The organism is Reyranella sp. (assembly GCF_044224635.1).
GTDB lineage: Bacteria > Pseudomonadota > Alphaproteobacteria > Reyranellales > Reyranellaceae > Reyranella.
Genome location: NZ_JBGAKA010000018.1, coordinates 1 through 56,227 on the forward strand (window position 1 = coordinate 1; position 56,227 = coordinate 56,227).

The 56,227-nt window shown below is 66.8% G+C and carries 55 protein-coding genes and 1 pseudogene (1 of these 56 cut by a window edge); 24 read left to right on the top strand and 32 right to left on the bottom strand.

The genetic code is table 11. The features are described from left to right. The first annotated feature begins 42 nt into the window (after window positions 1-42). The 3 genes from ACILR9_RS17110 to hisH are packed head-to-tail and all read left to right on the top strand — an operon-like array spanning window position 43 to window position 2,338. Window positions 43-954: a DMT family transporter gene (locus ACILR9_RS17110; RefSeq protein WP_395711158.1), complete on the top strand. Its 912-nt coding sequence runs from the start codon at window positions 43-45 to the stop codon at window positions 952-954. 45 nt (window positions 955-999) lie between these two features. Further along, a complete protein-coding gene (gene hisB, locus ACILR9_RS17115; RefSeq protein WP_395711159.1) occupies window positions 1,000-1,659 on the top strand; it encodes an imidazoleglycerol-phosphate dehydratase HisB in 660 nt (219 codons plus the stop codon). A 25-nt stretch (window positions 1,660-1,684) separates the two neighbouring features. Next, window positions 1,685-2,338: an imidazole glycerol phosphate synthase subunit HisH gene (gene hisH, locus ACILR9_RS17120; protein WP_395711160.1), complete on the top strand. Its 654-nt coding sequence runs from the start codon at window positions 1,685-1,687 to the stop codon at window positions 2,336-2,338. Between the two features lie 31 nt (window positions 2,339-2,369). Here the strand turns inward: hisH and ACILR9_RS17125 are convergent, their stop codons facing one another. From ACILR9_RS17125 to ACILR9_RS17170, 10 genes are all read right to left on the bottom strand, one after another. After that, window positions 2,370-3,704 carry a paraquat-inducible protein A gene (locus ACILR9_RS17125; protein ID WP_395711161.1) on the bottom strand — a complete coding sequence of 445 codons (1,335 nt, stop codon included), beginning with the start codon at window positions 3,702-3,704 and terminating at the stop codon, window positions 2,370-2,372. Between the two features lie 6 nt (window positions 3,705-3,710). Further along, complete coding sequence (locus tag ACILR9_RS17130; RefSeq protein WP_395711162.1) at window positions 3,711-4,283, bottom strand: membrane integrity-associated transporter subunit PqiC; 573 nt, start codon at window positions 4,281-4,283, stop codon at window positions 3,711-3,713. 5 nt (window positions 4,284-4,288) lie between these two features. Beyond that, entirely contained in the window at window positions 4,289-5,914 is a 1,626-nt protein-coding gene (locus ACILR9_RS17135) for an intermembrane transport protein PqiB (protein ID WP_395711163.1), read from the bottom strand. Between the two features lie 148 nt (window positions 5,915-6,062). Further along, on the bottom strand, window positions 6,063-7,274 hold the full coding sequence (locus ACILR9_RS17140; protein ID WP_395711164.1) for a patatin-like phospholipase family protein: 1,212 nt from the start codon (window positions 7,272-7,274) through the stop codon (window positions 6,063-6,065). Between the two features lie 11 nt (window positions 7,275-7,285). Beyond that, on the bottom strand, window positions 7,286-10,087 hold the full coding sequence (locus tag ACILR9_RS17145) for a DNA translocase FtsK (RefSeq protein ID WP_395711165.1): 2,802 nt from the start codon (window positions 10,085-10,087) through the stop codon (window positions 7,286-7,288). A 2-nt stretch (window positions 10,088-10,089) separates the two neighbouring features. Beyond that, on the bottom strand, window positions 10,090-11,295 hold the full coding sequence (locus tag ACILR9_RS17150) for an aminotransferase class I/II-fold pyridoxal phosphate-dependent enzyme (protein WP_395711166.1): 1,206 nt from the start codon (window positions 11,293-11,295) through the stop codon (window positions 10,090-10,092). A 144-nt stretch (window positions 11,296-11,439) separates the two neighbouring features. Continuing rightward, the gene (locus ACILR9_RS17155) at window positions 11,440-12,756 is read right to left on the bottom strand and encodes an ammonium transporter (protein ID WP_395711167.1); all 1,317 of its coding nucleotides are present in this window, start codon (window positions 12,754-12,756) and stop codon (window positions 11,440-11,442) included. Between the two features lie 120 nt (window positions 12,757-12,876). Further along, window positions 12,877-13,215, bottom strand: a complete 339-nt coding sequence (locus tag ACILR9_RS17160; protein WP_395711168.1) for a P-II family nitrogen regulator — start codon at window positions 13,213-13,215, stop codon at window positions 12,877-12,879. 207 nt (window positions 13,216-13,422) lie between these two features. Further along, window positions 13,423-14,763, bottom strand: coding sequence for an ammonium transporter (locus tag ACILR9_RS17165; protein ID WP_395711169.1), 1,341 nt, complete (start codon window positions 14,761-14,763; stop codon window positions 13,423-13,425). Between the two features lie 38 nt (window positions 14,764-14,801). Then, on the bottom strand, window positions 14,802-15,140 hold the full coding sequence (locus ACILR9_RS17170; RefSeq protein WP_395711170.1) for a P-II family nitrogen regulator: 339 nt from the start codon (window positions 15,138-15,140) through the stop codon (window positions 14,802-14,804). A gap of 210 nt (window positions 15,141-15,350) precedes the next feature. On the opposite strand from ACILR9_RS17170, the gene ACILR9_RS17175 reads away from it, so the two are divergent. From ACILR9_RS17175 to ACILR9_RS17190, 4 genes are all read left to right on the top strand, one after another. Next, window positions 15,351-16,142, top strand: coding sequence for a TorF family putative porin (locus ACILR9_RS17175; RefSeq protein ID WP_395711171.1), 792 nt, complete (start codon window positions 15,351-15,353; stop codon window positions 16,140-16,142). Window positions 16,143-16,236: 94 nt separating this feature from the next. Then, on the top strand, window positions 16,237-17,499 hold the full coding sequence (locus tag ACILR9_RS17180) for a UbiH/UbiF/VisC/COQ6 family ubiquinone biosynthesis hydroxylase (RefSeq protein ID WP_395711172.1): 1,263 nt from the start codon (window positions 16,237-16,239) through the stop codon (window positions 17,497-17,499). 168 nt (window positions 17,500-17,667) lie between these two features. Continuing rightward, the gene (locus ACILR9_RS17185) at window positions 17,668-18,639 is read left to right on the top strand and encodes a CobW family GTP-binding protein (protein WP_395711173.1); all 972 of its coding nucleotides are present in this window, start codon (window positions 17,668-17,670) and stop codon (window positions 18,637-18,639) included. After that, complete coding sequence (locus tag ACILR9_RS17190; protein ID WP_395711174.1) at window positions 18,636-19,676, top strand: WD40 repeat domain-containing protein; 1,041 nt, start codon at window positions 18,636-18,638, stop codon at window positions 19,674-19,676. Before ACILR9_RS17185 ends, ACILR9_RS17190 begins: the two co-directional genes overlap by 4 nt. Window positions 19,677-19,778: 102 nt before the next feature. Here ACILR9_RS17190 and ACILR9_RS17195 read toward each other — a convergent pair whose 3' ends face one another. Further along, complete coding sequence (locus tag ACILR9_RS17195; RefSeq protein WP_395711175.1) at window positions 19,779-20,987, bottom strand: Bcr/CflA family multidrug efflux MFS transporter; 1,209 nt, start codon at window positions 20,985-20,987, stop codon at window positions 19,779-19,781. A 38-nt stretch (window positions 20,988-21,025) separates the two neighbouring features. Here ACILR9_RS17195 and ACILR9_RS17200 point away from each other — a divergent pair, with 38 nt between their 5' ends. The 4 genes from ACILR9_RS17200 (at window position 21,026) to ACILR9_RS17215 (ending at window position 24,658) form a co-directional block, all read left to right on the top strand. Then, complete coding sequence (locus ACILR9_RS17200) at window positions 21,026-21,814, top strand: HesA/MoeB/ThiF family protein (RefSeq protein WP_395711176.1); 789 nt, start codon at window positions 21,026-21,028, stop codon at window positions 21,812-21,814. After that, a complete protein-coding gene (locus ACILR9_RS17205; protein ID WP_395711177.1) occupies window positions 21,811-22,203 on the top strand; it encodes a DsrE family protein in 393 nt (130 codons plus the stop codon). The genes ACILR9_RS17200 and ACILR9_RS17205 overlap by 4 nt, the downstream gene beginning before the upstream one ends. 173 nt (window positions 22,204-22,376) lie before the next feature. Continuing rightward, on the top strand, window positions 22,377-23,351 hold the full coding sequence (locus ACILR9_RS17210; RefSeq protein ID WP_395711178.1) for an adenosine kinase: 975 nt from the start codon (window positions 22,377-22,379) through the stop codon (window positions 23,349-23,351). Beyond that, entirely contained in the window at window positions 23,348-24,658 is a 1,311-nt protein-coding gene (locus ACILR9_RS17215; RefSeq protein ID WP_395711179.1) for an AmpG family muropeptide MFS transporter, read from the top strand. The genes ACILR9_RS17210 and ACILR9_RS17215 overlap by 4 nt, the downstream gene beginning before the upstream one ends. A gap of 214 nt (window positions 24,659-24,872) precedes the next feature. Here ACILR9_RS17215 and phoB read toward each other — a convergent pair whose 3' ends face one another. The 10 genes from phoB to ACILR9_RS17265 form a co-directional block, all read right to left on the bottom strand. Continuing rightward, a complete protein-coding gene (gene phoB, locus ACILR9_RS17220; RefSeq protein ID WP_395711282.1) occupies window positions 24,873-25,565 on the bottom strand; it encodes a phosphate regulon transcriptional regulator PhoB in 693 nt (230 codons plus the stop codon). Between the two features lie 47 nt (window positions 25,566-25,612). Further along, complete coding sequence (gene phoU / locus ACILR9_RS17225; protein ID WP_395711180.1) at window positions 25,613-26,323, bottom strand: phosphate signaling complex protein PhoU; 711 nt, start codon at window positions 26,321-26,323, stop codon at window positions 25,613-25,615. Between the two features lie 32 nt (window positions 26,324-26,355). Continuing rightward, window positions 26,356-27,186 carry a phosphate ABC transporter ATP-binding protein PstB gene (gene pstB / locus ACILR9_RS17230; RefSeq protein ID WP_395711181.1) on the bottom strand — a complete coding sequence of 277 codons (831 nt, stop codon included), beginning with the start codon at window positions 27,184-27,186 and terminating at the stop codon, window positions 26,356-26,358. Then, entirely contained in the window at window positions 27,183-28,052 is an 870-nt protein-coding gene (gene pstA, locus ACILR9_RS17235; protein ID WP_395711182.1) for a phosphate ABC transporter permease PstA, read from the bottom strand. Before pstA ends, pstB begins: the two co-directional genes overlap by 4 nt. A 4-nt stretch (window positions 28,053-28,056) precedes the next feature. Continuing rightward, window positions 28,057-29,049 (bottom strand): phosphate ABC transporter permease subunit PstC, encoded by a 993-nt coding sequence (gene pstC / locus ACILR9_RS17240; RefSeq protein WP_395711183.1) that lies wholly within the window; start codon window positions 29,047-29,049, stop codon window positions 28,057-28,059. A gap of 93 nt (window positions 29,050-29,142) precedes the next feature. Then, window positions 29,143-30,189, bottom strand: a complete 1,047-nt coding sequence (gene pstS, locus ACILR9_RS17245; protein ID WP_395711184.1) for a phosphate ABC transporter substrate-binding protein PstS — start codon at window positions 30,187-30,189, stop codon at window positions 29,143-29,145. 213 nt (window positions 30,190-30,402) lie between these two features. Next, complete coding sequence (locus ACILR9_RS17250) at window positions 30,403-31,794, bottom strand: ATP-binding protein (protein ID WP_395711185.1); 1,392 nt, start codon at window positions 31,792-31,794, stop codon at window positions 30,403-30,405. A gap of 21 nt (window positions 31,795-31,815) precedes the next feature. Then, window positions 31,816-32,487, bottom strand: a complete 672-nt coding sequence (locus ACILR9_RS17255; RefSeq protein ID WP_395711186.1) for a rhomboid family intramembrane serine protease — start codon at window positions 32,485-32,487, stop codon at window positions 31,816-31,818. 70 nt (window positions 32,488-32,557) lie between these two features. After that, window positions 32,558-32,731: a hypothetical protein gene (locus ACILR9_RS17260; RefSeq protein WP_395711187.1), complete on the bottom strand. Its 174-nt coding sequence runs from the start codon at window positions 32,729-32,731 to the stop codon at window positions 32,558-32,560. Window positions 32,732-32,844: 113 nt separating this feature from the next. Beyond that, on the bottom strand, window positions 32,845-34,101 hold the full coding sequence (locus ACILR9_RS17265; protein ID WP_395711188.1) for an argininosuccinate synthase: 1,257 nt from the start codon (window positions 34,099-34,101) through the stop codon (window positions 32,845-32,847). Between the two features lie 111 nt (window positions 34,102-34,212). Between ACILR9_RS17265 and ACILR9_RS17270 the strand changes: the two genes are divergently transcribed. Together ACILR9_RS17270 and ACILR9_RS17275 are read left to right on the top strand one after the other, a co-directional pair. Continuing rightward, window positions 34,213-35,241 carry a class I SAM-dependent methyltransferase gene (locus ACILR9_RS17270; RefSeq protein WP_395711189.1) on the top strand — a complete coding sequence of 343 codons (1,029 nt, stop codon included), beginning with the start codon at window positions 34,213-34,215 and terminating at the stop codon, window positions 35,239-35,241. A 50-nt stretch (window positions 35,242-35,291) separates the two neighbouring features. Next, window positions 35,292-35,531 (top strand): type II toxin-antitoxin system Phd/YefM family antitoxin, encoded by a 240-nt coding sequence (locus tag ACILR9_RS17275; RefSeq protein WP_395711190.1) that lies wholly within the window; start codon window positions 35,292-35,294, stop codon window positions 35,529-35,531. A 133-nt stretch (window positions 35,532-35,664) separates the two neighbouring features. Here ACILR9_RS17275 and rlmN read toward each other — a convergent pair whose 3' ends face one another. Beyond that, window positions 35,665-36,780, bottom strand: a complete 1,116-nt coding sequence (gene rlmN, locus ACILR9_RS17280; protein ID WP_395711283.1) for a 23S rRNA (adenine(2503)-C(2))-methyltransferase RlmN — start codon at window positions 36,778-36,780, stop codon at window positions 35,665-35,667. A gap of 255 nt (window positions 36,781-37,035) precedes the next feature. Continuing rightward, window positions 37,036-37,590: an RNA methyltransferase gene (locus tag ACILR9_RS17285; protein WP_395711191.1), complete on the bottom strand. Its 555-nt coding sequence runs from the start codon at window positions 37,588-37,590 to the stop codon at window positions 37,036-37,038. 84 nt (window positions 37,591-37,674) lie between these two features. On the opposite strand from ACILR9_RS17285, the gene ACILR9_RS17290 reads away from it, so the two are divergent. Next, window positions 37,675-38,787: a class I SAM-dependent methyltransferase gene (locus ACILR9_RS17290; RefSeq protein WP_395711192.1), complete on the top strand. Its 1,113-nt coding sequence runs from the start codon at window positions 37,675-37,677 to the stop codon at window positions 38,785-38,787. A gap of 95 nt (window positions 38,788-38,882) precedes the next feature. On the opposite strand, the gene ACILR9_RS17295 is transcribed toward ACILR9_RS17290, so the two are convergent. The 3 genes from ACILR9_RS17295 to ACILR9_RS17305 form a co-directional block, all read right to left on the bottom strand. Next, window positions 38,883-40,139, bottom strand: a complete 1,257-nt coding sequence (locus ACILR9_RS17295) for an RNA polymerase sigma factor (RefSeq protein WP_395711193.1) — start codon at window positions 40,137-40,139, stop codon at window positions 38,883-38,885. Window positions 40,140-40,184: 45 nt separating this feature from the next. Beyond that, window positions 40,185-40,565: a YciI family protein gene (locus tag ACILR9_RS17300; protein ID WP_395711194.1), complete on the bottom strand. Its 381-nt coding sequence runs from the start codon at window positions 40,563-40,565 to the stop codon at window positions 40,185-40,187. Window positions 40,566-40,635: 70 nt separating this feature from the next. Beyond that, a complete protein-coding gene (locus tag ACILR9_RS17305) occupies window positions 40,636-41,628 on the bottom strand; it encodes a D-2-hydroxyacid dehydrogenase family protein (protein WP_395711195.1) in 993 nt (330 codons plus the stop codon). A 67-nt stretch (window positions 41,629-41,695) separates the two neighbouring features. Between ACILR9_RS17305 and ACILR9_RS17310 the strand changes: the two genes are divergently transcribed. The 4 genes from ACILR9_RS17310 to ACILR9_RS17325 all read left to right on the top strand — a co-directional run bounded on the left by ACILR9_RS17310 (window position 41,696) and on the right by ACILR9_RS17325 (window position 46,065). Further along, window positions 41,696-42,580 (top strand): TauD/TfdA dioxygenase family protein, encoded by an 885-nt coding sequence (locus ACILR9_RS17310; RefSeq protein ID WP_395711196.1) that lies wholly within the window; start codon window positions 41,696-41,698, stop codon window positions 42,578-42,580. An 81-nt stretch (window positions 42,581-42,661) separates the two neighbouring features. Beyond that, window positions 42,662-43,099: a hypothetical protein gene (locus ACILR9_RS17315; RefSeq protein WP_395711197.1), complete on the top strand. Its 438-nt coding sequence runs from the start codon at window positions 42,662-42,664 to the stop codon at window positions 43,097-43,099. Continuing rightward, window positions 43,096-44,409 carry an MFS transporter gene (locus tag ACILR9_RS17320; RefSeq protein WP_395711198.1) on the top strand — a complete coding sequence of 438 codons (1,314 nt, stop codon included), beginning with the start codon at window positions 43,096-43,098 and terminating at the stop codon, window positions 44,407-44,409. The genes ACILR9_RS17315 and ACILR9_RS17320 overlap by 4 nt, the downstream gene beginning before the upstream one ends. A 27-nt stretch (window positions 44,410-44,436) precedes the next feature. Further along, entirely contained in the window at window positions 44,437-46,065 is a 1,629-nt protein-coding gene (locus ACILR9_RS17325; protein ID WP_395711199.1) for an AMP-binding protein, read from the top strand. A gap of 178 nt (window positions 46,066-46,243) precedes the next feature. Here ACILR9_RS17325 and ACILR9_RS17330 read toward each other — a convergent pair whose 3' ends face one another. Further along, window positions 46,244-47,551, bottom strand: a complete 1,308-nt coding sequence (locus ACILR9_RS17330) for a CapA family protein (RefSeq protein ID WP_395711200.1) — start codon at window positions 47,549-47,551, stop codon at window positions 46,244-46,246. A gap of 147 nt (window positions 47,552-47,698) precedes the next feature. Here ACILR9_RS17330 and ACILR9_RS17335 point away from each other — a divergent pair, with 147 nt between their 5' ends. The 3 genes from ACILR9_RS17335 (at window position 47,699) to ACILR9_RS17345 (ending at window position 50,024) form a co-directional block, all read left to right on the top strand. Continuing rightward, window positions 47,699-48,091 (top strand): hypothetical protein, encoded by a 393-nt coding sequence (locus tag ACILR9_RS17335; RefSeq protein WP_395711201.1) that lies wholly within the window; start codon window positions 47,699-47,701, stop codon window positions 48,089-48,091. Between the two features lie 117 nt (window positions 48,092-48,208). Then, window positions 48,209-49,189, top strand: coding sequence for a hypothetical protein (locus ACILR9_RS17340; protein ID WP_395711202.1), 981 nt, complete (start codon window positions 48,209-48,211; stop codon window positions 49,187-49,189). Between the two features lie 163 nt (window positions 49,190-49,352). Next, a complete protein-coding gene (locus ACILR9_RS17345; RefSeq protein ID WP_395711203.1) occupies window positions 49,353-50,024 on the top strand; it encodes a helix-turn-helix domain-containing protein in 672 nt (223 codons plus the stop codon). Between the two features lie 176 nt (window positions 50,025-50,200). On the opposite strand, the gene ACILR9_RS17350 is transcribed toward ACILR9_RS17345, so the two are convergent. Next, window positions 50,201-51,043, bottom strand: coding sequence for a universal stress protein (locus ACILR9_RS17350; protein WP_395711204.1), 843 nt, complete (start codon window positions 51,041-51,043; stop codon window positions 50,201-50,203). Between the two features lie 413 nt (window positions 51,044-51,456). On the opposite strand from ACILR9_RS17350, the gene ACILR9_RS17355 reads away from it, so the two are divergent. Continuing rightward, window positions 51,457-51,669 (top strand): ChaB family protein, encoded by a 213-nt coding sequence (locus tag ACILR9_RS17355; protein WP_395711205.1) that lies wholly within the window; start codon window positions 51,457-51,459, stop codon window positions 51,667-51,669. After that, window positions 51,666-52,493: a universal stress protein gene (locus ACILR9_RS17360; protein WP_395711206.1), complete on the top strand. Its 828-nt coding sequence runs from the start codon at window positions 51,666-51,668 to the stop codon at window positions 52,491-52,493. Before ACILR9_RS17355 ends, ACILR9_RS17360 begins: the two co-directional genes overlap by 4 nt. 52 nt (window positions 52,494-52,545) lie before the next feature. Here ACILR9_RS17360 and ACILR9_RS17365 read toward each other — a convergent pair whose 3' ends face one another. From ACILR9_RS17365 to ACILR9_RS17380, 4 genes and pseudogenes are all read right to left on the bottom strand, one after another. Continuing rightward, window positions 52,546-53,055 carry a host attachment protein gene (locus ACILR9_RS17365; RefSeq protein ID WP_395711207.1) on the bottom strand — a complete coding sequence of 170 codons (510 nt, stop codon included), beginning with the start codon at window positions 53,053-53,055 and terminating at the stop codon, window positions 52,546-52,548. 2 nt (window positions 53,056-53,057) lie between these two features. Further along, window positions 53,058-53,500 (bottom strand): annotated as a pseudogene (locus ACILR9_RS17370) (DUF2267 domain-containing protein). 72 nt (window positions 53,501-53,572) lie between these two features. Beyond that, window positions 53,573-54,154 carry an HPF/RaiA family ribosome-associated protein gene (locus ACILR9_RS17375; protein ID WP_395711208.1) on the bottom strand — a complete coding sequence of 194 codons (582 nt, stop codon included), beginning with the start codon at window positions 54,152-54,154 and terminating at the stop codon, window positions 53,573-53,575. A gap of 211 nt (window positions 54,155-54,365) precedes the next feature. Further along, a complete protein-coding gene (locus ACILR9_RS17380; protein ID WP_395711209.1) occupies window positions 54,366-55,226 on the bottom strand; it encodes a universal stress protein in 861 nt (286 codons plus the stop codon). A gap of 153 nt (window positions 55,227-55,379) precedes the next feature. Between ACILR9_RS17380 and acsA the strand changes: the two genes are divergently transcribed. After that, a protein-coding gene (acsA, locus tag ACILR9_RS17385) for an acetate--CoA ligase (protein WP_395711210.1) crosses the window boundary here: on the top strand, window positions 55,380-56,227 show its beginning. Its footprint extends 913 nt past the window's final position; the window shows 848 of its 1,761 coding nt (coding positions 1-848); the start codon lies at window positions 55,380-55,382; its stop codon lies beyond the right edge, outside the window.

Consider the following 56,227-nt stretch of genomic DNA (forward strand, 5'->3'; position numbering starts at 1 on the left):
TCGCTACGCTCAGGACGACAGAATCCAGGGGAGGTTCAAGCCTTGTCCGTAAAGCCTTCCCGTTTCACCGGCGACGCCGTGATGGTCGCCACGACCATGCTGCTGGGCTCGAGCTATCCCTTCGCCAAGGATGTGCTGGCCGTCATGAGCCCGCTGCTCTACAGCGCATCGCGCTATCTCGTGGCCGGCCTGTTCCTGCTTGCAGTCATGGTCCTGATGCGCCGGCCGATCGCCCTGCCGCGCCGCGACTGGCTGCCGATGGTCGTGCTGTCGCTGGTCGGGGTCGGCCTGTTCCAGGCCTGCTGGGGCCTGGCGATGGCGCGCACACCGCCGTCGCTAGGCTCGATCGTGATGACCACGACGACCGCCTTCTCGGCCATCCTGGCGTGGTTCGGCGGCCGCCGGCTGCCGGCTCTCGGCTGGACCGGCATCGCGATCGCCTTCGCCGGGGTCGTCGTGGTGGTCAACAACTCGCTCAGCGCCTGGACCCCGTCGGCGGGCAGCCTCGACGGCGTCGGGCTGTGGCTGCTCGCCGCCTTCGCCTGGGCGCTCTATGTCGAGCACGGCGCGCCCTACAATCTCCGGCTGGGGGCCTTGCCGGTCATGGCCTGGACGACCCTGATCGGCTCGCTGCTCCTGATGCCGATCGCGCTCCTGTTCGATTCGCTCGGCGAATTTGCGCGGCTCGACAACCGGCTCCTGGGCTACTGGCTCTACACGGCGATCTTCCCGGTCGGAGTCGCCTTCCTCGGCCTGACCGTCGGACTCGAACGGCTCGGGGTCAGCCGGGTCATGGTCTACATGTACCTGATCCCGATCGCCGGCGTCGGCCTGTCGGCCGCCTTTTTCGGCGATCCGCTGACGCCTTCCCGCATTCTGGGCGGGCTGGTGGTGCTGCTGGGCGTCATTCTGACGCGTCTCCCGCTCGACCGCGCGGCGCGCCTTCCTGTATGAACGGGGCGGCCCATTTACGACTCCAGGGCGAAAGGACGTGCAGGAATGGCCCGCCCGGCCAGGAAAAAGGCAGCTCCCCAGGCCACGACCGAGATCCTCGTCACCCCCGGACAGGGCGGGCGGCGGGCGTTCGTCGCGCGGGCGACCAAGGAGACGCGCATCGCCGCCGCCATCAATCTCGACGGTACCGGCAAATACGACATCGAGACCGGCATCGGCTTCCTCGACCACATGCTCGAGCAGCTGAGCCGGCACAGCCTGATCGACATCACGCTGCGCGCCGAGGGCGACCTGCATATCGACTACCACCATACGACCGAGGACAGCGGCATCGTGCTCGGCGAGTGCCTGGCCAAGGCGCTGGGCGACCGCGCCGGCATCCGCCGCTACGGCGCCGCCCATATCCCGATGGACGAGACCCTGACCGAGGTGGCGCTCGACGCCTCCAACCGGCCCTACCTCATCTGGAAGGTGACCTTCAGCAAGCCCAAGCTCGGCACCATGGACACCGAGCTGTTCAAGGAATGGTTCCAGGCCTTCGCCCAGCTGGGCGGGCTCACCCTGCATGTCTGGAACCACTACGGCGAGAACAACCATCACATCGTCGAAAGCTGCTTCAAGGGTCTCGCCCGGGCGCTGCGTGTCGCGGTCGAGATCGATCCGCGGCAGGCCTCGGCGGTGCCCAGCACCAAGGGCGTGCTCTGACGAAACCACTCCGCCTCGGGCTTCCATGACTGTCGCCATCGTCGATTACGGCTCCGGCAATCTGCGGTCCGCCGCCAAGGCCTTCGAACGGGCGGCCCGCGAGGGCGGCGTGGACGACCGCGTGCTGGTGACCGCCAACCCGCACGACGTCGCCGCCGCCGATCGCATCGTGCTGCCCGGTGTCGGCGCCTTCGCCGATTGTCGCGCCGGCCTCTACGGCGTGCCGGGAATGGTCGACACCCTGCAGCGCGAGGTCATCGAGCGCGGCAAGCCGTTCCTCGGCATCTGCGTCGGCATGCAGCTCATGGCCACGCGCGGCGTCGAATACGGCGTTCATGCCGGGCTCGATTGGATCGACGGTGATGTCGTGCGCATCGACCCACGGCGCGGGTCCGGCGGTACGGTCCTGAAAATCCCGCACATGGGCTGGAACGAGCTGTCGGAGCTGGCGCCGCATGCCCTGCTTGCGGGCATCACTCCCGGCAATCACGCCTATTTCGTCCATTCCTTCCAGCTCGAAGCGCGCAAGCGCGAGACTGTTTTGGCACTGACCGATTACGGCGGGCCGATCACCGCGATGGTCGGCCGCGACAATGTCGCCGGCACGCAGTTCCACCCGGAGAAGAGTCAGGCGACGGGGCTGCGGCTGATCACGAATTTTTTGCGCTGGAAGCCGTAAGGTCCGCCTCGCCTCTCATTTGCCTCCCCCGTCACACGGGGGAGGCAAATGAGGGCGACGGCAGCGGCTGGTGGGCGTTGCGGCCGGCGGCGTCCCACATCAGGCGCGGATCGAAGGACTCGGCGGCGAAGATGGTGATGAACACCACGGCGCAGAAGGCGAGCGCGCCGATGCCGGGCTCGATGGTCACGGCGTTGCCGAACTGGACGAGCGCGCCCAGCAGCGATTCCATGAAGATGTCGACCATCGACCAGCGTCCAACCCAGGCGACGACGTGATAGAGCACGGTCCGCTCGCGCAGCAGGATGGAGGCCCCCGCCTCCGGACGCCCGATCTGGACGGCAAGCAGCATGATCACCAGGGCAACCAGCTTGAACATCGGCACCAGGATGCTGGCGAAGAAGACGAGCAGCGCCAGCGGGTACATCTGCGAAGCGAGCAACTCCTCGACGCCGCCCAGGATGGTGCTTGGCTGCCCTGCCCCCAGCTGGATCACGGTGAGCACCGGGTAGACATTTGCCGGCACGTAGAGCACGGCGGCGGCGATCACCAGCGCCCAGGTGCGCGAGATGCTGCCCGGCTTGCGTTCGTGCAGGGCCGAGCCGCAGCGCGGGCAATGGCCATCGCCGTCGGCCGGAACGGACACGAGCCCGCAGCCTTCGCATCCCACGGACCCCGGCCGCAGCTGCAGCAGCGGCAGCGCATCGGTGCGCGGCGCCATCGGCGCATGGGTCTGGCCGCGCCGTTCGATCTCCTCCCACACCGCCTGCGAATCGAGGGCCAGCTCTGCCCAGACGACCACCACGGTGAGCGCAGCCAGCGCATAGACGGCGGCGCCGAGCTCGATGGTCACCAAGTCACCGAGCTTGGTGTAAGCGACGAACACGCCGAGCAGCAGCACCTCGAGCATCGCCCACAGGCCGACCTTGCGCGAGATCAGGAAGATGCCGCGCAGGTTGGGCGGCAGGACTCTCATCTTGAGGCCGATCAGGACGTAGATCGTGCCGAGAAACTTGATCAGCGGGGCGATCGCGGTGGTGAAGGCGACGGCGATCGCGAGCGGCCACAGGCCGCGATTGACCAGCTCGAGCGGTCCTGATTCGAGCCCGGTCGCGTGCACGATGCCGGCGGTCGAGACCTTCATCAGCATGCCAAGCCACACCACCGCGAACAGGCCCAGGCTGGCGACGGTCAGCGCCAGGTGATGATTCAGCGGATCGGCGCGGGTGAAGCGCAGCGCGGTGCCGCAGCGCTGGCAGCTGCAGCGCAGGTTCGCGGCCATCGCCGGCACGACCTGGAAAAGGCCGCAGCCCGGGCATTCGTGCAGCTGGGCACGCGTGACCGGCGCGGTACTCCCCTCCGCCATGTCGGTCTAGGGCTGCAGCAGGGCGGCGATACCGTCGGCGAGCTCGCCCACGGCATCGCTGATCGCCGCCACAAGGCCCCGCATGTCCGGCGTCGCTGTCGGCTTGGAGATCGAGAAATTGCGCGCCGCCATGCGCCGCGGACGATTGAACTCCGCGGCGACCTGGGCATTGAGGATCAGCGTCCCCGCCTTGTCGGCATCGAGCCGTTGGATGTTGACGCCGACCACGACATTGGGGTCGACCGATATCGCGCCGCTCTCGGCATAGACCGAGCTGCCGGACAGGCGCTGGCCGAGCTCGCTTACGAGAACGCGCGCCAGCATGGCCCCCAGCGACTCGCCCCACCAGTCGTTCGCCATGATATCGAGCTTGTAGCCTTCGGACGACCGCACGATCTCGCGACGGTCGAGGTAGCTCGCGAGCCCGATATCCTTGAGCATCACGATCTTGGGGCCGGCCGAAAGGGTCGGGCCGGTCCGCGTCACGATCGTGTAGTAATTCGGCTCGGGGGATGCTCCGCAGGCCGCCGCCATGACCGGCAGGGTGAGACTCGCGAACTGACGTCGGCCGAGAGCCATCGCATTCATTCCTTGCCGGTGTTGGTGCGGCCCTTGATCAGGGCTTCGGGATGTCGCGACAGCAGGTCGGCCAATGCGCGGAAGGAGCGGGCGGTATCGGTGAGCTGCGGCAACAGGCGATCGAGATCGCGGCGGAAACGCGAATCGTCGCCATAGCCCGCATTGAGCGAAGCGAACAGCCGTCTGGCGCTGGCGAGCGCCTCTTGAAGCTGCGCGGCGATCTCCGGCAACCGCTTCATCGCCGGCGTGGCGCCCTGGTCGAGCTTCCTGGCGATGTCCTGGACGTCGATCATTGCCTTCTCGAGGGCCGCCAGCGTCGCCTTGATCTGCGGGCCGTTGATCGTGTTGTCGAGGCCGGTCGCCGCACCTGCAATGCTCTTGCCGATGCCGTCGAAATCGATGCGGTTGATCTTCGACAGGAGCTCGGCGGCGGAGCGGGTGATGCTGTCGAAGCCGCCGGCCTCCATGGCCGGGATGATGTAGATATCGCCGTCGCGCTTCATCTCGGCCGGCGGCGCGTCGGGCATCACCTGCAGGGCGACGATCTTGGAGCCGCTGATCAGGCTCGGCGCCTCGAGGGTGGCGCGCAGCCCCCGCCGGATCATCTCCTCGGCAAGCTTGCCGGGCTCGAGCCCCTTGACCGTCGCAATGCCGGTGACGCGGTCAGCTTCCACGCGATAATGCACCGGGGCGACGATGCGATCCTTCACCGGGTCATAGACGAGCCCGACCCCGGTGACCTCGCCGACCTTGAGCCCATACAGGGTCACCTCGGCGCCGACCGCCAGGCCGGCCACCGAACCGGGGAAATAGGACAGCAGCTGCAACTGGTGCCCGAAGCCCGCCGTGCGGGCTGCCTCGTGGCTCGAGTACAGGTGGAAGGTCTGATAGGGCTTGGCGGCGGCCTCCTTGGAGTCCGAGGGCGTATCGAAGGCGATGCCGCCGAGCAGCACCGCGCGCAGCGATTCGACCTGAATGGAGATGCCCTCGCCGTTGAACTTGATGCTCATCCCCGAGGCGTTCCAGAACGACGTGTCGAGGTGGACATACTGGTCGTAGGGCGCGCGCACGAAGACGTGAATGGTGACGTTCTCGGCCAAGGAGACCAGATCCCAGCCGAGCACCATGCCGACCTCGAGATCGCGGAAAAACACCGGCGATCCGAGGCTGATCGACCCGAGCCGGTGGGTCTGCAGCTTGAAGACCGTGCCCTTGGCCCACGCCTGCAGGATCGGCGGGTCCTCCTCGCCGGTGAAATTGCGCTTCGCCTGCCCGGTGGCGGTGGGCTGCGGCCGCATGCCGATGTAGGAGCCGGACAGCAGCGTATCGAGCCCGGTTATGTTGCCGGCAAAGAGCTGCGGCTTGACGACCCAGAAGATCGTCGTGTCGAGCAGCAACGGCTCGGCTTCCCGCGTCGTGTCCACCGTCACGATGACATGCGACTGGTCGGGCGCGATGGCGATGCTCCTCACCGTGCCCATCACGACGTTCTTGTACTTGAGCTGCGACTGGCCGGCCGTCAGCCCGGCCGCCGTCTCGAAGCCGATGGTGATGGTCGGCCCGCGCTTGGAATAGGTATCCCAGGCCAGCCAGGCGCCGATCAATCCGGTGAGCAGCGGAACGATCCACACGAGCGGAATCCGGCGACGTCGGCGAACTGGCGCCGTCGGCAAAGGTGCCGGTTCTCTAGTGTCGGTCATGTCCTCCCTGCGACGGCCTCCGCGCGCGAAGGTAACTCAAATCGACCGGCCTGCAAGCGCACCGGGCCCGTCTGGCCGGTCACAGGATCGGGGGCCTCTTCACCCAGTTATAGCCATGCTCCGACTTCTTGTAGCCATAGGCGAACAGGGCACGCATGTAGGCCTGCTCGAAGGGCTCCTTCAGCTCCATGTCGAAGTCACGGCCGATATAGGCAAGGTTGTAGCCGATGCCGTCACGCTGGGTCGTGTTGTAGATCCGGATCACGTCGTTGTAGCCGGATGAGGCGATCATGGTCGAGATGGCGCGGCCGGCGATGCCGAGCGTGCGCCGCTCGACCGTCGCCCATTCCGGGTCGAGCCGCCCGTTGCGGATGACGTAGGCATTCGCCTCGATGACCGGCTGGCCGCGGCGCTTGCGCTCGTTACGATTCTCCGTCAGCGCGGCCGGATACAGGAAGGTCTGAGCGAAGGCGCCGCCGTCGACATGCATCTCCTGATACGGCTTGCCGTCGATCGTGACGTCGACCATGGACGGCGGAAACGCGCCCGGAATGGCCGCCGAGGCGAGCAGGATATGTCGAATGGTCTCGACGGCTCTGGGATGACCGCTCTTGGCGATCGCGCCGATATTCCAGATCACGGGAACCTGGGCGTCGAGGTCGGTCGTGCCGATCAGCAGCAGGCGTCCGGCATCGTAGGCCGCCGCGATGTCGCGGATCATTCGGTCGTCGAGATACTTCGAGATGGTCCTGTAGAGCGGCTCGTTGTCGGCCATGGCGTCGCTGAACACGGCTGCCAGCAGACGCCGCTTGGCCAGGACCTGGCTGGCGTCGATCTCGGTGTAGACGGCACGCAGTTGCGGATCGTACTCCGGCCCCAAGAAGGCGAACGGCGCCGACAGGGCGCCGGTGCTGACGCCGGTCACCAGATCGAACGTCGGTCGAGTGCCTTGCGCGGTCCAGCCGCACAGCAGCCCGGCGCCGAAGGCGCCGTTCTCGCCGCCGCCCGAGATGGCGAGAAACTGCAGCTTGGGCATTTCGGCGACAGATCGCAGGCCGCGCGCCTTCATCTGCGCGATCATCGCGCCCATGAACTCGGATTCGAGCGGGCCCGATCCGGAGACCGGGAAGAAGCGTTCGTTCTTGAGCCCGAGGACGGTCGCCTTGGCGGTGCTGCCGAGCGGCACCGGCGGGCCACGGTCCGGCAGATCGCAACCAGACAGCGCCGCCGTCGCAGCACCGCCGGCCGCCAGCCGCAGGAAGGCTCGCCTTGGTGGACGTCGCTCGGACATCGGTGTTCCCCTCAACGCTCCCGGTCGTCGATGTCGCGCGCCAGAACCTCGCGCTTGCCGACATGGTTGGCCGGGCTGACGACGCCCTCGCGCTCCATGCGCTCGACGATGCGCGCGGCCCGATTGTAGCCGATCTGCAGATAGCGCTGGATGAAGCTGGTGCTGCATTTGCGCTCGCGCGCCACCAGCGTGATCGCCTGGTCGTAGAGCTGGTCGCTCTCGCCGTCCTCGCCCTCGCCCGCCGGGCCGGCAGCACCCGCCTCGCCATCCGGATCGTCGGTCACGGAATCGACATAGGCTGGCGCACCCTGGGCACGCAGATGGCGCACCGCCTCCTCGACCTCGCCGTCGCTGACGAACGGTCCATGCACGCGGGCGATCTTGCCGCCGCCGGCCATGTACAGCATGTCGCCCTGGCCGAGCAGCTGCTCGCCGCCCTGCTCGCCCAGGATGGTGCGGCTGTCGATCTTCGACGTCACCTGGAAAGAGATGCGGGTCGGGAAGTTGGCCTTGATGGTGCCGGTGATCACGTCGACCGATGGACGCTGCGTGGCCATGATGACATGAATGCCGGCAGCGCGCGCCATCTGCGCCAGGCGCTGCACCGCGGCCTCGATCTCCTTGCCGGCGACCAGCATCAGGTCGGCCATCTCGTCGATGATGACCACGATGAAGGGAAGCGGCGTGAGGTCGATCTCCTCGTCCTCGAAGGTCGGGCGGCGGGTCTCGGGATCGATGCCGGTCTGCACCTTGCGGGTCAGCGCCTGGCCCTTGCGCGCCGCCTCGCCCAGGCGCTCATTGTAGCCTGCGATGTTGCGCACACCGAGCGCGCTCATGGCGCGGTAGCGATCCTCCATCTCGCGCACCACCCACTTCAGCGCGACGATCGCCTTGCGCGGCTCGGTGACGACGGGTGTCAAGAGATGCGGAATGTCCTGATAGACGCTGAGCTCCAGCATCTTGGGATCGATCATGATGAAGCGGCAGCGATCCGGCGGCAGGCGATAGAGCAGCGACAGGATCATGGTGTTGACCGCCACCGACTTGCCGGAACCGGTGGTGCCGCCGATCAGCAGATGCGGCATGCGAGCGAGGTCAGCGATCACCGGATCGCCACCGATATCCTTGCCCAGCGCCAGCGGCAGGCTGAGCCGATTGTCCTCGTAGTGACGCGTCGACAGGAGCTCGCGCAGGAACACCGTCTCGCGCCGCGCATTGGGAAGCTCGATGCCGATGACGTTGCGGCCCGGCACGGTAGCGACCCGCGCCGACACGGCGCTCATCGAGCGGGCGATGTCGTCGGCCAAGCCGATCACCCTGCTCGACTTGGTGCCCGGCGCCGGCTCGAGCTCGTAGAGCGTGACCACCGGTCCCGGTCGCACCTTCACGATCTGGCCCTTGACCCCGAAATCGTCGAGCACGGTCTCGAGCAGACGGGCGTTCTGCTCCAGCGCCTCCTCGTCGATCTTGGTGTCCGTGCTGACGCGCGACGGCAGCGCCAGGATGTCGAGCGGCGGCAGGCGATATTCGCCGGTCGCAAGATCGAGCTCGCGCTGGCCTGCCTTGGCGGCGCGCTTGCCCTGCGCCAGCGCGCCCTTGCGCTGGATGATCTTGACGCCGCCGGAGGCGACGCCTGCGGGGGTCGCCGGCTCGGCGGGCAGCTCGTCCGGAGCGAAGGGATTGTCGTCGCCACCGGCGGAAGGCTCTGTCGCGCGTTCGCCAACGCTCGGCGAGGCGACGAACGGCGGCGTGGGCTCAGACGCCGCCGGCGGTGCGGCGGCCGGCCCGGCCATTGGCTCCTGCGCGGCCGCAGCGGCAGCACCATCGCGGCGAGCGAAGACCGGCTCGATGCGCCGGCCGGCCAGCCGATCGAACAACGTGCGGTCACGCACCGACTCGGGCGCCGGCGGCGCGTGCGGACGCAGCGGCACGGGCGCCTCGGGAATGTCGCCGGTCGGCCGTTCGATGGGCGCGTTGGGCGCATCGACCAGCAGGGACTCGCGCGGCGGCAAGGGAGCGCCTTGCTCGGGAATCTCCTCGAAGCGCGCCGGATCGTACTGGCTTGCGTCGATCTCGCCGGGAATCTCGGCATAGCCGATCACGGCCTCGGGTTGATCGGTCTCCTCGTCGAGCGGCTTGGGAGTGCCGCGCCACAGGCCGATGGCGGCACGGGCCAGCCACACGCTCCACAGCAGCGGCGCGCGCAGGATGCGGAAGATCAGCGGCAGATCGGTGCGATTCATGCCGAGCGCCGGCGCCATGGCAATGAAGGCGAGCGCCGCGCAGATCGGTTCGATCAGGGCGAGGCCGCCGCCGCTCGAATGGGTCAGCACCAGCTCGCGGAACCGGCCGACCAGCGCCAGCCCCACCAGGCCGCCCGGTCCGGCATGGGTGGCGGCGCTGCCGACATCGCCAAGGCCGACGCAGGCCACGCTCATCATCAGGAGCGCCAGCAGCAGGAGCGAAAGCCGCAGACCGAAGAAGCCGAGATGGTGGGTGCGCACCATGCGGACGCCCCAGGTGATCAGCGCCACCGGGACCAGCATGATGGCGAGGCCGAAAGTCTGCAGCAGCAGATCGGAGACGTAGGCGCCCGGCATGCCGATGATGTTTACCGGCGCGCGACCGGTTGCGTGATTGAGCGACGGATCGGCCGAGCTGTAGGTGAACAAGGCGAGCAGCAGGACCATGCCGACGGCGGCGACGCCGAAGCCCATCAGCTCCATCGCGCGCCGATGCAGGAAATCGCGCGACCCCTCCGGCAGGATCGCGGTCTTGCGCACCAGCGAGGACGTGACGCCCATCATGGCCATGGTCACAGCACCGCGGCGAGACGGCTCACCGCCTCGCGGGTTGTCGATTCATCGTGCACCAGCGCCACGCGGATGTAGCGTTCGGCCCTGTTGATGCCGTCGGTCTCGCGGCAGACATAGGCGCCGGGCAGGACCTTGACATGGGCCTCGCGCCACAGCTTGCGCGTCGCCTCCTCGCCATCGCCGACATCGAGCCAGAGAAAGAAGCCGCCGCCCGGCGTGTAGTAGCCGAAGCGATTGTGCAGCATCGATTCGGCGATGCGAAAGTTCCGCCGATACCATTCGCGCGTTTCGATGGGATGGGTTTCCTCCCGCCACAACGCGGCCGATGCCTTCTGCACGGCAAACGGAATCTGCGGACCGCCATAGGTCCGCCAGCGCAGCAGCATCGCGACCTGGCGTGGATCGCCAGCCATGAAGCCCGACCGCAGGCCGGCGGCATTCGAGCGTTTGCTGAGGGAATGGAACACCACGACGTTGCGGAACGGATCCTTGCCTCCGGTGTCATCCATCGCCAACGCCGCCTCGAGCGCGCCGACCGGCGCCTCGCGCGTGTAGATCTCGGCGTAGCATTCGTCGACCGCCAGCACGCAGTCGTATTGCCGGCACTTGGCGATCAGCTTTTGCAAATAGGAAATATCGGCGATTGCGCCCTGCGGATTGGCCGGCGAGCAGAGGTAGACCAGCGACATGCGCTGCCACGTGACCTCGTCGACCGCATCGAAGTCGGGCAGGAACCCGGTTTCGGCAGGGGCATTGACCAGGAGCGGCTCGGCGCCGGACAGCACGGCGCCGCCGAGATAGGCCTGATAAAATGGGTTGGGAAGCGCGATGACCGGCCTGGCACCGTTCTTCTGCTGCGGCGTCGCCACCGTGGCGATGATGTAGACGCCTTCCTTGCTGCCTGCCGTCGGCATGACGTGGCGCGCCGGGTCGAGCAGGCCGTCCGGCAGGCGGTAGCGCCGGCCGAGCCATTCGACAATCGCCAAGTTGAGGTCGGGGATGCCCTGATTGGGTGGGTAGCGGTTCCAGCCGTCGATCTCGTCGGCGACGATCTGGCGCGCCAAAGCCGGCATCCGCCCCTGCGGCTCGCCGACCGACATGTTGATCATCGACAGGTGAGCCGGCGGCGTGATCGGCGCAATGAGCGTGTTGAGCCGCGCGAACGGAAAATCGGTCAGCGTTTCCGTCAGCCGCGGGTTCAGCATCGAGACCACCCAATAGGCCAGTCAGGCCGCACTAAAACAATGGATCCGGCAGCAGGCACCGCCTCCTGCCGGGGAGATTATGTGGCCATTCTAAGGAACAAATTAGGCAGTCACAACAAAGGAATAGGCAGCTTTCCTGCTCCCCTACTGCACCCGCTCGCCGTGCAGGGCGGTGTCAAGGCCTTCGGTCTCCTCGTCGCGGCCGACCCGGAGGCCGACCAGGGCGTCGACGATCTTGAGCAACACCCAGGTGGCGACGGCGCAGAAGACGCCGACCGCGACCACGCCATAGAGCTGGGTCAGGATCTGGCCGCCGTTGCCGTCGACCAGACCGACGGGCTGTCCCTTGTTGACGTCGTTGATGAACCGGGTGGCGAACACGCCGACCAGGATCGTGCCGACGATGCCGCCCACGCCGTGCACGCCGAAGACGTCGAGCGAATCGTCGTAGCCCAAGCGGTTCTTCAGCACGACCGAGGCCCAGTAGCAGACCAGGCCGGCGACAACGCCGATCGCCATCGCCGCCCACGGCTCGACGTAGCCGGCGGCCGGGGTGATGGTGCCGAGGCCTGCAACCGCACCCGACAGGATACCCAGCACCGAGGGCTTGCCGCGGCTCGCCCATTCGACCGCCATCCACACCAACGCTGCCACGGCTGCCGAGATATGGGTGTTAAGCATGGCGCTGCCGGCCAGCTCGCCTGAGGACAGCGCCGATCCGGCATTGAATCCGAACCAGCCGACCCACAGCAGCGAGGTGCCGACCAGGGTCAGCACGAGATTGTGCGGCGCCATGTACTCGCTGCCGTAGCCCTGACGGCGGCCGATCACCAGGCAGCAGACCAGGCCGGCGATGCCGGCGTTGAGGTGGACGACCAGCCCGCCGGCGAAGTCGAGCACGCCGGCGGTGCCGAGGAAGCCGCCGCCCCATACCCAGTGCGCCACGGGCACGTAGACGAACAGCAGCCACAGCGCCATGAACCACATCATGGCCGAGAACTTCATGCGCTCGGCGAAGGCGCCGGCGATGATTGCCGGGGTGATGACGGCGAATGTCGCCTGGTACATCAGGAAGACGTTCTCCGGCACCGTCTTGGCCAGGGCGTGGACGCTGCCCTGCAGGCCGGCTCCGAAAGCCCGCGACAAGGACCCGATCGCGCCATTGAGCGCCGCCCCGTCGGTGAAGGCAAGTGTATAGCCCACCATGAACCACAGCACCGTGACCAGGGCGGCGACGGCGAACGCCTGAACGGCCGTCGCCAGCACGTTTTTCTTGCGCACCATGCCGGCGTAGAACAACGCCAGCCCGGGGATGTTCATCATCAGGACCAGCGCCGTGGCGACCAGCAGCCAGGCAGTGTCTCCGGTATCGATGGTGGGCTTGTCTGCCGCCGACGCGGCGCACGGTATCGTCATCGCGCACGCCAGCGGCGCGCCGATGCGCATGACCATCCTCTGCATTGTCTCTCCCGTGTCGTCTTGTCTTGCAGTCTTGTCGGCTTGCGGCCTTGTTTCTCGTCGTACCTGTCGCCTTGGTCGGATTCGCTCGAGCCGCCTCGCGCCCGAGCTGTAGAGCCGGCGCTAGAGTGCGTTGGATCCGGTTTCGCCGGTGCGGATGCGCAGCGCCTGCTCGACAGGCGTCACGAATATCTTGCCGTCGCCGATCTTGCCGGTGTGCGCCGCCTTCTGGATCGCCTCGACCGCACGCTCGACCTGGGTGTCATCGACGACGATCTCGACCTTCACCTTGGGCAGGAAGCTCACCAGGTACTCGGCGCCGCGATAGATTTCCGTCTGGCCCTTCTGCCGGCCGAATCCCTTCACTTCGCTCACCGTCAGCCCGGACACGCCAACGCCAGTCAGGGCGTCCCGCACCTCGTCGAGCTTGAACGGCTTGATGATGGCGGACACGAGCTTCATGCGCTTCCCTCCTGATCTTCCGGCTGCCGATCATAGAGTGGCGCGGGCAATGGCTGGCGTCAAACGCAGTGCAAAAAAGCGGCCCGGCGACGACGCACCGGGCCTGGAGTAGCCGCCGCGACACGGAAGCGGCGGGGACAAGGGAACCAGGGAGGAGGCCAGGTTCCCGGGACGAGAAGGAGACGACTGGAGCTCGCCAGACGCGCGCTAGTGAACCGTCTCGCCGTGGAGATTGATGTCGAGGCCTTCGACCTCCTCCTCGGAGGTGACGCGCAGGCCAATCAGCGCATCGATGATCTTGAGGATGATGAACGTCGCCACGGCGCACCAGGCGATGCACACCAGCGAGCCCCACAGCTGGGTGAGGACCTGGCCGGCATTGCCGTCGATCAGGCCCTTCTTGCCTTCGCCGCCGATCACCTCGACGGCAAAGACGCCGGTCAGGATGGCGCCGAAGAAACCGCCGATGCCGTGCACGCCGAACGCATCGAGCGAATCGTCGTAGCCCATGGCGTGCTTGAGGCCGGTGGCGCCCCAGAAGCAGATCAGGCCGGCCACGATGCCGATCACCAGGGCCCCCATCGGGGCGACATAGCCCGAGGCCGGCGTGATGGCGACCAGGCCGGCGACCGCCCCCGATATCACGCCGAGGACCGACGGCTTGCCGCGCGTCACCCACTCGGCGAACATCCAAGCCAGGGCCGCAGCCGCCGCAGCGAACTGCGTCACCGCCATGGCCATGCCGGCGTTGCCGTTGGCGGCGCCCGCCGACCCGGCATTGAAGCCGAACCAGCCGACCCACAGCAGCGACGCGCCGATCACCGAGTAGACGAGATTGTGCGGCGCCATGTTGTCGTGGCCAAAGCCCTTGCGCTTGCCGATCACCAGCGCGCAGACCACGCCGGCCACCCCGGCATTGATATGGACCACTGTGCCGCCGGCGAAATCGAGCACGCCCCAATCGCCGAGGAAGCCACCGCCCCATACCCAGTGCGCGATCGGCGCGTAGACGATCAGCGACCACAGCGCCATGAACCACATCATGGCCGAAAACTTCATACGCTCGGCGAAGGCGCCGGCGATCAGCGCCGGGGTGATGATGGCGAAGGTCAGCTGAAAGCACAGGTAGACGGTCTCGGGAATGGTCTTGGCAAGGTCGTGAACGCCGTCGAGCGTGAGGCCGCGCATGAAGATGCGGCCAAGCCCGCCGATAATGGTGCTTCCTGGCGTGAAGGCGAGGCTGTAGCCGATGATCAGCCACAGGACCGTGATCATGCAGGTGATGGCGAAGCTCTGCATCACCGTGGCGAGCACGTTCTTCTTGCGCACCATGCCGCCGTAGAACAACGCCAGGCCGGGGATGGTCATCATCAGCACCAGCGCCGTCGAGGTCAGCATCCAGGCGGTATCGCCGCTATCGAGCTTGGGCTTCTCGTCGGCCGCCAAGGCGAGTGCCGGCAGCAGCAGCGAACCGGCTGCCCCGACGCCGGCAAGCAACGCGTTGAACTTGCGCTTCATCGTATGTCCCTCGAATTCTTGATTGGTCATCGACTGTTCTTACTGGTCATCGAGCGATTGGCTGGCGATCACAGCGCTTCGATGCCGGACTCGCCGGTGCGGATGCGGATCGCGTGCTCGATCGGCATGACGAAGATCTTGCCGTCGCCGATCTTGCCGGTGCCCGCCGCCTTGCGGATGGTCTCGACCGCCCGTTCGACCATGGCGTCGTCGAGCACAACCTCGATCTTGACCTTGGGCAGGAAGCTCACGGCGTACTCGGCGCCACGATAGATCTCGGTCTGCCCCTTCTGCCGGCCGAAGCCTTTCACTTCACTGACCGTCAGACCCTGGATGCCCAGGGAGGTGAGCGAATCGCGGACATCGTCGAGCTTGAATGGCTTGAAGATCGCCATGACCATTTTCATTCAGCTGCCCTCCAACAGGCGGAACGCCCGCCCCCAAATACTCAGGCGGGGCAGCAGCAAGGCGCGTGCCAAGATCAGGCCGGGATCAAGGCACGGATGTGTCAACAGGTTGGCATTGGACTTGCAAAAAATTCGGCAAGACGTGACGAAGTTGAGTTGGGGGTGGTCTTGTTGCTCAAAAAGATTGCAGCTCTTGGTCTTGCCTTGTTCATGATCAGCGCAGCTGACATCGCAAATGCACAGGCCCCGACGAACACACTTCCGGAACCGACTTCCGAAGGCACGTGGAAGGGGCCGTTCGGCGGCATCTTTTCTGCAACCTTCGCTTTCGCGACAGACTATTCCTATCGCGGCATCTCGCAGACTCAGCGCCAAGTCGCCGCCCAGGCGGCGTTCGGCTACGAGACGCCGTCCCTCTTGCTCGGGCAGGACGCCGCGCTCAGCGCCTATCTCGGCGGCTGGGGCAGCAACGTGAACTTCCCTGGCACAGGCACCGCCGCCGAGGTCGACTTGCTGGCCGGCTTCAGGCTCAAGGCTCTCAGCGAAAAGCTTACCTTCGACCTGGGCTATATCCGCTACAACTACCTCGGCGCCCCGGCCAACCTGTATTTCGACTTCAACGAGTTCGGCCTGGTCGCCGGCTACGATTTCGGCGTCGCCCAGGTGAGCGCGGCCGTGCGCTACAGCCCCAACTTCTTCGCCAACTCCGGCAATGCCTGGTACAAATGGGGTCAGATCGCCGTTCCGTTGACCTTCATCAACTTCAACGAGAACGTCACCTTCAAGCTGTTCGGCACCATCGGCAACCAGTATGTCGAGCGCTACCAGTTCTACGGCATACCCTACGACAACTACTGGGACTGGCAGGTCGGCCTGACCGTCAACGTCTACGGCTTCGATCTCACCATCGCCTATGTCGACACCAACATCGACATCCAGGGCTGCCTCAACACCTACAATTGCGAAGCGCGCGCCATCTTCACCGTCAGCAAGTCGTTCTAGAGCGGCGTACCATCATCATTCTCCTCCCCAGCTTCGCTGGGGAGGAGAATGAGCGCCTGTTGCCGCCGACCCGATCGGCTGCCATCTATACCGCATGAGGCACGAGCCGACCGATCTCGTCGTCGTGGGCGCCGGCCCGAACGGCAGCCTGCTGGCACTCGCCGCCGGCGAGGCAGCGCTCGCCACTGCGCTGATCGACCGGATGCCGGTCGACACCCTGGTCGAGCCCGCATTCGACGGCCGCACGACCGCGATTGCCTACACCAGCCAGCGCCTGTTCGCGGCGCTGGGCGTCTGGCCCGATCTCGCCGAGCATGCCGAACCGATCCTCGACATCCGCATCTCGGATGCTGGTCATGACGGCCGGCCGAGCCCACTGTTCCTGCATTTCGACCATCGCGAGGCCACTGCCGAGGACGAGGGCAATCCTGCGCCCATGGGCTGGATCGTCGAGAACCGCTTCCTGCGCGCCGCCCTGCTGCACCGGCTGGCCGCCTGTCCGCATGTCGAGCTGATCGCACCCGATGAGGTGATCGAAACCCGGCGAGATGCAGACGGCGCCGAGCTCGTATTGCAAAGCGGCCGGCGCCTGAAGGCCCGGCTGGTGGCCTCGGCCGAAGGCCGGGCCGGCATGATGCGCGAGGAGGCCGGCATCGGCGCCCGGTCGTGGTCATACCGCCAGATCGCGATTGTGCTCGTCGCGCGTCACGAAAGACCGCATCGCGGCGTTGCCCAGGAGAAATTCCTGCCTGGCGGACCGTTTGCCATCCTGCCCATGCGCGACGGGCCGGCGGGAGAGCACAGATCGTCGATCGTGTGGACCGAGCGTGCCGACGTGGCACGACGCATCCTCGCGACCGATCCGGCGCGCTTCAACGCCGAGTTCGCCCGGCGGTTCGGCGACCATCTCGGCCAAGTCGAGCCAATCGGTTCGCGCTGGTCGTATCCGCTGAGCCTGGTTCACGCCGAACGCTACGTCGATACACGACTGGTGCTGGTGGGCGATGCCGCGCACGGCATCCATCCGATTGCCGGCCAGGGCTACAATCTCGGGGTGCGTGACATCGCCGCTCTCGTCGAGGTGCTGGTCGACGGCAAGCGACTCGGCCTCGACATCGGCGACGCCCATTCGCTCGAACGCTACGCGCGCTGGCGCCGCGCCGACAATTTCACCATGGTCGCGGCCACCGATCTCCTGAACCGGCTGTTCTCCAACGACTTGGCTCCGCTCCGGCTGCTGCGCGACGTCGGCTTGGCGGCAGTCAACCGGACGCCGCCGCTGCGCCGCTTCTTCGTACGCCATGCCATGGGCTTGGTCGGCGACCTGCCCAAGCTGATCCGTGGCGAGCGGCCCTAACGGCCATTCGCCGGGACCGCGCCACTCCAGTGGCGCTCCTCTCCATTCTTGATCACACATCCCATGAGCGCCACTGGAGTGGCGCGGTCCCAGCGATGAGAGAAACGCCCGGCTGGACTAAATCCCTGGCCCACCCTATCTCAAGGGCCGAAAATCGAAGGAATTCGCATGGCTCAAGCGCAAGTCCCCGTGACCGTGCTGACCGGCTATCTCGGCGCCGGCAAGACTACGCTGCTCAACCGCATCCTGAGCGAGCAGCACGGCAAGAAGTACGCCGTCATCGTCAACGAGTTCGGCGAGCTCGGCATCGACAACGACCTCGTGGTCAATGCCGACGAGGAAGTGTTCGAGATGAACAACGGCTGCATCTGCTGCACCGTGCGCGGCGATCTGATCCGCATCATCGAAGGGCTGATGAAGCGCAAGGACAGGTTCGACGGCATCCTGGTCGAGACCACCGGTCTTGCCGATCCCGGCCCGGTGGCTCAGACCTTCTTCACCGATGACGAGGTCAAGGCGCGGACCCGGCTCGACGCCATCGTGACGGTGGTCGATGCTAAGCACTTCCTGGGGCAGCTCGAGCAGGGCCACGAAGCCGAGGAGCAGGTTGCCTTCGCCGACGTGATCCTGCTCAACAAGACCGACCTCGCGAGCGCCGACGAGCTCGCCCGGGTCGAGGGCAAGATCCGCACGATCAATCGCTACGCCAAGATCTTCAAGACGGAGAAGAGCCGCATCGAGCTCGAGGCCATCCTCGACAAGGGTGCGTTCGACCTGAAGCGCATCCTCGAGTTCGAGCCCGACTTCCTGCGTCACGGCCACGACCACAATCACGAGGAAGAGGTGGCGAGCCTGTCGCTCACCGCCGACCGGCCGGTCGACCCGGACAGGTTCCAGAAGTGGATGGGCGCGCTCCTGCAGCTGCGCGGCCCCGACATCTTCCGCAGCAAGGGCATCCTGGCGATCCAGGGCGCGCCGCGGCGCTACGTCTACCAGGGCGTCCACATGATGATGGACAGCGACTGGGGCACGCCCTGGAAGGAAGGCGAGAAGCGCTCGAGCAAGCTCGTCTTCATCGGCCGCAACCTCGATGGCGCGAATTTGCAGCGCGGCTTCGACGACTGCCTCGCGCCGGCGTGAAGCTCGATCTTTCCCGCCCGTCGTGGGCCGAGCGCCTGCCGCCGAGGCGGTCGGTTGCGGGTGATGCGCCGGTCGCCGCCTGCGCCTTCAATCGCGACGGAACCGTCGTGGCCTTCGCCCTGGGCGACGGGCACGTGCGCCTGTTGCCGGCCGATTTCGCCGCCGAGCCGCCGGAGGCAGCGGCCCCGGTCCATGGCGGCGTCGTGCTGAGCCTTATCGCCGATCCGTCGGGCGACGGCTTCGTGAGCGGAGGAGATGACGGCCGTCTGCTGCGCCATGCCAAGGATGGCTCGACGAGCGAGATTGCCAGCTACAAGGGCAAGTGGATCGAGCATCTGGCCGCCCATCGCAGCGGTGTCATCGCCGCCGCCGTCGGCCGCACCGCAATCGTCGTCAAGGGTGACGCGGTCCGCGAGCTCGGGCCGCACCAGAGCACGGTCGCCGGCATCGATTTCAGCAAGGACGGCGGACGCATCGCCTGCGCCCACTATGGCGGCGTCACGGTCTGGAGCATCGGCGAGGCCACCCTGCCGCCGCGCCTGTTCGCCTGGCGCGGCAGCCACGTCGCGCTGAAATGGAGCAGCGATGGCCGCTTCATCGCCACCGGCACGCAGGAGAACGACATTCATGTCTGGCGCATCGCGCAGGCGACCGACATGCGCATGCAGGGCTACCCCGCCAAGGTGAGGTCGCTGGCGTGGGCGTCCGACTCGCGCTTCCTCTGCACCTCGGCGCAGCCCGTGTTCACCGCCTGGCCCTTCGCCGGCAAAGGCCCCGAGGGCAAGCCGCCGCTGCAGTTCGGCTCGGAAGGCGCCGGCCTGATGACCGTCGTCACCGCTGTCGGCACCTCGGACTTCGTCGCCGGCGGATACGATTCCGGCGAAGTGCAACTGGGCGACCTCAAGAGCCGACTCTCGGTCGTGCTGAAGATGGCCGATGGCTCCGCGGTGACGGCACTGGCCTGGTCGCCGGATGGCGGCCAGCTCGCGATCGGCAACGAGCGTGGTGACCTGGTGGTGCTCGATCTCGATCGATAGAGGCGCTGGCGCGCGCCACTCCTGTGGTGCGTCTGCGTGTGATCGACGATGATCGCGCCACTGGAGTGGCGCGCCCCCAGCATTCCTCATCCGAAGCAATCACTACCCGCGCCGTACCAGAACGCGATGCGACAGCAGGCACAGGATGCCGGCGATGCCCATGGCGGCAACCATGGGCAGGACCGTGCCATCGAACAGCTGGCCGACCATGGCGCCGAACACCGCGCCGATGCCGAACTGCATCACGCCCATCAGCGACGACGCCGTGCCGGCCATGTGCGGATAGCGCTGCAGCGCCATCGCCATCGAGTTGGGGCCGATCAGGCTAATGGTGGCGATCTGCGGCCCAATGCAGAGAATGAACGGCCACATGCCGATCGTCCCATAGCGCGCCTCGATGATGCCCAGCACCAGAGCGGCCGAGCCGGCGATTGCCGGCACGATCACCGCGTAACGCAGGATGCGCCCGGCACCGAACACCCGCACGAACCGGGCATTGAGCAGGCTGCCCAAGGTCATGAACACGACCATGCTGCCGAAGATCAGGCCGTAATGCTGGGGCGACACGCCGTAGCGCTCGATGAACACGAAGGGCGAGCCCGACAAAAAAGAGAGCAGAGCAGAGAACTGGAAGGTGCCGGTAAAGGCATAGCCCATGAAGGCGCGATGGCGGAACAACCCGCCGAAGCGGCGCAGCACCGACGACAGCACCAGCGGCTGGCGATACTCCGGCCGCAGGGTCTCGGGCAGCAGCAGCCAAGCAGCGGCGAGGCCGATGACGCCGACCCCTGCCAGCACCCAGAAGATCGCGCGCCAGCCCATGTACCACAGCACCTGGCCGCCGATCAGCGGCGCCAGCATCGGCGCGATCGAGGTGCAGGCCATCATCAGCGACATGGCGCGCGCCGCCTGGTCGCGCTCGGCGAGATCGCGCACCATGGTGCGCGCCAGCACCACGCCGGCGCAGGCGGCAAGCCCTTGCAGGAAGCGCAGCAGGATGAGGTGCCCGGCCTCGACGGCAAAGGCGCAGCCGATGCTGGCTACGATATAGATGGCGAGGCCGGTCAGGATAACCGGCCGGCGCCCGAAGCGATCGCCCGCGGGACCGTAGAAGATCTGGCCGGCCCCGAACGCCACCATGAACGCCGACAGCGTGAGCTGGATGTCCCCGGCCGTGCCATGGAGATCGACGGCGATCACCGGCAGCGCCGGCAGATACATGTCGATCGACAACGGGGTGAAGGACGACAGCAATGCCAGCACCCCCAGGAGAACAGGCGTCAAGGTGGGGCGGGTAACGGTCTGGGTCATGCGGGCTGGCTCTATAGCGGACATGCTATAAGTGGGCCATGACATCGCTGCCGGAGCTCACCGAGCCGCAGATCCGCCGCTACGCGCGCCATATCGTGCTGGCCGAGATCGGCGGCCTCGGCCAGGCGCGGCTGATCGCCGCGCGCGTGCTGGTGATCGGAGCGGGCGGGCTCGGCGCGCCCCTCCTGCAATATCTCGCCGCCGCCGGCATCGGCACCTTGGGCGTGATCGATCACGACCACGTCGACCTCTCCAACCTGCAGCGCCAGGTCATCCATCGCACCGCCGATGTCGGCGTCGCCAAGGTGGAGAGCGCACGCCGCGCGCTCGGCGACATCAATCCCGAGATCACGGTGATCGCCCATGACGAGCGCCTCGAGGCGGGCAACGCCGAGCGCATCGTTGCGGGCTACGACATCGTGGCCGACGGCAGCGACAATTTCGCCACCCGTTACCTGCTGAACGATGTTTGCCATCGCCTGCGCAAGACACTGGTGTCTGCCGCCATCCTGCGCTTCGACGGCCAGATCTCGACCTACAAGGCGTGGCAGGGCGACGGCCATCCCTGCCTGCGCTGCATCTTCCCCGAAGCGCCGTCGGAGGACGCCGTGCCGAGCTGCGCGCAGGCCGGCGTGCTGGGTGCGCTGGCCGGCACCCTGGGCGCCATGCAGGCCACCGAAGTGGTGAAGGAACTGCTCGGGATCGGCCGATCGCTGTCGGGACGCCTGGTTCTCTACGACGCGCTGGCCGCCAGCTTCGACGAAGTGGCGATCGCCAAGCGGCCCGATTGCCCGACCTGCGGCGGGCGCCTGAGCAGGGCGGCATGACGCCCGATGGCGGCGTCTCGGTGATCGTGCGCGCCGGCGACTACGAGAGCGTGCATTACGCCTTGGCTCTCGCCGCCGCCGCCCTGGCGGTGAACAAGCCGGCGGTCCTGTTCTTCACCATGGCCGGCGTCCGCGCGCTCTCCGGCCCGCCGCCACAGCTCGACGACTGGGCGCGCGATGCCGCCAACCGCTCGCGGGGTGTAGGCGACTTTGAAACGTTGTTGCAGGCCTGCGTCGAGCTCGGCGCCCGCTTCATCGTCTGCGAGATGGGCTTGCGCTCGCTCGCCATCGACCGCTCGAGTCTGCGGGCCGACGTGCCCTTCACGGTGGCGGGCATCGTGACCTTGCTGGAGGAGACCCGGCCGGGCATGCATCTGGTGTCGCTGTAGGGTGATGCAGAGCGGTTCCCGATGTGATGCAGGCTTCATTTCACGACGGTAATTCTGTCATGTGCGAATGCACTGCGATGTGATCGCGCCGCCGCGCGCTGGGGATAGTTGTCGCAACGGGCACGTTCCGTCCGGCTGTTCCGGCCGGGCGGAATGTGCTCTAGGAGAGTCCCATGAAATCCGCTTACGACGTGCTCGGCATCGGCAACGCCATCGTCGACGTCCTCTCGCGCACCGACGAGGCGTTTCTCGGCCGGCATGGCCTGGTCAAGGGCAGCATGATGCTGATCGACGAGGAGCGCGCCGAGACGCTCTACGATGCGATGGGCCCCGCGATCGAGGTGTCGGGCGGCTCGTGCGGCAACACCATGGCCGGCGTCGCCTCGTTCGGCGGCAGGGGCGCCTATATCGGCAAGGTGCGTGACGACCAGCTGGGCGCCGTGTTCGGCCACGACCTGAGGTCAATCGGCGTCGCCTTCGACACGCCGAAGGCCGAGAGCGGCCCGTCGACGGCACGCTGCCTGATCCTGATCACGCCCGATGCGCAGCGCACCATGAACACCTACCTCGGCGCCTGCACCGGCCTCGGCCCGTCCGACATCGACCCGGCGCTGGTCGGCTCGGCGGCGGTGACCTATGTCGAAGGCTATCTGTGGGACGCGCCGGCCGCCAAGCAGGCGGTGCTGAAAGCGTTCGAGGCCGCCCACGCGCAGGGTCGGCAGGTATCGATCACGTTGTCCGATTCGTTCTGCGTGCACCGCTATCGCGACGAGTTCCGCGATCTGGTGCGCAACAGGATCGACATCCTGTTCGGCAACGAGGCCGAGATCAAGGCGCTGTACCAGGTCGAATCGTTCGACGAGGCGATGGCCGCCGTGCGGCGCGAGGCCAGGATCGCCGTGCTGACGCGCAGCGAGAAGGGCTCGGTCGTGATCAAGGGAAGCGAGACTTGGGCGGTGCCGGCAAGCCCCGCGGCCAGGATCGTCGACACGACCGGCGCCGGCGATCTCTATGCCGCGGGCTTCCTGTTCGGCTTCACGCACGGCAAGCCGCTCGCCGAGTGCGCGCGGCTGGGCGGCGTGGCCGCGGCGGAGATCATCTCCCATGTCGGCGCGCGCCCCGAGCAGGCGTTGCGCGAGCTGATTTGAGCCTCGCCCAGAGCGCGCAGTCGACCTGGGACCGCTGGGTCAAGGCGGCCGAGGTCTATCGCGACCGTCGTCAGCTCATTATCATGCTGATGGGCTACTCAAGCGGCATGCCGTTCCTGCTGACCAGCGCCGTGCTGAGCTACTGGATGACCAGGGTCGGCGTCGACCTGACGACGATTGGCATCTTCGTGCTGGTCGGCACACCCTATGCCTTCAAGTTCGTCTGGGCGCCGCTGGTCGATCAGCTGCCACTGCCGGGGCTCGACGGCTGGCTCGGGCGGCGGCGCAGCTGGATGCTGCTCGCCCAGGCGGGCGTGCTGGTCTCGACGCTGGCGCTGGCCTGGAGCGACCCGGTGCAGACGCCGTGGTTCACCGCAGCGGCCGCGCTCGCCATCGCCTTCTTCTCGGCCACGCAGGACATTGCCGTCGATGCCTATCGCATCGAGATTCTGAACGACGACGAGCAGGGCGCCGGCTCGGCCACCACCCAGCTCGGCTATCGCATCGCGCTCTGGATCGTCGATGCCATGGCGCTGCTGCTGCCGTCCATCCTGCCGTGGCCGCTGGTGCTGAGCGCCATTGCCACCCTGATCATCGTCGGCATCGTCACCACCTTCTGCGCCGTCGAGCCGACGGCGGACCGGCCGGTGATCGCCTCGACCGGCGCCTGGGTCAACCAGGCCGTCGTCCGGCCATTCGCCGAGTTCCTCGCCTATCGCGGCTGGGTCGTCATCCTGCTGTTCGCCCTGCTCTACAAGTACGGAGACGCGCTGGGTGGCAGCATGGCGCGCCCGTTCTACGTCGCGCTGGGCTTCACGGGGCCGGAGATCTTCGGCGTCACCAAGAGCTTCGGCGTCGCCGCGACCATCCTGGGCGGGCTGGCCGGGGGTATCGTCGTCGCACGCTACGGGCTGTTCAAGGCGTTGCTGGTCGGCGGCATCCTGCAGGCGATGACCAACCTCCTGTTCTCGTGGCAGGCCGCGGCAGGCCACGACATCGTCGTGCTGACGATCGCCATCAGCGCCGACAACTTCACCGGCTCGCTGGGATCGATCGCCTTCGTGGCCTATCTCTCGAGCCTGTGCACGTCAGGCATGGCCGGCACGCAGTATGCGCTGCTGACCTCGCTGATGGCGTTCGGCCGCACCACCCTGTCGGCCGGCGGCGGCTGGCTCGCCGCTACCATCGGCTGGCCGGCCTTCTGGCTCGCCACCACGCTGCTCGCCGTCCCCGGCCTGCTCCTGCTGCTCTGGCTGTGGCGTCTCGCGCAAAAGGACACCCCTCCTTCAACGAGGAAGGAGGGGTGAGTAGATCGGCAACGGGTATCGTCCGTGCCGGGGGAACCGACCCGTTCCGCGGCGGGGCGTGGGGCTGCCGGCCAGAAACGAGCACCGTTCGTTTAGCCGTCCGACGCTACGGAACCGTTACCAGCGATGTGGATAAGTTGCCGGGAGGTGCAAACCCACGGTCATGCGCTGGGGCCGCGCCACTCCAGTGGCGCTCATGCTCTTCTGGGCGGCTTCAGCCGGGCATGGCGTCGAGCGCGTAACCCGCGGCCCGCACCGTGCGGATCAGGTCGGCCCGCTGGTCGCCATTGAGCGCGATCCGCAGGCGCCGGATATGGACATCGACGGTGCGCGCCTCGACATAGACATCCTTGCCCCACACCGAATCGAGCAGCTGCTCGCGCGAGAACACGCGACCGGGATGCTCCATGAGATGGCGCAGCAGGCGGAACTCGGTCGGGCCGAGATGGACCGGCTTGCCGCCGCGGGTCACCCGGTGCGCCACCAGGTCCATGACGATGTCGGCATAGGACAGCGCCTCGTCGGCCAGCGCTGGCCGGATGCGGCGCAGCACGGCGCGGATGCGCGCCACCAGCTCGGTGGGCGAGAACGGCTTGGAGACGTAGTCGTCGGCGCCGGCATCCAGGCCGCGCACGCGATCGGCCTCCTCGCCGCGCGCCGTCAGCATGATGATCGGCAGGTTGGCGGTCTGCGTCTGGCGACGCAGCTGACGGCACACCTCGATGCCCGACATCAGCGGCAACATCCAGTCGAGCAGGACGAGGTCGGGCATGTCCTCCTGCACCAGGGTGAGCGCTTCCTCGCCGTCGAGGGCGACAGAGACGCGAAAGCCGGACTGCTCGAGATTGTAGCGCAGCAGCTCGACCAGGGCGGTCTCGTCCTCGACGATCAGCACATGCGGTTTCATCGACGATGTCTGCACATCGCGTCGCACGGCCGCCTGCGTGGCGATGCTCACGGCGTGTTGCCCGCAGCGTAAAGGGCGGCACTTCCTTTGGGCCGCATCTCGTCGAAGCCGTGGCCCGAGGTGCGGAAGCTCACCAACTCGGCGATGTTGGTGACGTGGTCACCGGCACGCTCGATGTTCTTGGCCATGAACATGAGATGAGAGCACGCGGTGATGGTGCGCGGATCCTCCATCATGTAGGTCAGCAGCTCGCGGAACAGGCCGGTGTAGACCTGGTCGATCTCCTCGTCGCGCTGCCACACGTCGTGCGCCTTGGCGACGTCGCCGTGGGCGAACGCATCGAGCACGTCCTTGAGTGCCGCCAGCACCAGGCGGCCCAGCCGGTCGATACCCGAGACGGCGGCCGGCGGCGTGGTCGTCTGGGCGAGCACGATGCTGCGCTTGGCGTTGTTCTTGGCATAGTCGGCGATGCGCTCCAGCGCCGAGGCGATCTTGATCGACGACAGGATGACCCTGAGGTCGATCGCCATCGGCTGGCGCAATGCCAGCAGCTTGACCGTCTGCTCCTGCACGGCATTGTCGAGTGCATCAACCCGCACGTCGTCGCCGATCACCTTCTCGGCGATCTCGGTGTCGCGTGCCCGCAGGGCCACCAGCGACTGCGCCAGCTGGTTCTCGGCCAGGCCGCCCATCTCGCTGATCGTGGCGCTGAGCCGCTCCAGCTCTTCGTCGAACCGCTTGAGGGTATGTTCAGCCATCTCGATTCTTCCTTCTTGAGAATCAGGCATGGTCAGCCGAAGCGACCGGTGATGTAGGCCTGCGTCCGCTTGTCCCTGGGCGTGGTGAAAAGCGTGGCCGTGGCGCCGAACTCGATCAGCTCGCCGAGGTACATGAAGGCGGTGAAATCGGAGACGCGCGCCGCCTGCTGCATGTTATGGGTGACGATGACGATCGTGTAGTCCTGCTTCAGCTCGTCGATCAGCTCCTCGATCTTGGCGGTCGAGATCGGATCGAGCGCCGAGCACGGCTCGTCGAACAGGATGACTTCCGGCTTCACCGCGACGGTACGGGCGATGCACAGACGCTGCTGCTGGCCGCCCGACAGGCTCTGGCCGTTGGCCTGGAGCTTGTCCTTGACCTCGTCCCACAAGGCGGCGCGGCGCAGCGCCGATTCGACCCGGGCATCGATCTCGGCGCGCGGCAGGCGCTCGTAGAGCCGGATACCGAAGGCGATGTTCTCGTAGATCGACATCGGGAACGGCGTCGGCTTCTGGAACACCATGCCGATGCGGGCGCGCAGCAGGTTGATGTCCTGATCGGCGCGCAGGAGATTGTCGCCGTCGAACATCACTTCGCCGGTGGCGCGCTGGCCGGGATAGAGGTCGTACATGCGGTTCAGGATGCGCAGCAGGGTCGACTTGCCGCAGCCCGACGGGCCGATGAAGGCGGTCGTCTTGTTGGCATAGAGCGACAGGGTGATGCCCTTGAGCGCCCGGCTGTCGCCGTAGAAGAACTCGAGATTGCGGATCGCGATCTTCTCGGCGAGCTTGGACGTGTCGAGCTTGGCGTGGGCAGCGACCGGCACGGCCACCGATGGACCGTTTCCTTGAGCGATGCTCATTGGGACTTCCTCGAAGCGGTAAGGGATCGGGCAAAGATGCTGAGCGCCAGCACGGTGATGGTGATCAGGAGCGCGCCGGTCCAGGCGAGCTTCTGCCATTCATGGTAGGGCGACAGCGCGAACTGGAAGATGACCACCGGCAGGCTGGGCATCGGGGCGTTCATGTCGATGCTGAAGAACTGGTTGTTGAGCGCCGTGAACAGGAGCGGCGCGGTCTCGCCGCTGATGCGCGCGATCGCCAGCAGGATTCCGGTGACGATGCCGGCGCGCGCCGCGCGATAGGCGATGCGCATGATCATGAGGGCTCGCGGCAGGCCGATCGAGGCGGCCGCCTCGCGCATCGTGTCGGGCACCAGGGTCAGCATGTCCTCCGTCGTGCGCACGACGACCGGGATCACGATGACAGCCAGGGCGACCGCGCCGGCATAGCCGGAGAAATGGCCCATCGGCGCCACCATGATCTCGTAGACGAACAGGCCGACGACGATCGAGGGAGCGCTCAGCAGGATGTCATTGATGAAGCGCACCACGGTCGACAGCTTGTCGTGGCGGCCGTACTCGGCGAGATAGGTGCCGGCCAGGATGCCGATCGGCGTGCCGATGACGATGGCGAGAATCGTGATGATCAGGCTGCCGGCGATGGCATTGAGCAGGCCACCGGCCGAACCCGGTGGCGGCGTGTTCTCGGTGAAGACCGAGAGCGACAGGCCACCGATGCCCTCGTAGAGCAGGATGCCGAGGATCAGGACCAGCCAGCCCAGGCCGAACAGCGTGGCGGCCCACGCCAAGCCCTTGGCCATGGCATTGCGACGGCGCCGGCCGGCATAGAGCGGGCTGGCGGAAGCGGTAGCGGCCGCGTCGGTCATGGCGTCACCCGGCCCGCTGCTGGATGCGCAGCAGCATGTAGCGTGCGATGGCGAGCACGATGAAGGTGATGAAGAACAGGATCAGGCCGAGCGCGACCAGCGAGGAGGTGTAGAGATCACCGACCGCCTCGGTGAACTCGTTGGCGATCGAGGCCGAGATCGTCGTGCCGGGCGCGAACAGCGATGCCGAGACATGGTGGGCATTGCCGATCACGAAGGTGACCGCCATCGTCTCGCCCAGCGCGCGGCCGAGGCCCAGCATGAAGCCGCCGATGACGCCGACCCGCGTGAACGGCAGGACGACGTTGCGGAACACCTCCCAGGTCGTGCAGCCGATGCCGTAGGCAGCCTCCTTGAGGACGGGCGGCACGGCATCGAACACGTCGCGCGAGATCGAGGTCACGAACGGCAGCACCATGATCGCCAGGATCATGCCCGCGGTGAACATGCCGATGCCGTAGGGCGGTCCGGCGAACAGCGTCGACAGCACCGGCACGTTCTCGAACGTGTCGATGAAGAAGGGCTGCACGTGGGTCTGCAGGAAGGGCGCGAACACGAAAAGGCCCCAGATGCCGTAGATAATGCTGGGGATGCCGGCCAGAAGCTCGATCGCGATGCCGATCGGCCGCCGCAATGGCATCGGGCAGAGCTCGGTCAGGAAGAAGGCGATCATCAGGCCGACCGGCACGGCGATCAGCATGGCGATGAACGAGGTCACCAGCGTGCCGTAGATCGGCGCCAGCGCGCCGAACCTGTCGGTCACCGGATTCCACGATTCGTCGAACAGGAATCCGATCCCGAAGGTGCTCAAGGCCGGCGCGGCGCCCAGGATCAGGGCAATGATCACCCCGCTCAGCAGCGCCAGCACAGTCAGCGCGGCGGCGCGGGTGAGGCCGTGGAAGATCTTGTCGTTCAGTCGCAGGCGCCTCAGCACCGCGCCCCGCGAGGTCGCCCCGGCCTCGCGCACGCCCGCATCCTTCAATGCAACCTCGCTCACATCACCCCCCTGAGCTTGCGGCGCCAATGCCTCGCCTGCAAGCAGGCGAGGCCATCGTGGGTGAGCGCCACCGGCGACCACCCATCACGCGGTCTAGTTGGTCGGCGAGAACAGCGGCTTGCCGGAGCCATCCTTGATCTCAACGGACCACATCCTCTGGATGTCGTTCACGACCGTATCCGGCATCGGCACGTAATCGAGTTCCTCGGCCATCTTGTCGCCCTTGGCATACGACCAGGCGAAGAACTTCAGCACCTCTGCGGTCGTCGGCGCGTCTGTCGGCTTCTTGTAGAGCAGGATCCAGGTCGCCGCCGTCATCGGCCACGACTGGTCGCCCGGCTGGTTGGCCAGAATGACGCCGTAGCCCGGCTGAGACTTCCAGTCGGCATTGGCTGCCGCGGCCTGGAAGGCGGCCGATGTCGGCGCCACGGTCTTGCCCGCCTTGTTGACCATCTTGGTGTGGGTGAGCTTGTTCTGCTTGGCGTAGGCATACTCGACATAGCCGATCGCGCCCTTCGTGTTCGCGACGTTGTTGGCGACGCCTTCGTTGCCCTTGGCGCCGATGCCGACCGGCCATTGCACAGCGGTGCTGACGCCGACCTTGGACTTCCAGTCCGGGCTGACGTCAGCCAGGTAGTAGGCGAAATTGTAGGTCGTGCCCGACCCGTCGGAACGACGCACCGGAACGATCGCCTGCTTGGGCAACTTCACGTCGGGATTGAGCTTGGCGATCGCAGGATCATCCCAGCTCTTGATTTCGCCCAGGTAGATCTTGGCGACGGCGACGCCGTCCAGGGTGAGATCGCCCGGCTTGATGCCTTCGAGGTTCACCACGGGAACAATGGCGCCCATCACCATGGGGAACTGGGCGAGCCCCGACTCGTCGAGCTCCTTGCCCGGCAGCGGCGCATCCGACGCGCCGAACGTCACGGTCTTGGCCTTGATCTGCTTGATGCCGCCGCCCGAGCCGATCGACTGGTAGTTGAGGCCGATACCAGTCTCCTTCTTGTAGGCGTCCGCCCACTTTGCGTAGATGGGGTAAGGGAACGTAGCGCCCGCGCCGGAAATGTCGGCAGCGTGGGTAACGACCGACGACAGGGCCAAGGCGGCCGCCGTCAGCGCAAGCTTGGTGAAATTCATGGATCAACTCCCTTCCTGAGATCCGAGGCGCATCTCCCGTAGGACGCTGTGGTCACCGTGCTATTGCGGTTCTGTTACCGTTGGATGACGCAACGGGAGACACTTCGCCTCAGGGACAGGCTACAGACGAAATAAAATATCTTCTGTCGCGCCTCAACCGACCGAATTGATCCCACCTGGAGGCCGCAATCGCAGTCGGAATGTACCCAGCGACTATTCCCGCTGGCCTGCCCTGGGCAGGCTTACGGTGAACGTCGATCCCTTGCCCGGGATGCTCTGGATGTCGAGCCGGCCGCGATGGCGATTGACCACATGCTTGACGATCGCCAGCCCCAGGCCGGTGCCGCCCAGCTGGCGCGAGCGCGCCGCGTCGACCCGGTAGAACCGCTCGGTCAGTCGAGGCAGGTGAATCGCCGGAATGCCGTCACCCTCGTCGCTCACCGACACCGTGAGGCGCTCCGCGCTGTCCGCCCGCGCGGTTACGCGCACCGTGGTCGCCGGCTTGGCGTACTTGACCGCGTTGTCGACCAGGTTCTGGAACACGATGGTGAGCTCGTCATGGTCGCCGACGGTGCGGCCCAGCCCGGCATCGACGCTGAGCTCGAGCGTGACCTTGCGGGACGCGGCCTTGAACTGCAGCAGGTCGAGGACGCCGCGCAGCACCTTCTCGAGGTCGACGGCGGCATCGGGCCGGGCATGCTCGTGCTGCTCGATTCGCGACAGGGTCAGGAGATCGTCGACCAGCCGGCGCATGCGGTCGGCCTGCTCGGCCATGATGCCGAGAAAGCGCTCGCGCGCCGGGGCATCGTCGCGCGCCGGACCGCGCAGGGTCTCGATGAATCCGGCGAGGCCCGCGATCGGCGTCTTGAGCTCGTGGCTGGCATTGGCCACGAAGTCGGCGCGCATGCGCTCGGCCCGCCTGAGCGCGGTCGTGTCATGCAGCACGATCAGCGCCAGCGACCCGTCCGCCGCAGCGCTCGGCAGGCGCTGCAGATGGGCGACGACATCGAGCTCCGGCGGCCCCGACAGCACGAACGCGACGACCGCCTGGTCGGCGCCGGTGAAATTGCCGTCGGGCCCGGTTTCCAGCAGACCGTCGATCGCCGCCAGGAGCTGCGGCTGGCGAAACACCGTGGAGATGTCGCGCTCTTGTCCGACCGCGCCCAGCAGCGACAGCGACGCGCGGTTGGTCCGCACGATGCGGCGCTGCCGGTCGACCGTGATCAGCGGATCGGGCAGGCCGTCGACGATCGCCTGGGCCGAGGCGGCGAGATTGTCGATCGAGGCGCGCTGACGGCGCCAGCCGGCCGACAGCGTCGCCGCGGCGGTCGCCAGCTCCTCGGTGGCGGGCGCGAAGGAGAGTCGCGGCATCACCGGCTCGCGCTCGTCTGACAGCTCGCCGACGAAGCGGGCGAAGCGGGCGAGCGAGCCGAGATAGCTACGGATCAGGATGATCGTCGCAGCCCCGATGACTGCCATCGCCGCCAGGGTCGGCCGGCCCGCCAGCCTGTCCGACCAATAGAGAAAAAGCAGGACGGCGTAGGACGGAGCCAACGCCACGGCGCCGGCGGCGATATAGCGGCGCAGAGGGATCGGGTCGGCCAATGCCTTGCCCTCGGCCGACCGCTACCGCTCGGCGGGAAGCCGCGGCGGCCGCGGCAGGAACAGGTGGATGGTGAGCAGGCCATAGAGGAAGCCGCCGATATGGGCGGCCCAGGCGATCTGCTCGCCGCCGGCGCCGGGCATGCCGCCGAAGATGCCGAAAAAGACGTTGAGGCCGATCCAGATCACCGCCACCGGCAGAAGCCCCGGCAGGCTGCCGACGCGGCGCATCAGCATCAGCACCCCGCCGAACACGCCGCTGATGGCGCCCGATGCCCCGACCATGGGATCGCCCGAGTCCGGGAACAGGAAGACCTGCACGAATCCGGCGACGATGCCGGCCGACAGATAGAAGAGGACGAACCGGCGCACGCCCAGCAGCCGTTCCACCGGCGCGCCGAAGGCGGCGAGCGTCACCATGTTGACGACCAGGTGCATCCAGCCGCCATGGATGAACTGATAGGTGACGGGCGCGACGATCAGCGAGAGCAGGTCGTGGTCGGGTGCGCTGTAGGCAGCCGGCACCAGGCCGAGCTGCATCACGAGGCTCTGGTCGGCCTCGTCGCCCAGCAGGCTGCGCAGCAGGTGAACGGCGACGTTGATGACGATCAGCCACAGCACCGCCGGCGGCAGGTTGATCGCCCGCTCGCCCGCGCCGCGTCCCGGTCCTGGTCGGCCGACATTGTCGAAAGGCATCCGGTACTCCGTGTGACCCCGCGCCACCTGACTGTCTGCTTTGCAATTTAGCGGCTTCGCGATCAGCTGCTTAGCGCTTTAGGCGGCGCACGCCCAGCCACAGAAACAAGCCACCGAGCAGCAGCGTCGGCGAGCCGCACATGAGCACGATCCAGAAATCGCCGGCGCGAAGATCGCCCGCCACGGCGAGCATGCAGCCCAGCGTCAGCACCAGCACGATCGAGGCGGAGATGGCGACAATCAACCCAGCGCGTGCCCTTGGGCGGCGGCGATCATGGTTTTCCGGACCGCGGGCACCTTGCCCGCTCATGCTCACATGAGCGGGCAAGAGCCGCGGTCCGGAAGAGCATGAGCGGCTTACGACTTCACGCCGCCCTGGCCGAGGGCGCGCAGGCGCAGGCGGAGCGCGTTCAGCTTGATGAAGCCTTCGGCGTCGCGCTGGTCGTAGGTGCCCTGGTCCTCCTCGAAAGTGACGTGCTGCATCGAGTAGAGCGACTTCGGCGACTTGCGGCCGACCACCGTGGTATTGCCCTTGTAGAGCTTGAGCCGCACGGTGCCGCTGACATTCTCCTGGCTCTTGTCGATCAGCGCCTGCAGCATCTCGCGCTCGGGCGAGAACCAGAAGCCGTAATAGACCAGCTCGGCGTATTTCGGCATCAGCTCGTCCTTGAGATGGCCGGCGCCGCGGTCGAGCGTGATCTGCTCGATGCCGCGATGAGCGATGTGCAGGATCGTGCCGCCGGGTGTCTCGTAGATGCCGCGGCTCTTCATGCCGACGAAACGGTTCTCGACCAGGTCGAGGCGGCCGATGCCGTTGGCCTTGCCGAGCTCGTTCAGCCGCGTCAGCAGGGTCGCCGGCGACATCGTCCGGCCATCGATGGCGACGGCATCGCCCTTCTCGAAATCGACCGTGATGTACGTTGCCTTGTCGGGGGCCTGCTCGGGCGAGATGGTGCGCTGGTAGACCATCTCGTCGGCTTCCTCCCAGGGATCCTCGAGGATCTTGCCCTCGCTCGAGGAGTGCAGGAGGTTGGCGTCGACCGAGAACGGCGCCTCGCCGCGCTTGTCCTTGGCGATCGGGATCTGGTGCTTCTCGGCGAACTCCAGGAGCTTGGTGCGCGACGTGAGCTCCCATTCGCGCCACGGCGCGATGATCTTGATGTCGGGCTTCAGCGCGTAGTAGCTGAGCTCGAAACGCACCTGGTCGTTGCCCTTGCCGGTCGAGCCATGGGCCACCGCGTCGGCGCCGAGCTTGCGGGCAATCTCGATCTGGCGCTTGGCGATCAGCGGCCGGGCGATCGACGTGCCGAGCAGGTACTGGCCCTCGTACAGCGCATTGGCGCGGAACATCGGGAAGACGAAATCCTTGACGAACTCCTCGCGCACGTCGTCGATGAAGATGTTCTCGGGCTTGATGCCGAGCATCTCGGCCTTCTGGCGCGCCGGCCCGAGCTCCTCGCCCTGGCCCAGGTCGGCGGTGAAGGTCACCACTTCGCAGCCGTAGGTCGTCTGCAGCCATTTCAGGATGACCGAGGTGTCGAGGCCGCCGGAATAGGCGAGGACGACCTTCTTGATGTCGCCCTTCTTGTAGGGTCCGGTATAAGTAATGCTCATGACTGCCGGCTTTCGTGTCCGTTCGATAAAGGCGCGCGGACTATAGCGGCGGACCTCGGCCGGGCAAGCCTGCCGCAAAGCCGCTATAGTGCCGCTTTAGCGTCCACGACCATGGCCTCCACCCTAGATCGCCTCACCTATGCGGCCCGCCAGACGGCGCGCGTCGCCTGGTACGCCGGCCACTACGCTGCCGGCCTGCGTCTGCTGAAGCCGATGCCCAAGCCCGACTACCCGATCGGGCCGACGCCCTCGCGGGCCGAGCTGACGGCCGACATGCGCGCCTTGTTCCAGCGCGAATGGCAGGATATCGCAGCCGGCCTGTTCCCCGCCCCGCGCCCGCGCGGACCGGAGCCGGCGGAATTCCTGCGCCGCAGCCTGCTCTATTTCCGCGACCTGCCGCTGGTCGATTCGCGCCGCCACGGCCGGCTCGACGACGAGATGCGGCCCGGCCAGCAGGACGACGGCCTGCCCGAGTACTACCGACAGCATTTCCACTTCCAGAGCGGCGGCTGGCTGACCGACGAATCGGCGGCGATCTACGACACCCAGGTCGAGGTGCTGTTCACCGGCGCCGCCGACATCATGCGCCGCCGTGCCCTGACGCCGATCGCCCAATGGATGACCGGCCGCAACCAGCGCACCTTGACCGGCCTCGATGTCGGCTGCGGCACCGGCCGCCTGCTGGCCTTCCTTCACGATGCCTGGCCGGGCGTCCGCCTCAGCGGCGTCGATCTCAGCGCGCCCTATCTCGCCGAAGCGCGCCGCCTGGTCGGGCGCACGGCGCGCGTCAAGCTGATCGAGGGCGCAGCGGAGCGGTTGCCGTTCGACGACGCGAGCTTCGATTTCGCCGTCTCGTCCTTCCTGCTGCACGAGCTGCCCGACGACGTTCGACGCCGGGCTCTTGCCGAGATGGCGCGCGTCACCAGGCCGGGCGGCCTGGTGGTAGTCGTCGATTCGATCCAGAAAGGTGACCAGCCGTCATGGGACGGCCTGCTCGACCTGTTCCCGCACTACTTCCACGAGCCCTACTACGCGAGCTACACCGATGGCCGTCTCGACGAGTGGGGCGCGGCCGCCGGCCTGACCCTTGTTGGCAGCGAACGCGCGTTCCTGTCGCGCGTCGCGGCGTTCGGGCGTTAGTTGCGCGTCCGAAAATGACAAAGTAGCCACTGGTAGCTACTTCTCGGCGCATGCGGACAGTCGGGCTCAAGACGCTGAAGAACAAGTTGAGCGAATACGTGCGGCTTACTGCAAGCGGCGAAACGGTTCTGGTGACGGACCGTGATCGCGTGGTTGCGGAGATCGTTCCGCCGAAGACTGGGCGAGCTGCCTTTCTCGGCGATGCGACGCTGGCCGATACCGTGCGTCGGGGCTGGGTGACGCCCCCGACCCAGGTCGCTCCGGAGTGCCGCCGCGCAAACCCATCGTGAGATTCCGGGCTCTGATGGCGGAGCTGGACCCGACTTCGCGCCCGAAAGACGACCTACGACCAGCGTAGGCTTGCCATGGCACGATCGCTCGCCATCAGGCCGGCAGCACTCTAACCGGCAAGGTCAAAATTCACTAGATTGCCGGCACCTTCTCGCGCCGCCCACGCAGGCTGGCGCTCTTGAGCTGGCCGCAGGCCGCCAGGATGTCGCGGCCGCGCGGCGTGCGCACCGGGGCGCTGAGACCGCCGGCATTGACGATCTCGGCGAAGCGATGGATGCGGTTGTTGGAGCTGCACTCGTAGGGCGCGCCGGGCCACGGGTTGAACGGGATCAGGTTCACCTTGGCGTGGATCGGCGCCAGCAGGCGAACCAGCTCGCGCGCGTCGGCGTCGCTGTCGTTGATCCCCTTCAGCATGGCGTATTCGAAGGTGATGCGCCGGCTGTTGCGGGCACCGGGATAGGCGGCGCAGGCGGACAGCAGCTCGGCGATCGGCCATTTGCGGTTGATCGGCACCAGCGTGTCGCGCACCTCGTCTTTCACCGCATGCAGCGAGACCGCGAGGTTGACGTCGAGCACTTCGCCCACCTTGGCGATCATCGGGACGACGCCCGAGGTCGAGAGCGTGATGCGCCGGCGACTGAGCGCAATGCCCTGCTCGTCCATGACGATCTTGAGCGCGGTCGCGACGTTGTCGAAATTGTACAGCGGCTCGCCCATGCCCATCATGACGATGTTGGAGAGCATGCGCGTGGTCTCGGTCGGCGTCGGCCATTCGCCGTAGCTGTCGCGCGCCACCATGAACTGACCGACGATCTCCTCGGCCGCGAGGTTGCGCACCAGCGGTTGCGTGCCGGTGTGGCAGAAGCTGCAGGTCAGCGTGCAGCCGACCTGGCTCGACACGCAGACCGAGCCGCGATCCTCCTCCGGGATGTTGACCGTCTCGGCCTCGTTGCCGTCGGCGAAGCGCAGCAGCCATTTGCGCGTGCCGTCGACCGAGCGCTGCTCGGTTACGATCTGCGGCCGCGCGATGACGAACAACGCGGCGAGCCGCTCGCGCGTCTTGCGCGCGATGTTGGTCATGCGCTCGAAGTCGGTGACGCCGTGCCAATAGATCCATTGCCAGACCTGGCGGGCCCGGAACGGTTCCAGCCCGGCCTCGACCAGCACGCCCTTCAGCGCCTCGCGCGACAGCCCGACCAGGTTGGGGCGCAGGTCGTTGCGGCCGCGGAACGGCTCGGCGATCTGCATGGGCTCGGTCGGCAGGAGGGACATGGTTGCGCTCAGATAGTCGTCGTGCAGGGCACGCGCAAGCGCGGCCACGTATCGGAATCATGCTCCCTTTCCCCGCTCGGTCAGGGCATCCGCATATGGGCGCTCTCTCACGCTCCTCGCTGGCGAAGCCGGGGAGGAAAACGAAAGGCGTGCCCATGCCTTCCTGCCCGCTCGTGGGAGCGGTTGGGTGAGGGTTCGTCCCCGGACAGCTTCGCTGAACGAAAGGGTGAGCTACCCCCCGTGAGCCGCCCGCTGGCGCTGTTTGCGCTTGTAGATCGGCTCGCCGAACACCGGCAGCTCGACTGGGCCGAGCGGGCCGCCCGCTGCGACCGGCCGCTCGGCATGGCGGCCGAGACTCAGCAGCCGGTCGTACATGACGAGGGCGCCGGCGACCCCGAGATTGACCGAGAAACGGGTAGGAATCTTGACCACGAAGTCGCAGATCGACTGCACGTCGGCCGACAGGCCTTCCCGTTCGGCGCCCAAGATGTACGCCGCCTGGCGCGGATGGCGGAAGCTCGGCAGCTCGATCGCCTGGTCGGAAATCTCGACGCCGACCAGGCGACAGCCTTCGGGCAGGCGAAAGGACTCCAGGCTGGCGAAATCGTAGGTCGGGACCGACCGGGGCGTGTCGGAGGTGTCGCTGCGGGAACCCTCGCGGCGATTGTACTGGGCGCCCAGCGTGAACACGAAGGACGCGCCGAAGGCATGGGCGGTACGGAACAAAGTGCCGACATTCACCGGCTTGCTCACGCCTTCCACACCGATGCCGAAATAGCCTTTCATGGCCCTCGGATTTGTTGCATTAACCCCGGCAGGGCGTTGCCGGCCCTTCGGGTAGCGCCGCGTTCGTTGTGAAACAAGGCCAGAATGACGGTTTCTTCGAACTACGCCCGCCCGTTCCGCGCCCTGGTGGCCGGCGGCGGCACGGGCGATGCCTGCATCATGCTGGCCCAGCAGATCGTCGACCGACGCTGCCCGGGCGAGGTCGTCTACATGGACCTGTCAACGGCGTCGCGACAGGTCTGCGAGGCGCGCGCCAAGGCGCGTGGCCTGCGCAACATCCGCTTCATCACCGGCTCGATCCTCGACCTGCCGACGATGCCGATCGGCCAGTTCGACTACATCGACTGCACCGGCGTGCTGCACCACATGCCCGAGCCGGTGGTCGGCATGCGCGCGCTCGCCAGCGTGCTGCAGCCGGAGGGCGGGCTGGGCGTCATGCTCTATGGCGAGTACGGCCGCAGCGGCGTCTATCCCCTGCAGGAGATGCTGCGCACCCTGGCGCCGCCGTCGATGGCGCTGGAGGACCGGCTGGCGATGGCCAAGCGCCTGATCCGCTTCCTGCCGACCACCAACCTGTTCCGCCGCAACCCCTATCTCAACGACCACGTCACCGGCGGCGATGCCGGGCTCTACGACCTGCTGCTGCACAGCTGCGACCGTGCCTTCACGGTGCCGGACATCGGCGAGATGGCGAGCGAGTCCGACCTGCGCGTCGTCGCCTTCCTGGAGCCGGTGCGCTACGAGCCGGCGACCTACATGAGCGACCCGATCATCGCCCGCCAGGCAAGCTCGCTGCCGCTGATCGAGCGCGCCGCCTTCGCCGAGCGCCTGGCCGGCAACCTGCGCACCCACGTCTTCTACGCCACGCGCGCCGGCTTCGACACCGTGGCGCGGCCGGAAGACACCTCGGCCATCCCCGTGCTGCGCGAGGTCGATGCCCAGAAGCTCGCCGCCGGCATGCAGCCCGGCGCGCCGCTGATCGCCAACCTCGACGGCTTCCCGTGGCGCGCCCAGCTGCCGCCCCTGTCGCCGCGCATCATCGGCCAGATCGACGGCCGCAAGACGATGGCCGAAATCTACACCTCGCTCGGCGCCCAGGGCGGCCTGCCGCAGTGGGAGGATTTCTATACCCAGTTCGAGGACCTCTACCTCAAGCTGAATGGGGTCAATCACCTGCTGCTGCGCTTCAGGACGTGAGAGGCTGTTTGCTGCGCTGCGCTTGACGGCATGAAAAAAGGTCTCGCGCTGCGCTCGGGACGACAGCTTCGTCGCCGGCGGCTACAGCAATGCTGTCATCCTGAGCACAGCGAGGGATCTTTCTCATCCAGTCCCTTGAGCCGGCGCTCCATCAGCCGGCGCTCGGGCTCGGTGCGCGCCAGGGCGAGCGCCTTCTCGAACTCAGCCCGCGCGTCAACGGCTTGTCCCAATTCCAGCAAGAATACGCCCGCGGCGGCGTGGGCGTACGGGCTCGCATCAGGCACGGGCAAGGCCGCGAGGCCCTCCTGCGCGCCGCAGGCGCGGCCGATCGCGACGGCGCGGGCGAGCGCCGCGACCGGCGATGGATCGATCTCGATCAGCCTGTCGTAAATCGCGGCGATGCGCGGCCAGTCGGTCGCCCGGGTGCTCGGCGCCGTGGTGTGAAGGGCGGCGATCTCGGCCCGCAGATGCCATACGGTGAGTTCCTCGCCGGCGGCCGAGCGCTCGAGATGGGCGAGGCCCGCGACGATCAGCCCGCCGTCCCAGCGCTCGCGCGGCTGGTTGTCGAGCAGCTGGGCGACGCCGTCCGGGCCGACGCGGGTCGACAGGCGGGCAGCGGTGAGCGCGAGCAGCGCCGCCAATGCATCGCTTGCCGGACCGGCCGTCATCGGATGCCGCGCCAGCGCGCGGGCGAGCCGCACCGCCTCGACGCAGAGCTCGGCCTGCACCAGCGCTTCGCCGGATGACGCGGAGTAGCCTTCGTTGAACATCAGGTAGAGCGCGGTGCGCACCGACTCGGCGCGCTCGGCCAGCGCCTCGGGCGGCGGCGCCTCGATGGCGATCCCGGCAGTCTCAAGCTGGCGGCGAGCCCGCACGAGGCGCTGCGCAATCGCCGCCGGCTCGCCCAGCAGCCCGGCGGCGATCTGCGGGACGGTGAGGCCGCACACCGACTTCAAGGCGAAGGTGACGCGCATCTCCGGCGACAGGACCGGATGACAGACGGCGAACAGCAGTGCCAGCTCGTCGTCGTTCAGCTCGCGATCGAAATGGCCGCCAAACCGTTCCGTCGCCGGCTCGAGCGGCACCAGTTCCCCGGCAAGCGCGAGACGGCGCGCCTCGTGCCGCAGCAGATCGAGGGCGCGGTTCCTGGCCACGGTGGCGAGCCATGCCTCTGGCCTGGCCGGCACCCCCTTGAAGGGCCACGAGGTCAGCGCCTGCAACAGGGCATGCTGCACCGAATCCTCGGCGACGGCGATGCGGCCGGCGCCGAGGCGGCGCGCCAGGGCGGCGACCAGCCGGCTCGCCGAATCGCGGGCGAGCGAGTCGACGAGCCGATGGACCTGACCGCCCAAGGAGCGATCGGCAGGACCAGCCGGGGACCCCGCCAAGGAGGCGTCTCAGCTCGCCGCGGCGCGGACCCGGGACATGTCCTCGATCGGCCGCAGCTCGACCCAGTTGGTGGCCGAGAGGGCGAGATGGGGGCATTCCTGGGCGATGGCCTCCGCCTCGGCGGCATCGCTCGCCTCGATGACGAAATAGCCGCCGATCACGTCCTTGGCCTCGGCATAGGGACCGTCGCTGGCGACCGGCTTGCCGCCCGTGACCTTGATGTGACGGACTCCGCCCGCGGCAAGCTTCTCGCCGCCGGCGAGCTTGCCCTTCTGCCGAAGGTTGTCGGCCCACGCCATGTAGCGCTTCGTCATCTCCAGCATCTTCTCGCGCGGCAGGTCCATGTTGTAGTTTGGTACCTGGTGCAGCAGCAGCATGTATTGAGCCATCTCGCTCTCCTTCGCTCCGACGGACGATCCCGTCACCCCATCGACGTTCGGATGCGGCGGGAATCGACATTCATGCCTTCAGCGCCTCCGGGTTGATCAGGTTGATCGGCTTGCCGTCGAGCCAGGCCTCGATGTCCTCGATGGTGCCGGCGTAGAAGTGGCGATAGCTGTCCTCGACGACATAGCCCAGGTGCGGCACGAGGGTGATGTTGTCGAGCCTGGTGAAGGGATGGCCCTTGGGAAGCGGCTCCTTGTCGTACACGTCGAGGCCGGCATGGGCGATGGTGCCGTTCTGGAGGGCGGCGAGCAGGGCCGCCTCGTCGACGATCGGCCCGCGCGAGGTATTGATCAGGATCGCGGTCTTTTTCATCTTGGCCAGGTCGGCCGCGCCCAGGAGCCCGCGGGTGCGCGCCGACAGCACGAGATGGATGGAGATGAAGTCGGAGGTTGCCAGCAGCTCGTCCTTGCTGACCAGGCGCGCGCCGCCCTGGGCTGCCTTCTCCGCCGTCAGGTTCTGGCTCCACGCCACGACGTCCATGCCGAACGCCTTGGCGTAGCCGGCGACGCGGCTGCCCAGCCGGCCGAGCCCGAGCACGCCCAGCCGCTTGCCTTCGAGGACGTTCATCTGGGCGATGCCGTCGTGCCAGCCGCCGGTGCGCATCAGGCGCTCGGCCTTGGCGAGGTCGCGCGCGCACGACATCAGGAGCGCCCAGCACAGCTCGGCGGTCGGGGCATTGGAGCCGCCGCCCGGCGTGTTGCTGATCGGGATGCCGCGCTCGGTCGCCGCCTTGTCGTCCAGGCTCGAGGCGCGCGCGCCGGTCAGCACCATGAATTTGAGGTTGGGCAGCTTATCGATCAGCGCGCGCGGGAAGGCGGTGCGCTCGCGCAGCAGGCCGAGCATGTCGAACGGCGCCAGCTTGGCGGCGGCATCCTCGACCGACGAGAAGGGCTCGTGGAAGACAGTGATCTCGACGCCGCGCTTCTTCAGCCGATCCCAGTCGGCCATGCGCATGGCTACCTTCTGGTAATCGTCGAGCAGAGCGAGCTTGTGGGTTTGCGGCATGGCGTTTCCTGGGAGAGAATGGTGGGAACGATGGCGGAAACGCCGACTATAGCCGCAGGAAGCTGATGTGAGCATCACCGTCCAGCCGACCCATCCCGCCTTCGTGGCCGAGATTTCCGGCATCGACCTGACCCGGCCGCTGGCGGCGGCCGATCGCGACGCCATCGAGGACGCCATCAACCGCTACGCCGTCGCGGTGTTCCGCGGCCAGACGCTCACCGACGACCAGCAGGTCGCCTTCGCCCGCCATTTCGGGCCGATCCAGGCGGCAGCCCAGAAGGCGCGCCACACCGGCGTCAAGCATCGCATCCCGGGCAACGACGTCGCCGACATCTCCAACCTCGACGGCGATTCGAAGATCCTCGAGACCAACAGCAAGCGCCGGCTGGACTGGCTGGCCAACCGCCTGTGGCATACCGACGCCTCGTTCCGCGCCGTGCCGGGGGCGCTCTCCATGCTCTACGCCCATGTCGTGCCCGACGATGGCGGCGACACCCAGTTCGCCGACCTGCGCGCCGCCTACGACGCGCTGCCCGAGGCCACCAGGACCCAGATCGAGGATCTCGTCGCCGAGCATTCGATCTTTTACTCGCGCGGCCAGCTCTCGGTGACCTCCTACACCCCGGAGGAGCTGGCAAACCTGCCGCCGGTGCCGCAGCGCGTCGTGCGCCGGCACCCGGGCTCGGGCCGCAAGACGCTCTATCTCGCCTCGCATGCCTCGCACATCATCGGCATGCCGGTCGCCGACGGCCGGCTGTTGCTGCTCGACCTGATGGAGCATGCCACCCAGCCTCGGTTCACGCACAGCCATCGCTGGCGGGTCGGCGACCTGGTGATCTGGGACAACCGCTGCACCATGCATCGCGCCCGTCCCTTCGACACCACCAAGGTGCGCGATCTCAGGCGCGTTACCACGCGCGATGTCGCCTCGACCCTGGAGCAGGCTGCGTAACGCCTGCAGCAACGCCGCCGAGCTCGCCGCGACGGCATCTGCGTCGCATCGCGACAGATTGCCGGCCGATCACTTCACAACATGTCCGATCGAGTGCCCCATGACCGCCATCAAAGGCTTGAGTTCCGACAGCTCCATCGACTGGTATGTCGATTCGCTGGCCAGTGGGTCACCACCCTGATCGTGGTCGTGTCGCCCGGCACCGGCGTTCTGCTCACCCTGGCCATGGGGCTGTCGCGCGGTTCGCGCGCCAGCATGGTCGCGGCGTTCGGCTGCACGCTCGGCATCGTGCCGCACATGGTCAGCGTCGACGAAGCGCAGCCGCTCTTGCGCATGTCGGAGCTGAGCGCCGTGTTCATGCTGCTCACCTTCGTGGTGTTCGTGGGCTACGGCCTGTTCGCCGCGGCGATCCGCAACCACGTGATCTCGCGGCCACGCGTGCTCACCTGGATGCGGCGAGTCTTCGCCGGTGCCTTCGCCGCGCTCGGCGCCAGGCTCGCCCTGGCGGATCGCGGATGACGCGGACCAACTATCGCTGGTTCGTCGTCTTCCTCCTGTTCGCGATTACCGGCGTCAACTATATCGACCGTGCGGCGATCGCCTATGCCATCCCCATCATCCAGAAGGACCTCGGTCTTTCGCCGGCCCTGACCGGCACGATCCTGGGCGCGTTCGGCCTGGGCTACGCCGCCACCACGCTGCTCGGCGGCTTTGCCGTCGACCGCTTCGGCGCGCGGCTGGTGCTCACCGTCGCCGCCCTTCTGTGGAGCCTGTCGATCGGCTTGACTGCGCTCGCCACCGGCTTCGTCGTCCTTTATGCGGCCCGCATCCTGCTCGGCATCTCTGAAGGTCCCAACTTTCCGGCGCTGACAGGCGCGGTGAGCCATTGGCTCTCGCCGCACGAACGCGCGACGGCCCTGGGCAATGCCCTGCTCGCGGTGCCGCTTGCGCTGGCCATCGGCGGGCCGATCGTGACCGCCCTGCTGCGCTGGCTCGACTGGCGCCTTACCTTCGCCGCGCTGTTCGTGCTTTCGGCCCTGTGGATCCCGCTCTGGTACTTCTTCTTCCGTGACAATCCGGCCGACTCGCCCCACGTCAACGCCGCCGAGCTGGCGCACATCCGCAGCAGCGATCCATCCTTTGCCGCCGCACCTCATGCCGCTTTGCGCTCGTGGCCCGGCGCCGATGTGCTCAGGGCCCTGCTGACCAATACGACGCTGCTCGCCAATACCTGGGCATTCTTCGTGTTCGGCTATTTCCTGTTCTTCTTCATGACCTGGCTGCCAAGCTATCTCGAGCGCAAGTACGGGCTGAACCTGCAGGCGGTCGGCCTGTTCACCGTGCTGCCCTGGCTGGCGGCGGCAGTGCTGCTCGGGCTGATGGGCCGCTGGTCGGATGCGCTTCTCAGGTCCACCGGCCGGCTGCGCGTCGCCCGTTCCTACCTGATCGCCGGCAGTCAGCTCGTTGCCGCCATCGCGGTTGTTCCCGTGGCGCTGACCGACAACCTGACGGTGGCGATCGCCGGCATCACGGTCGCCGTCGCCGCCTCGATGGGCGCCAACGCCGCCTACTATGCGGTCAATGTCGACATCGTCCCCGAGCGTGCGGCAACGGCGCTCGGCCTCATGGATTTTGCCTTTGCCCTCGCCGGGTTCCTGGCGCCCGCCATCACCGGCTGGGTGCTCGACCTGCGCGGCTCGTTCGTCGACGGCTTCCTGCTGATGACCGCGCTCGCACTGTCCTCGGTGCTGGTGGTGCTGCTGTTCCACCATCCCGACAATGATCGGGAACGCTTGACTGGCCACCCGTTCCGGGGCCACCAACCGTGAAAACAGGATGACCATGGACCCGGCGGCATGACCGATATTGCGGATGGAATGACCATCAGCGCGGCTTTCGCAGCCGCGGTCGCGACCCACGCCGACAAGCCGTTCTTCGTCGTGCCGGCAAATGCCGCGCGGGGATATCTCGAGTCCGGGTTCGAGATCTCCTACCGAGAAGCGGCCGAGCGGGTCGGCGCCCTGGTCTCGCTCTATCGCGCCGCCGGCTACGGGCTTGGCCATCGCGTGGCGACGCTGCTGGAGAACCGTCCCGACTACGTGCTCCACAAGCTCGCGCTCAACTACCTGGGCGTCTGCTGCGTGCCGATCAATCCCGAGTACCGCGCCGGCGAGATCGCCTATCTCCTGGAGCATAGCGAGCCCGAGCTGGTGATCGTGCTGCCACAACGCCGCCAGCAGGTGCTCGACGCCCTGCCCGGCAGCGCCCATCGCCCCGCCGTCGTCGCCCTCGAGGAGATCGGCCCGACGCTCCCTGCCCCGTCGCGACCGGCCCGGTCCGGTGCCGTGGCGCCCGAGACGCCGGCCTGCGTCCTCTACACGTCGGGGACGACCGGGAGGCCCAAGGGGTGCGTCCTGACGCACGGCTACGAGGTCGCCGCCGGCGCACGCTATGCCTCGCTGGGTGGCCTCGCCGCGCTGCATCCGGGGCAGGATCGCATCTACAATCCCCTGCCCCTCTATCACGCCAATGCCGCCACGTTCTCGCTGATGGCCGCCATCCTCACCGGCAACTGCCAGGTGCAGCCCGACCGCTTCCGCCCGCAACATTGGTGGCGCGAGATCGCCGAGACACGGGCGACCGTCGCGCACTATCTCGGCATCATCGTGCCCGTCCTGCTCGCCCAGCCGGCGAGCGACGCCGAGCGCGCGCACCGCCTGCGCTTCGCCATCGGCGCCGGAGTCGAGCCCGAGCTGCACCAGGCCGCCGAGGAGCGCTTCGGCTTCCCACTGATCGAGGTCTGGGGAATGACAGAGATGGTGCGGGTGATCGCAGACAACCAACCGCCGCGCCATGTCGGAACGCGCGCCTTCGGGGCCGCCTTCGACGGCATCGAGGCGCGCGTTGTTGACGACGGAGGCGGCGATGTGCCGGACGGCTCGCCCGGCGAGCTGCTGGTCCGCCATTCGGCGGCAACGCCGCGGCGCGGCTTCTTCTCCGGCTATCTCAAGGATGATGCCGCGACGGAAGCCGCCTGGCACGGCGGATGGTTCCATACCGGCGACGTCGTGTGGCGCGGTGCCGGCGGCATGCTGCATTTCGTCGACCGCAAGAAGAACATCATCCGCCGGTCGGGCGAGAACATTGCCGCCGCGGAGGTGGAGGCGCTGCTGCTGACCCATCCCGACGTGCAGCAGGTAGCCGTGATGGCGGTCAAGGACGAGCTGCGCGAGGAGGAAGTCCTCGCCTGCATCGTCCTGAAGCAGCCCGCATCGTCAACAGACTTGGCAGGGAGCCTGGTCAAGTTCTGCCTCGCGCACATCGCCTACTACAAGGCGCCAGGCTGGATCCACTTCGTGCAGGAGCTGCCCACGACGGGGACGCAGAAGATCCAGAAGCACAACATCTATCCGAAGGGCATCGATCCACGCTCGACCGGCGAGCTTTTGGACATGCGCCCGCTGAAGCGGCGGCAAGCAACCTGATGGCGGGACTGCGTATCCTCCAGCACCTCCCGTCGCTCGTCGGCGAGCCCTTGGACCTCACCGGTCGCTGGTCGAGCGGGCGCTGTCTGCGCAATCTCTAGGCTGCGCGATCCCGCTCCTCGGCAAGCGCCGGGGAGTTCAGGACGACAAGAGCTGTTGCCTCCCGGCAGAACGAGGCTCAAGCCAGCCGCACCGACCGCCTGTCGTTGCAGAGCTCGGTGCCGAACGGCTGCGAGAGCTCGGCGAAGCGGTCGAGAATCGCCCGTCCCTCCTCCATTCCGGCAAGACGCGGACGGCCGCGGCGGTGGCGGGCCTCCTTCCATCCGAGCGAGACCGGCGTCAGCTCGATCGAGCGCAACATCATTCGCCCATCCGGGCCGCCCTGGTAGGAAAGCATCGGCATGATCGATTCCCAGTAGCGCTGGTCGGCAGGGAATCCCGCCTGGTCGCCCTGCGTGCGCTTCTGATAGACCTGACCCGGCGTGAGATCGGGCTCGGCACGGAAGCGGTCGTAGCCGTCGGCCGGAATCTTGGCCACCAGCTCGTTCTGGCCGATGAAATTGCCCAGGCTGTAGAAGATCGGCTTGCCCTTGTAGAGCTCGAGCCCGCGCAACAGATGCGGACCGTGGCCGACCACGAGATCGGCGCCTGCCTCGATCATCTCGCGAGCGAAGGTCCCGATGAATTCGGCCGGCACGTCCTTGGCGCCGAGTTGCTCGTGGGCATGCAAGCTCACCAGCACCAGGTCGGCGAGACCGCGCGCCTCGCGTACCCAGCGCACCATCGCGGCGACGTCCTTGCCGTTGGGCGTGGTGCGCACCTGCGCCCGGTTGGCCGACTTGAACTTGAGATCGCCGAGCGGGAACAGGGCAGGATCGGCGAGCGGGAAGGCGAAGCCCGACTTGATCTTCTGCTGGCGCTCGGCTTCCAGACCAAGCTGGTCGGCGACCTCGCGCAACACGGCGAGCTGTTGCTCGGTGACCTCGTGCACCGTCTCGACGTGCAGCGGATTGAGCCCCGGACGTCCCGGCAGATCCGGCCGCTGCGCGCCCGCCTCGTTGCCTTTGGCGAAGGTCGAGCAGCAGGAGATCATCGCCACGGTGCCGGCAGGCGACGTGTGATAGCAGGGCCGGCGTGCATCCTCGAGATTGCGGCCGACGCCCGCATACGAAAGCCCGCGCGCTTCCAGCGCCTCCATCGTGTGCACGAGGCCCGAGATCGAATAATCGAGCGCATGGTTCGTCGCGGTGGCGAAAAGACCGAAGCCTGCTGCCGCCAGCTCGTCCAGCACCCAGGCGGGTGCGCCGAAATGCGATCCGCCGCTTTCCAGCGCCGGGTCGCCGCGATAGTCGTTGGCCAGGCCCTCGAGATTGGTGAAGGCGATGTCGGCAGCGCGAACCTTGTCGAAAAGAGGCCTGAGCGCAACATCGTCGACGCTGTTCAGCCGACGCTGCAGGATCGAATCGCCGGTGAGGAGAAGGGACATGGACATGCGACTGACTGTGCCGGGGGGCAATCGCCGGAGTCAAATGGGCGTGGCGGATGCACGGCCTCCCTTCAAGGCATGATCCGGTGTCTCCTGTGCGGGCCAGCGCTGGCGGGCGATCCGCCCTCGACGATGCAGGAAACCCCGTTGTTCGCCGACAAGGTGAAGGCAGGCACCTGCCGCCGGTCGCGGAACGGATTCCCCGACCGCCCCGGATGCTCAGGAACTTCGCACAGCTGGGAAAAGCCCAATCCTTACTTCATCGAAAGCCAGGCGCGGGCCGCTCCGCTCTTCCTCTTTCGGCCGGCCCACTACCTCAGGAAATTCCACGCCCGATACGCCGACCCGTCCAGGATCTCCCCAACCGCCCAGGGCGGCCAGCCAGGCGGCAACTGGGTGCAGACCTTCCGTCGCCTAGACGTGATGTTCGGCAACGACAACGTCGATCTACCCAGCCTCAATCCGTGGATCAATACGACGCCGTCACCGGCGCAGCGCTTCGTCTTCGTTCAGCCCGATACGTTTTGGCTCTCGCCGTAAGCCCGGCATCGTGACGCGGCCAAGGAGCGCAGGAGGGCGGCTCGCTTGGAGAGGTTGGCGTCCACTTGTGAGTTCCCGTAAAATTCTCGGGGTACAGTCAGTTCCGGGATGCCGCTGGTGCGCAACGTCATCGTAAACGCCCTCATCGTTGTCGCTTCGGCGTCGCTTTCTGTCATCGCCTGCGAAGTCGGACTGCGGCTTCTCTATCCGCATGGGGCGCTCGGATCGGGCGAGGAACTCGAGTTCCTCCGACGCGAACCAAGCGCCAGATGGATGTCGAATGTGATGATGCCGGATGAAGCAATCGGCTTCAGGCCAAAGCTGAACGTCGAAGGCGGGTACGACAAGGATGGCTTACGTCACCGCTCACATGCAGGGCAATCCGACATACGTCGAAGAATTCTGTTCCTGGGCGATTCGGTCACAGCCCGGGGCCGTATCGTTCGTGCAATCGAGAAGGATCTTCATGATCCGACCACCGAATTCCTGAACGGCGGTGTGGAAGCGTTCAATCTTACCCAGGAAGTCAGTTTCTTTCTCAGGTTCCAATCGGCGCTCACCATGGATCGGATCGTTCATCAGGTACACGGCAATGATCTTCGAGCAACTCCGATCGCATTCAGAGATGAAAATGGCACGCTCAATGCCTTTCTCCTCAATTCACCCAGGCAGCATGTCGATCAGTGGCTTTTTCAGCACTCCTATCTCTATCGTATCGGGCTCGCGGTCTTCCTGTCGCACAAGACCGAGGCGGACACGCTCCAGGAGGCTCGCGAGAACTTTGCCCGCATGGCAGCGTTCGCCGCTGAAAGAGGCATCGAGTATGACGTCGTTCTCTTCCCGATCCTGCTGTCGCAGGACGCGCTTTACAGAGACGATCGACGTGACTGGCTGGCTCTGGAAAAGGCCTGTCGGGAAGTCGTCCAGAAATGCGTCTCATTGCTGCCCGTGCTCGACCATATGTTGAAGCAAGGGCAGCCTGTCGAGGAGATCGCGGGAGATACATGGCATCCCAACGATGCCTTTGCCGCCGCGGCGGCTCCCGTCATCATCAAGGCGCTGGGGCTCGAGGCGCAGCCCGCCCCGAAAACGTGGTGACCCGGGGAATCCGGGCAAATGCCCCTGTCGGGCGAACGGTGCTCGACGACCATCTCGGCCTTGAGCCGCCATCACCGTAGAACCCCTTAGGTCAACACCTGAATGGTCGATTCCCAATCCGGGAGGTACTCAACCAGCATCGCAGGCCTCCCGGGGAACAGTCATGCAGGTTCGCAACGCCGCTCTCGCCAGCCGATTTCCGACAGCCGCCATCGCCGTGCGCCCGGCCCTTGCGACGGCACCGGCGGGAATCCAGATGGCTCTACGCCAAGGCGAGGAACTGTTCGGTGAAGGCGACGAAGCCGAGTTCTTCTACGAGGTCGTGTCGGGCGCCATTCGTTCCTGCAAGCTGCTGAGCGATGGCCGACGGCAAATCGACGCTTTCCATCTGCGAGGAGACATCTTTGGCATCGAGGCCGGACCGGAGCATCGCTTTTCCGCCGAGGCCATCGGCGACGTAACTGTGATCGCCTATCGTCGCAGCCGCCTTGCTGCCCTCGTCCAGGACGATCCCGCCTTCCGCGACAGGATCATGACGGCGACGCTGCGCAGCCTTGAACGCGCCTACGCTCACATGCTCCTGCTGGGCCGCAAGGCCGCGCCGGAGAAGATGGCGACCTTCCTGCTGGACATGGCGCAGCGCCTCTCCAAGGACGACGAGAACTTCGAGCTGCCGATGACGCGCTCCGACATCGCCGACCACCTCGGCCTCACGATCGAGACGGTATCGCGCACCCTCACCCAGTTCGTCCGCAGCGGACTGATCCGGCTGTTGCCGGCTGGCCGCTCGATCGGCCTCTGCAACAAGATGGCGTTGCGCAAGCTGGACGCCTAGCGGATGTGACGCCCGTGTCGAGCGGTCGCGTCAGACCCATCGTCTGCCAAACAACGGCGGCGCAGTCGAGCCCGAGAAACTGGGGGGCTAGCAGGGGCCGCGATCGCTTCCGAGCCGGCGCGCGAATTCCTGCCAAGTGGCTGCCAGCACCACGTTCGCCGGCAACCCGGATCACCCTAATGCGCCATTAGAACCGGCACGGTCATGCTGGCGAGCAGGGTGCGGCTTGCGCCTCCCAGCACCAGCTCGCGCAGGCGCGAGTGACCGTATATGCCCATGACGATGAGATCGCAGCCGTGATCCATGGCGCGCGACAGGATGACCCCGCCGACATCGGCATCGGCCGCTACATCGCGTTGCACCATCACCTTTACATCGTGCCGACTGAGCCAGAGGGCAACGTCGGCCCCGGGTTCGCTGCCGTGCCCGGCCGCGGTGGCCCTGGGATCGACGATCAGAACGGTGACGGTTTCGGCAGCCTGCAGAAACGGCATCGCCTCCGCCGCCGCACGCGCCGCCTCCCGACTGGCATTCCAACACAGCAGGACATTGCGGCCGACCGACTTCGAGGCGCCAATGAAGGGCACGACGAGGGCAGCCCGGCCGGCGCCAAAGGCTACGCTCTCCGTCAGATTCGACGGCGGCGGAAGTCCGGCGGACGGCTCGGGATCGTCCTGGCCGACAACCGTCAGGTCGGCGTAGCGCGCATGCACCGGTAGCAGCCCATCGGCATGGCCGCCGGCTGAGCGCCATTCACTGGCGATCGGCTTGCCCTTGACGGCAGCGGCAAAGGCCTTGGCCGAGGCGGCCTCGCTCGCTGCAAGCGCCTCCTCATGGTCCCTGAAGAGCAAGTCCATGGCAAAGGTCCCGGTGCCGTCGACCGCGGGCTCGAAAGGTGGCCGGGCATGCAGCCCGACGAGGTGCGCCTGGTGACGCTCCGCCAGGCTCGCAGCCAATTCCAGGCGAGCCGGCGCCCCTCGCCCGGCATCGCAATGAACAAGGATGGTCTTGTACGTCATGGTATCCTCTTCCCCCTTTCACATAATGATTGTCATTCTCGACCGCGCGGCCCTTGCGATGCCATTCGATCACGCGGCACGAGACAGGGATTCACTCTGCAAGGAGGATAGCTTGCGCTGCCGAAGAGGTCTGCCGGTTGATCTTCACCAAACGAGCCGCAGGTTCTTCCTTTCGGCGCTTTCAAGCCCGAGGACCACAGACAACCCTGTCGGCTGCCGATCCCGATGGCGCCGGCCGCGACAACCGGGCCGCACGGACAGGGCGACCTCTCGCCGCGGCAAACGCGGGCCTTGGCACCGACTGCTGTCACGGTGCCGGTCCCGGTTCCCCAAGTCCGTGCGGCCATTGCGGCAGGTCAAGGCGCAGGTCCGGAGTCTCGATCAGCCTTCCAGTTCACAGAGGGGGACAATCCATGCCCTATCCGTCCAACGCCGACCTGCCGGTGCCGATCCGTCGTCACCTGCCGCCGCCGGCACAGAATCTCTACCGCGAGGCATTCAACCATGCCTGGGACACCTATGCCAACGACCGGAGGCGCGAGGAGATCGCCCATCGCGTCGCATGGGTGGCGGTGAAGCGGCAGTTCCACAAAGGCCGCGACGGCGACTGGGAGCTCAACACATGAGCTACCGGACGCTGATGACCATGCCGATCCTGGGTCAGACAAACGCGGTCTTGTTGGAATCGACGGCCAGGCTCGCCCGGAAGCTCGACGCCGCAGTGATCGGAGTCGCCGCCTGCCGGCCGGTCCATGCTGTTTGTCGCGACTATGCTATTCCCGCAGGGGTGTTCGAGGAGGACCGCAAGCAGATCGAACGGCAGATCCACGACACCGAGGTGCAGTTCCGGTCCGCCCTGTCGGACCACAGCGGCAGCGTCCAGTGGCGCGCTCACGCCTGTCTCGAGCCCCTTGCGAGCCGCCTGGCGCGCGAATCCGCCTTGGCGGACCTGATCGTCGTTTCGCTGGCCGCCGACGGCAAGCCTGGCGATACGACGCGTCAACCGGACCTCTGCGACCTCGTCATGCAGGCCGGGCGCCCGGTGTTGCTCGTTCCCTCGGCGCAGCCGTTGGCCGGGCTCGATCGAGTGTTGATCGCGTGGAAGGATACGCGCGAGGCGCGGCGCGCCGTCGCTGACGGCCTGCCACTTCTCGCCAAGGCAACCGAAGTCACGGTCGTGGCGATCGGGGATTCCAGGGACGCCGCGGACGCCCACAGCGGCATCGCCCGCGTCCAAGCATGGCTCGCTCGTCACGACATCGCCGCGAAAGCCAAAACCGTGCCGCCGCATCGGGCGAATGCCCAGCAGCTGATCGGGATTGCCCGAGAGATGAAGGCGGATCTGGTTGTCGCGGGAGCCTCTGGCTACGTCCGTCAAGGCCGATGGGTCCTTGGTGGAATCACCAGCGAGCTCCTGAGCGGCGATACGTGCGCCCTCGTTTCTCATTGATCAACGGTGCCAGGCTCTGCCGGCGTTAACGTGGATCGGCCACACCGCCGCTCTACGTCGCGCGCGGCGGCTTGCCGGTGCGGGGCGGAGAGCCGGCCATCGAACCCAGGAGCGGCGCCAACCGACGACGCAGCCGGCTTGGCGGCTCGTTGGTCAGGTCCTTGGCAACTTCCTGGCGCACGCTGCCCAGGACCCTCTTGGACAGGAGACCACGCAATTCGCCCAGACTGCGGCGCGGCGCGACCAGAATGAGATCGTCGAAAGCGCGCCGTTCGCAGGCGTCTTCAAGCGCCCCGGCCAATATGGCCATGAAGCGATGTTTCTCGAGCTTGTGATAATCGTGCGTTGGCTCGAACGCGTGCCGTACGCCGCTGCGCGAGGCGCTGAAGCTGCGGCCGGGCTTGTCACTTTTGAGATCGCGCGCCCGCTGGCGACTCGCCGGCGCCACCAGATCGGCGGGGCCGGTCGACACGAGCTTCGCCGTTTCCCGGTCCGGGCTGAAGAAGCGGGCACGGGCGCCGTCGGCGACGACGATCCAGGTCTTGACGGTACGCTTGGCCATGATCATTGCCTCACGAGTGAATCAGGAAGGAGGTTTAGCACTTCATGCGGCAGGCAGCCTCGCAATTTCAGCAACGCGCCGCGATCCAGGCAGCGCTCCATCACGGCAAAGCAGGCACGCGCGGCCTCGCCAGGGTTGACGCCGGTGCCGCGCGGAAGCTGCGCGGCCACGTGATCGATGAAGGCGGCAAGGTGGCGTTCGCGTGTCGGTGTGTCCGCTGGATGCCAGCTCTCATAGTACACCCGCGCCGCAGCATCGGTAGCTGTGCACCGAGGTGAACAGCATTCTCCAGGCCGACGCGGTCGCGCAATGCATGCAGGGCGGCACGCAAGGCATTGAACGCGGCCCGACGATCGTCGGTGCCCAGCTCGCTCATCATGATCTTCAGCCAGTGATTGGTCTCCTGGACCGTGGTGTCGAAGGTGTCGAATCCGGTGGGGCTCATAGCGGCTCCTCTGAGTGATCAGACTCGAGGTTGGACGAGCGGGCGTACTTGATCTCTGTCAACCAGGCCCGATCAGCTCATCGCGCGGGGCGGCAGATGATGCTTGCCAATGGCAACGACATTGCTCGCCTGCGGTCCCTTCTCACCCTCTGCCGGATGGAAGGAGAACCGGACCTCATCCCCGACCACCAGCTTCTCGAACCCGCCATTGGCAACGGCATTGCGATGGAAATAGACCTCGGTGCCGTCGCTCGCATCGATGAATCCGTAATCGCGCTCGGCCATGAGGCTTGCCACCCTTCCATGGGCGGGAACCTCGTGCGCCTTCACGTCACCGCGGCGACGGCGGACATGATCCTCGAGCTGTCGCCGCGCGGCATCGAAGCAATCGCGTACCGCGACGTAGATGTCCTCGTGGGCATGGTGCTGGGGAGGATCGCGCTTCACCACGATCTCCTTGCCTGGAATCTTGAGGTCGACGCGGATGTGGAAGAGATCGCCGTGACGACGCCGGTCAGGCGCCTCGATCACGACGCGACAACTCATGATGCGATCGTAGAACCGCTCGAGCTCGCGGGCGCGCTCGCGAATCTTGGCCTCGACCGCCGGAGAGGCGTCGACGTTGCGAAAGGTGATCTGAAGCCAGGACGGCATTGGGCGCTCCTCTCGGAAAGCTCCAGTCTGCTGGAAATGGCCTCGCCCCAACTTGAGGCAGGTCAAGATCCGCCGCGATCGTTCCTGCGGAAGCGGAATGCGCCTGTCGTGCAAAAGCCTCTCCAGGGTGCCATGCCGCGGTCGTAGGCGCCTTCCTCGCAGTCCAGACAAGCCCCCCGGAACGATCATGTTGCCAGCCGGGGCGTGCTGATCAGTGGGACACGAGCGAACAACGGAGCGGTTGCAGCAGGAAGTCCCTTGTCACTCCACCCAGAACCCATTCGCGCAGGCGCGTGTGGCCGTAAGCGCCGCCCACAAGAAGTCCGGAATCGAGCTCGAGGTCACTGGCGATGTTGCGGAGTTGCACAGCTTCGCTGTCTGTCGTGACGGCTGCACGCGTGGTCGCCGCGATCCCATGCCCGGTCAGCCAGGCGGCGACATCCTGGGTGCGCCTGCGGGCGTCGGCAACTTCATCCCTGGCAACGATCTCGACCACGATGACCCGCTCGGCAAGCCGGAGCAGCGGCAAGGCGTCCTGCACCGCTCGACGCGCCTCACGCGTGTCCTTCCAACCGACGACGACGGTTCGCAGATCGACCCTGTCCTGGCCCGAGGCGGCAACCAGAACGGGCCTCCCGGCACGCAGGACCAGCTCGGCAACATTGACGTATCGCGACCTGTCGAGCAGGGCGCCGCTTTCGTGAGCGGCGGTGACCAGAAGGTCGGCCGCCCGCATCTGTTCGGCCACATAGTCGGCGATCGAACCGTAGGTGACGACCGTTGACCGCCACTCGACAGCCGCAACCCTGCCTTCGAGCGCGGATCGGAATTCCTCTTCGGCCGCCTTCAGCTCCTTGTCGATCTGCTCGCGATCCCACGCCACCAGCTCCGCTGGCGCGTACAAGTCGGGGCTCCCGTAGATCGGGATGGGCTGGCGGGCGCTGATGCCGATCACCCTGGCCACCTTGAGTCGAGCTGCCAGGTCGGCGGTCAGCTTGAGCAAGGCATCGTTGGGGGCGCCTGCGGCGAGGCGGACCATCAGGCTTGCAGGCAGGCTTGCAGGAGTTGTCATCTCGGTCCTCCGCCAAACAGTGACATGCTGCTCCGCTTGCCGAACCCCGGTCCTTGATTCCGGTCAAGCCCAAGATCTCGATCAAGACTGCCGCCTCCGGAGATTGAGGCAGGTCAAAGTCAAGTTGCTGCGCAGGTGGATACTTTAGATCGCATGTTCCAGGTCATCGAGAAATCGCTCGGCGATTGGCGCGTAGCTCCCAATCTTCGCGACTACGATGCGCTTTGCCGGTCTTTCGACTGGGGGTCGGAACGCCAGGCGCTTGCCGGCCTGCCGGGGGGCGGCCTCAACATTGCCCACGAGGCAGTGAGCCGCCATGTCGCCGAAGGCGGCGGCGCGCGGATCGCATTGCGTCATGTCGGCCGTGACGATGCGGTCTCTGCCGTCAGCTTTGCCATGCTCGACGAAGCGGCGAGCCGCTTCGCCAACGTTCTGGAATCTCTCGGCGTGCGCCAGGGCGAGGTCGTGTTCTCGTTGTGCGGGCGAATCCCGGCTTTCTACTCGGCGGTCCTCGGCACCTTGAAACGGGGTGCCGTCTTCTGTCCGCTCTTCTCCGCTTTCGGACCGGAGCCGATTCGCGCCCGGTTGGAGATCGGCGGAGGCGTCTGCCTGGTCACAACGCGCATGCTCTTCCAGCGCAAGATGGCGCAGATCCTCGACGGTCTGCCGATGCTGCGCACGGTGCTGTTGACCGATGGCACCGCCGAGGATGAGCGGGAGCGGATACGGTCCCTGCCTCGCCTCATGGAGACGGCTTCGGGGCAGTATCGGACCGCCGCCACGTCACGCGAGGATAGCGCCCTCATGCACTTCACCAGTGGCACGACCGGGCGGCCAAAGGGTGCGGTTCTCGTCCATGACGCAGTGGTGGCCCAGGCTGCGACCGCCCGCTACGCCCTCGATCTGCATCGGGACGACATCTTCTGGTGCACCGCCGATCCGGGCTGGGTGACCGGCATGGCCTACGGAGTCATCGCTCCCCTGGTCTGCGGCGTCACGAG

Bases quoted from the DNA above. Each gene is read 5' to 3' on its own strand.
- ACILR9_RS17195 (WP_395711175.1), bottom strand. From the start codon at position 20,987: ATGACCCAGACCGTTACCCGCCCCACCTTGACGCCTGTTCTCCTGGGG.
- ACILR9_RS17160 (WP_395711168.1), bottom strand. From the start codon at position 13,215: ATGAAGCTCGTGTCCGCCATCATCAAGCCGTTCAAGCTCGACGAGGTG.
- ACILR9_RS17140 (WP_395711164.1), bottom strand. From the start codon at position 7,274: ATGTCCGAGCGACGTCCACCAAGGCGAGCCTTCCTGCGGCTGGCGGCC.
- pstS (WP_395711184.1), bottom strand. From the start codon at position 30,189: ATGAATTTCACCAAGCTTGCGCTGACGGCGGCCGCCTTGGCCCTGTCG.
- ACILR9_RS17355 (WP_395711205.1), top strand. From the start codon at position 51,457: ATGCCCTATCCGTCCAACGCCGACCTGCCGGTGCCGATCCGTCGTCAC.
- phoU (WP_395711180.1), bottom strand. From the start codon at position 26,323: ATGGCTGAACATACCCTCAAGCGGTTCGACGAAGAGCTGGAGCGGCTC.
- ACILR9_RS17305 (WP_395711195.1), bottom strand. From the start codon at position 41,628: ATGCCGCAAACCCACAAGCTCGCTCTGCTCGACGATTACCAGAAGGTA.
- ACILR9_RS17180 (WP_395711172.1), top strand. From the start codon at position 16,237: ATGAGGCACGAGCCGACCGATCTCGTCGTCGTGGGCGCCGGCCCGAAC.
- ACILR9_RS17270 (WP_395711189.1), top strand. From the start codon at position 34,213: ATGGCCTCCACCCTAGATCGCCTCACCTATGCGGCCCGCCAGACGGCG.
- ACILR9_RS17175 (WP_395711171.1), top strand. From the start codon at position 15,351: ATGATCAGCGCAGCTGACATCGCAAATGCACAGGCCCCGACGAACACA.
- ACILR9_RS17300 (WP_395711194.1), bottom strand. From the start codon at position 40,565: ATGGCTCAATACATGCTGCTGCTGCACCAGGTACCAAACTACAACATG.
- ACILR9_RS17275 (WP_395711190.1), top strand. From the start codon at position 35,292: ATGCGGACAGTCGGGCTCAAGACGCTGAAGAACAAGTTGAGCGAATAC.
- phoB (WP_395711282.1), bottom strand. From the start codon at position 25,565: ATGAAACCGCATGTGCTGATCGTCGAGGACGAGACCGCCCTGGTCGAG.
- ACILR9_RS17315 (WP_395711197.1), top strand. From the start codon at position 42,662: ATGTCCGATCGAGTGCCCCATGACCGCCATCAAAGGCTTGAGTTCCGA.
- ACILR9_RS17185 (WP_395711173.1), top strand. From the start codon at position 17,668: ATGGCTCAAGCGCAAGTCCCCGTGACCGTGCTGACCGGCTATCTCGGC.
- ACILR9_RS17325 (WP_395711199.1), top strand. From the start codon at position 44,437: ATGACCGATATTGCGGATGGAATGACCATCAGCGCGGCTTTCGCAGCC.
- ACILR9_RS17330 (WP_395711200.1), bottom strand. From the start codon at position 47,551: ATGTCCCTTCTCCTCACCGGCGATTCGATCCTGCAGCGTCGGCTGAAC.
- ACILR9_RS17255 (WP_395711186.1), bottom strand. From the start codon at position 32,487: ATGCCTTTCGACAATGTCGGCCGACCAGGACCGGGACGCGGCGCGGGC.
- rlmN (WP_395711283.1), bottom strand. From the start codon at position 36,780: ATGCAGATCGCCGAGCCGTTCCGCGGCCGCAACGACCTGCGCCCCAAC.
- ACILR9_RS17285 (WP_395711191.1), bottom strand. From the start codon at position 37,590: ATGAAAGGCTATTTCGGCATCGGTGTGGAAGGCGTGAGCAAGCCGGTG.
- hisH (WP_395711160.1), top strand. From the start codon at position 1,685: ATGACTGTCGCCATCGTCGATTACGGCTCCGGCAATCTGCGGTCCGCC.
- ACILR9_RS17320 (WP_395711198.1), top strand. From the start codon at position 43,096: ATGACGCGGACCAACTATCGCTGGTTCGTCGTCTTCCTCCTGTTCGCG.
- ACILR9_RS17350 (WP_395711204.1), bottom strand. From the start codon at position 51,043: ATGACGTACAAGACCATCCTTGTTCATTGCGATGCCGGGCGAGGGGCG.
- ACILR9_RS17165 (WP_395711169.1), bottom strand. From the start codon at position 14,763: ATGACCAATCAAGAATTCGAGGGACATACGATGAAGCGCAAGTTCAAC.
- ACILR9_RS17380 (WP_395711209.1), bottom strand. From the start codon at position 55,226: ATGACAACTCCTGCAAGCCTGCCTGCAAGCCTGATGGTCCGCCTCGCC.
- ACILR9_RS17290 (WP_395711192.1), top strand. From the start codon at position 37,675: ATGACGGTTTCTTCGAACTACGCCCGCCCGTTCCGCGCCCTGGTGGCC.
- ACILR9_RS17200 (WP_395711176.1), top strand. From the start codon at position 21,026: ATGACATCGCTGCCGGAGCTCACCGAGCCGCAGATCCGCCGCTACGCG.
- ACILR9_RS17365 (WP_395711207.1), bottom strand. From the start codon at position 53,055: ATGGCCAAGCGTACCGTCAAGACCTGGATCGTCGTCGCCGACGGCGCC.
- ACILR9_RS17360 (WP_395711206.1), top strand. From the start codon at position 51,666: ATGAGCTACCGGACGCTGATGACCATGCCGATCCTGGGTCAGACAAAC.
- pstA (WP_395711182.1), bottom strand. From the start codon at position 28,052: ATGACCGACGCGGCCGCTACCGCTTCCGCCAGCCCGCTCTATGCCGGC.
- ACILR9_RS17345 (WP_395711203.1), top strand. From the start codon at position 49,353: ATGCAGGTTCGCAACGCCGCTCTCGCCAGCCGATTTCCGACAGCCGCC.
- pstB (WP_395711181.1), bottom strand. From the start codon at position 27,186: ATGAGCATCGCTCAAGGAAACGGTCCATCGGTGGCCGTGCCGGTCGCT.
- ACILR9_RS17130 (WP_395711162.1), bottom strand. From the start codon at position 4,283: ATGGCTCTCGGCCGACGTCAGTTCGCGAGTCTCACCCTGCCGGTCATG.
- ACILR9_RS17155 (WP_395711167.1), bottom strand. From the start codon at position 12,756: ATGCAGAGGATGGTCATGCGCATCGGCGCGCCGCTGGCGTGCGCGATG.
- ACILR9_RS17150 (WP_395711166.1), bottom strand. From the start codon at position 11,295: ATGCTGAACCCGCGGCTGACGGAAACGCTGACCGATTTTCCGTTCGCG.
- ACILR9_RS17170 (WP_395711170.1), bottom strand. From the start codon at position 15,140: ATGAAAATGGTCATGGCGATCTTCAAGCCATTCAAGCTCGACGATGTC.
- ACILR9_RS17375 (WP_395711208.1), bottom strand. From the start codon at position 54,154: ATGCCGTCCTGGCTTCAGATCACCTTTCGCAACGTCGACGCCTCTCCG.
- ACILR9_RS17205 (WP_395711177.1), top strand. From the start codon at position 21,811: ATGACGCCCGATGGCGGCGTCTCGGTGATCGTGCGCGCCGGCGACTAC.
- hisB (WP_395711159.1), top strand. From the start codon at position 1,000: ATGGCCCGCCCGGCCAGGAAAAAGGCAGCTCCCCAGGCCACGACCGAG.
- ACILR9_RS17265 (WP_395711188.1), bottom strand. From the start codon at position 34,101: ATGAGCATTACTTATACCGGACCCTACAAGAAGGGCGACATCAAGAAG.
- ACILR9_RS17210 (WP_395711178.1), top strand. From the start codon at position 22,377: ATGAAATCCGCTTACGACGTGCTCGGCATCGGCAACGCCATCGTCGAC.
- ACILR9_RS17145 (WP_395711165.1), bottom strand. From the start codon at position 10,087: ATGGCCATGATGGGCGTCACGTCCTCGCTGGTGCGCAAGACCGCGATC.
- ACILR9_RS17125 (WP_395711161.1), bottom strand. From the start codon at position 3,704: ATGGCGGAGGGGAGTACCGCGCCGGTCACGCGTGCCCAGCTGCACGAA.